The organism is Pseudomonas glycinis, from assembly GCF_054871425.1.
In genome coordinates, this window is sequence record NZ_JBTYHF010000006.1 from 1 (window position 1) to 57671 (window position 57671).

The 57671-nt window shown below is 62.7% G+C and carries 29 protein-coding genes (1 of these 29 running past the window's edge); 13 read left to right on the top strand and 16 right to left on the bottom strand.

Features of this window, described 5'->3' with window-relative positions:
- The first annotated feature begins 534 nt into the window (after positions 1-534).
- Both ACYSTU_RS15300 and ACYSTU_RS15305 read left to right on the top strand, forming a co-directional pair.
- A complete protein-coding gene (locus ACYSTU_RS15300) occupies positions 535-888 on the top strand; it encodes a DUF6124 family protein (protein WP_223630134.1) in 354 nt (117 codons plus the stop codon).
- Between the two features lie 98 nt (positions 889-986).
- Positions 987-1316 (top strand): hypothetical protein, encoded by a 330-nt coding sequence (locus tag ACYSTU_RS15305; RefSeq protein WP_498999794.1) that lies wholly within the window; start codon positions 987-989, stop codon positions 1314-1316.
- Positions 1317-1614: 298 nt separating this feature from the next.
- Here ACYSTU_RS15305 and ACYSTU_RS15310 read toward each other — a convergent pair whose 3' ends face one another.
- From ACYSTU_RS15310 to inhA, 3 genes are all read right to left on the bottom strand, one after another.
- Positions 1615-3180, bottom strand: coding sequence for a methyl-accepting chemotaxis protein (locus ACYSTU_RS15310; RefSeq protein ID WP_123443147.1), 1566 nt, complete (start codon positions 3178-3180; stop codon positions 1615-1617).
- Positions 3181-3282: 102 nt separating this feature from the next.
- On the bottom strand, positions 3283-4074 hold the full coding sequence (locus tag ACYSTU_RS15315; protein WP_056784265.1) for a CPBP family intramembrane glutamic endopeptidase: 792 nt from the start codon (positions 4072-4074) through the stop codon (positions 3283-3285).
- A 249-nt stretch (positions 4075-4323) separates the two neighbouring features.
- Positions 4324-5010, bottom strand: coding sequence for an isonitrile hydratase (gene inhA, locus ACYSTU_RS15320; RefSeq protein ID WP_498999799.1), 687 nt, complete (start codon positions 5008-5010; stop codon positions 4324-4326).
- Between the two features lie 89 nt (positions 5011-5099).
- Here inhA and ACYSTU_RS15325 point away from each other — a divergent pair, with 89 nt between their 5' ends.
- On the top strand, positions 5100-6083 hold the full coding sequence (locus tag ACYSTU_RS15325) for a GlxA family transcriptional regulator (RefSeq protein WP_498999802.1): 984 nt from the start codon (positions 5100-5102) through the stop codon (positions 6081-6083).
- Here ACYSTU_RS15325 and ACYSTU_RS15330 read toward each other — a convergent pair.
- Positions 6052-6939: an alpha/beta fold hydrolase gene (locus ACYSTU_RS15330; RefSeq protein ID WP_498999805.1), complete on the bottom strand. Its 888-nt coding sequence runs from the start codon at positions 6937-6939 to the stop codon at positions 6052-6054. The genes ACYSTU_RS15325 and ACYSTU_RS15330 overlap by 32 nt on opposite strands.
- A 90-nt stretch (positions 6940-7029) precedes the next feature.
- On the opposite strand from ACYSTU_RS15330, the gene ACYSTU_RS15335 reads away from it, so the two are divergent.
- The gene (locus ACYSTU_RS15335) at positions 7030-7662 is read left to right on the top strand and encodes a hypothetical protein (RefSeq protein WP_498999808.1); all 633 of its coding nucleotides are present in this window, start codon (positions 7030-7032) and stop codon (positions 7660-7662) included.
- On the opposite strand, the gene ACYSTU_RS15340 is transcribed toward ACYSTU_RS15335, so the two are convergent.
- From ACYSTU_RS15340 to ACYSTU_RS15350, 3 genes are all read right to left on the bottom strand, one after another.
- The gene (locus tag ACYSTU_RS15340; protein ID WP_498999810.1) at positions 7634-8023 is read right to left on the bottom strand and encodes a hypothetical protein; all 390 of its coding nucleotides are present in this window, start codon (positions 8021-8023) and stop codon (positions 7634-7636) included. The two genes, ACYSTU_RS15335 and ACYSTU_RS15340, sit on opposite strands and share 29 nt — an antisense overlap.
- A gap of 310 nt (positions 8024-8333) precedes the next feature.
- Entirely contained in the window at positions 8334-10160 is a 1827-nt protein-coding gene (locus tag ACYSTU_RS15345) for a glycoside hydrolase family 15 protein (protein ID WP_498999813.1), read from the bottom strand.
- Entirely contained in the window at positions 10153-10953 is an 801-nt protein-coding gene (locus ACYSTU_RS15350; protein ID WP_336354231.1) for a glucose 1-dehydrogenase, read from the bottom strand. Before ACYSTU_RS15350 ends, ACYSTU_RS15345 begins: the two co-directional genes overlap by 8 nt.
- 233 nt (positions 10954-11186) lie before the next feature.
- Between ACYSTU_RS15350 and ACYSTU_RS15355 the strand changes: the two genes are divergently transcribed.
- Positions 11187-12359: an MFS transporter gene (locus ACYSTU_RS15355; RefSeq protein WP_498999816.1), complete on the top strand. Its 1173-nt coding sequence runs from the start codon at positions 11187-11189 to the stop codon at positions 12357-12359.
- A 46-nt stretch (positions 12360-12405) separates the two neighbouring features.
- Here the strand turns inward: ACYSTU_RS15355 and ACYSTU_RS15360 are convergent, their stop codons facing one another.
- Complete coding sequence (locus tag ACYSTU_RS15360; protein ID WP_498999819.1) at positions 12406-13539, bottom strand: cupin-like domain-containing protein; 1134 nt, start codon at positions 13537-13539, stop codon at positions 12406-12408.
- A gap of 135 nt (positions 13540-13674) precedes the next feature.
- Here ACYSTU_RS15360 and ACYSTU_RS15365 point away from each other — a divergent pair, with 135 nt between their 5' ends.
- From ACYSTU_RS15365 to ACYSTU_RS15390, 6 genes are all read left to right on the top strand, one after another.
- A complete protein-coding gene (locus ACYSTU_RS15365) occupies positions 13675-14415 on the top strand; it encodes a thioesterase II family protein (protein WP_498999822.1) in 741 nt (246 codons plus the stop codon).
- Between the two features lie 35 nt (positions 14416-14450).
- Positions 14451-15434: a TauD/TfdA family dioxygenase gene (locus ACYSTU_RS15370; RefSeq protein WP_498999825.1), complete on the top strand. Its 984-nt coding sequence runs from the start codon at positions 14451-14453 to the stop codon at positions 15432-15434.
- A gap of 187 nt (positions 15435-15621) precedes the next feature.
- Positions 15622-19023 (top strand): amino acid adenylation domain-containing protein, encoded by a 3402-nt coding sequence (locus ACYSTU_RS15375; protein ID WP_498999827.1) that lies wholly within the window; start codon positions 15622-15624, stop codon positions 19021-19023.
- Positions 19020-26843: an amino acid adenylation domain-containing protein gene (locus ACYSTU_RS15380; protein WP_498999830.1), complete on the top strand. Its 7824-nt coding sequence runs from the start codon at positions 19020-19022 to the stop codon at positions 26841-26843. Before ACYSTU_RS15375 ends, ACYSTU_RS15380 begins: the two co-directional genes overlap by 4 nt.
- Positions 26844-26856: 13 nt before the next feature.
- Positions 26857-39171 (top strand): non-ribosomal peptide synthase/polyketide synthase, encoded by a 12315-nt coding sequence (locus ACYSTU_RS15385; RefSeq protein WP_498999833.1) that lies wholly within the window; start codon positions 26857-26859, stop codon positions 39169-39171.
- 69 nt (positions 39172-39240) lie between these two features.
- A complete protein-coding gene (locus ACYSTU_RS15390; RefSeq protein ID WP_498999836.1) occupies positions 39241-40197 on the top strand; it encodes an alpha/beta hydrolase in 957 nt (318 codons plus the stop codon).
- An 807-nt stretch (positions 40198-41004) separates the two neighbouring features.
- Here ACYSTU_RS15390 and ACYSTU_RS15395 read toward each other — a convergent pair.
- From ACYSTU_RS15395 to pvdM, 5 genes are all read right to left on the bottom strand, one after another.
- Positions 41005-43488 (bottom strand): TonB-dependent siderophore receptor, encoded by a 2484-nt coding sequence (locus ACYSTU_RS15395; RefSeq protein ID WP_498999839.1) that lies wholly within the window; start codon positions 43486-43488, stop codon positions 41005-41007.
- A 115-nt stretch (positions 43489-43603) separates the two neighbouring features.
- On the bottom strand, positions 43604-45253 hold the full coding sequence (locus ACYSTU_RS15400; protein ID WP_136493945.1) for a cyclic peptide export ABC transporter: 1650 nt from the start codon (positions 45251-45253) through the stop codon (positions 43604-43606).
- Between the two features lie 109 nt (positions 45254-45362).
- Positions 45363-46250, bottom strand: a complete 888-nt coding sequence (gene pvdO / locus ACYSTU_RS15405) for a dihydropyoverdine dehydrogenase (protein WP_076567034.1) — start codon at positions 46248-46250, stop codon at positions 45363-45365.
- A gap of 36 nt (positions 46251-46286) precedes the next feature.
- Positions 46287-47573 carry a pyoverdine-tailoring periplasmic protein PvdN gene (pvdN, locus tag ACYSTU_RS15410; protein ID WP_498999844.1) on the bottom strand — a complete coding sequence of 429 codons (1287 nt, stop codon included), beginning with the start codon at positions 47571-47573 and terminating at the stop codon, positions 46287-46289.
- Positions 47570-48934 (bottom strand): pyoverdine-tailoring dipeptidase-like protein PvdM, encoded by a 1365-nt coding sequence (pvdM, locus tag ACYSTU_RS15415; protein WP_217879686.1) that lies wholly within the window; start codon positions 48932-48934, stop codon positions 47570-47572. The genes pvdN and pvdM overlap by 4 nt, the downstream gene beginning before the upstream one ends.
- A gap of 207 nt (positions 48935-49141) precedes the next feature.
- On the opposite strand from pvdM, the gene pvdP reads away from it, so the two are divergent.
- On the top strand, positions 49142-50767 hold the full coding sequence (gene pvdP, locus ACYSTU_RS15420; RefSeq protein WP_498999848.1) for a pyoverdine maturation tyrosinase PvdP: 1626 nt from the start codon (positions 49142-49144) through the stop codon (positions 50765-50767).
- 1866 nt (positions 50768-52633) lie between these two features.
- Here the strand turns inward: pvdP and ACYSTU_RS15425 are convergent.
- Genes ACYSTU_RS15425 through ACYSTU_RS15435 form a run of 3 tightly spaced genes read right to left on the bottom strand, consistent with a single transcriptional unit; the run spans position 52634 to position 57170 of the window.
- Positions 52634-54028 carry an efflux transporter outer membrane subunit gene (locus ACYSTU_RS15425; RefSeq protein ID WP_125918430.1) on the bottom strand — a complete coding sequence of 465 codons (1395 nt, stop codon included), beginning with the start codon at positions 54026-54028 and terminating at the stop codon, positions 52634-52636.
- 7 nt (positions 54029-54035) lie between these two features.
- The gene (locus ACYSTU_RS15430; RefSeq protein ID WP_498999851.1) at positions 54036-56006 is read right to left on the bottom strand and encodes a MacB family efflux pump subunit; all 1971 of its coding nucleotides are present in this window, start codon (positions 56004-56006) and stop codon (positions 54036-54038) included.
- On the bottom strand, positions 56007-57170 hold the full coding sequence (locus ACYSTU_RS15435) for an efflux RND transporter periplasmic adaptor subunit (RefSeq protein ID WP_350482565.1): 1164 nt from the start codon (positions 57168-57170) through the stop codon (positions 56007-56009). It lies immediately after the preceding gene.
- 279 nt (positions 57171-57449) lie between these two features.
- Here ACYSTU_RS15435 and ACYSTU_RS15440 point away from each other — a divergent pair, with 279 nt between their 5' ends.
- Positions 57450-57671, top strand: the start of a protein-coding gene (locus tag ACYSTU_RS15440) for a sigma-70 family RNA polymerase sigma factor (protein WP_016773904.1). The gene runs 261 nt beyond the window's last position; the window shows 222 of its 483 coding nt (coding positions 1-222); the start codon lies at positions 57450-57452; the stop codon falls past the right edge of the window.

Here is a 57671-nt window from a genome sequence, read left to right on the forward strand (position 1 = left end):
CTATCTACCGGCCGGACTCAATCCCTGTGCGAGCTGGCTTGCCAGCGATGGCGACCTCCAAGCCGACCTATCCCTCACTGATGTACCCGATCCAAATGTGGGAGCGAGCCTGCTCGCGAAAGCGCTCTTCCAGACGACCTCAAACCACCTGACTGTCAGAGGCAATCCCTGCACTTAAACATCATCAAATACCCCCGTTGAAACTACACGACCCGTTACGCCATCCCGGCTACAACTCCTTGCGCCATTGCCTACGCCTACGCCAGAATCCGCCGGCTTACGCGTTATGAGGTTGGCTATATCGTTTCTCGGTCACTGACAAAAAAGCAGTGATCGGGTTTGGTAGCCCGTCTCTAAGCGTCATGACGCCATATGCAGTCTCTGTAGAGAATCGATTTATGGTGGCCATGCGTGGGGCTCCTTTGGAGCGCCGGGTTTCCTGCTTAGACCGGTCTACCAACCTGCGTATGGTCGCCACCCTCGTTTGGTAGCGAGAGTGATGACTCCTTATTTTTCTAAGTAGGAGCTTCATCTATGTTCAAAGTAACCCCCAACCCGCCAACCCCCCACGACCGCACATTCGACCCGCAAAAAATCCAGGAAGCCACCGACCGCGCCCTCGATTACTACCTCAAACCCGAAGACCTGGCAGCCCCGCCAAGTTCACCGAAATATCGCCCGATCTACGTTGTCGACCCCACGCTGGATGACGAAACCCTGTTGGTCGAGGCCTGCGAGTCGCTTTCATACGCGCATGCCATGGCCGGTAACATCGCCAACTCTATAGGCGGCCCGGAACGCAAACCACTGCTGGCGCTGCAACAGGTGATCATGCTCAATGAACTGTTGGTCAATCGACTGCTGGATAAGCTGAAGTTGCCTCAATAATTTCGTTGGCTGTAATGGCCTCTTCGCGAGCAGGCTCGCTCCCACAGAGGATTGGTGTCTGGCATCTAATCTGTGGTCACCGCAGATCCAGTGTAGGAGTGAGCCTGCTCGCGATGGCGGCTTGCCAAACACCAAATTCCAGATCAAGAACAAAAAGCCCGGACAGCTTTCGCGGTCCGGGCTTCCAGGATCAAAAGATCGCCGCCTTCGGCGGCTCCTACAGTGACCGAGCAGGAGCTGCCGAAGGCGGCGATCTTTTTGATTTACCGGTAATGGGAAGCCAGCCAGTGATCACAAATGTATCGAACACTTTCTGCCCATCACGTGCGGCTTGCCGAACATCAAGGAATGTCAGCTCATCTCGAACTTTCGGTTTAGCGGGTTTTCGGGCGGGGGTTGTATTCATGCTGGCCGGTATGCGTGACTGAGTAGCGACCGGCAAACGATAGAACCTAGCCTCAGCGAGCACCAGTCGGCTCGTTCTGGCGCAGTTGTAGGCAGTATCTGTTTTGCTTGAGTGAGATCGACGGCGGCATAGAAGGCCTCTTCGCGAGCAGGCTCGTTCCCACAGGGGATTGTCGTCGGACACAAACTGTGGTCCCAAGCAGTTCCAATATGCGAGCGAGCTTGCTCGAGAAAGCGGTCTGCCAAGTACCATCACTTTCAGGCAAGCAACAAAAACCCGGAGGCTCTCGCTTTCCGGGTTTTTTTTTGTCGCCAGTTCAATCAGCGGTTAAACCGCGCCACCAACGAATACTGCGTGTTGGCCGTCTTCGTCAGCTCTTCACTCAACAACGCCGAGTTATGCGCTTGCTCGGACGTCTGATCCGCCAGTTCCGAGATATTGCTGATGTTACGGCTGATCTCTTCAGCCACGGCACTTTGCTCTTCGGTCGCGGCGGCGATCTGGGTGGTCATGTCGGTGATGTTGGCCACCGCTTCGCTGATGCCGACCAGTGCCTGATCCGCTTCCAGGACCCGCGCCACGCCTTCTTCAGCCTGGCGATGCCCGGCTTCCATGGTTTGCACGGCGCTGGAGGCGGTCTGTTGCAACTTGGCGATCAGGGCGTGAATCTGCCCGGTGGATTCGCTGGTGCGTTGCGCCAGTTGGCGGACTTCGTCAGCCACGACCGCAAAACCACGGCCCATTTCACCGGCACGCGCTGCTTCAATTGCAGCGTTGAGGGCGAGCAGGTTGGTCTGGTCGGCGATGCCTTTGATCACGTCGACCACGCCGCCGATTTCGTCGCTGTCCTTGGCCAGTTGCGTCACGGTCAGGCCGGTTTCGCCGACGACCACCGACAGGCGCTGGATCGCTTCGCGGGTTTCGCCGGCGATGTCGCGGCCGCGGCCGGTCAGGCGGTTGGCTTCCTGGGTGGCGTCAGCGGTGCGCTGTACGTGGCTGGCGACTTCCTGGGTGGTGGCGGCCATCTGGTTGACGGCGGTGGCGACCTGTTCGGTTTCCACGCGCTGGCGTTCCAGGCCGGTCGAGCTGTTGTGCGCCAGGGCGTCGGACTGCTTGGCCTGATCGGTCAGGTGCTCGGCGGTGTCCTGCAAGCGGGTCAGGCAGGTTTTCAGGCGTGCTTCCTGGCTGAGGATCGACATTTCCAGACGCGCCTGCGCGCCACGGCTGTCGGTGTACATCTGCGCGATCAGCGGGTCGGAGGTGGTCTGTTCGGCCAGGCGCAGCAGGCGCTTGAGCCCGCGTTGCTGCCACTGCAGGCCCATCAGGCCCAGCGGCACCGACAGCGCTGCGGCGAGGGCAAAGCCCCACTGCGAGTTCAGCGTCGCGCCGATCATGAAGCTCAGCTGGCTGACCAGAATGAACGGCAGCCAGTCCTGCAGGAGCGGCAGCCATTTGTCCGTCGAAGGAATCGCCGACTTGCCCTGGTTGATGCGTTGATAGAGCGCTTCGGCGCGGCGGATCTGTTCGGCGGTGGGCTTGACGCGCACCGACTCGTAACCGATCACCTGATTGCCGTCGAACACCGGTGTTACATAGGCGTTAACCCAATAGTGGTCACCGGATTTGCAGCGATTCTTGACGATGCCCATCCATGGCAAGCCTTGTTTCAGTGTGCCCCACATGTGCGAGAACACCGCCGACGGCACGTCAGGGTGACGGACCAGATTGTGCGGTGCACGGATCAGTTCCTCCCGCGAAAACCCGCTGATCTCGACAAAGTCGTCGTTGCAGTAGGTGATCACGCCCTTGGCATCGGTGGTGGAAATCAACCGTTGCTGAGCTGGAAAGGTCCGCTCGCGTTGTGTAATGGGCTGGTTGTTACGCATGGTTTTTCAATCCGCAAGGCTTTGAATGGTTGTCGGCGCCGACAGGTTTTTATTGAAGTTTTTTTTCAGATTTAAGTACGCCGTCGCAAAACCGCGCTTGCGTCAACTGGCCAGCATCGGATAGGTGAACAGGCCGAAGTGCAGCAGGTTCAGGCCGAAATGGGTGGCGATCGCCGCGCCCAGTCCGCCGAAACGGTAGGCCAGACCATAGCCGACCCCGGCCAGTCCCGCCAGCAACACCCAGGTCCAGCCAGCGCCGACATGCACCAGACCAAACAACAACGAGGCCAACAGCAGCGCGAGGTTGTCGCCGTAGGGCAGGTGCTTGAGGCGACGGCTCAGCCCGCCCTGTATATAGCCGCGAAACAGCGCTTCCTCGACCAGCGTCACCAGCAGCAGATTGTTCAGCACCCACAGCCAGGCCTGATCCGGCCACTTCGGCGCCCAGGCGATTACGCCGAGCAACAATGCGCCGCCGAGGGCGAGAATCGCGCACAGCGTCAGGGCGAGGGCGGTGGCATAGACCGTCAGGCGCAACGAACGCCGCGCGACGATCCATGGACAGACCAACAGCAGCCAGAAGCCCACCAGCGGTTTGTCGAGATTGAGGTACATCGCGAACGGCACGGCGTTGTCAGTGAACCGTTGCGGATTGATCACCCGGCCGTTGGCGAAGCCCGGCAGCCAGTGCAGCGCCAGTGCCACGGCTAGAACGATGAACAGGCCATGGCCGAGCCAACGCGCGACAGGCACCTCTTGCTGACGCACGGCGAACGCGGCGAACAGCAAAAGCCCCACGGAGATCAACGCCAGCCAACCGAGCTGGCCGTAGCTCAGGGCCAACCCGTAACCGAGGCCGAGCAGCGCGAGATAGAGCCAGGGCAGCGCCTTCATCGAAAGTCCTTGTGCGAGATTTCTGGAAGGGGCTTTCTACACGGGCGAGGGAGGTGGGACAAGTGAAGGAGAGTGAGAAGCGCGGCGAATAACTTGGGATCGACGTGTAGGAGCTGCCGAAGGCTGCGATCTTGAGGCTGTGGGACGCGGAGCGTCCCCGGCTGCATTCCCACGCAGAGCATGGGAACGATCAGATCAAAAGATCGCAGCCTGCGGCAGCTCCTACAAGGGTTGTGATTGGCTGGGAGATCAGCGCAGGCCCAGTTTGGCCGCCGCGCGTTCGGTAATCTCGGTGCGCAGCTTCAACGAAGGCGCCGCGCGCAACCGCGCTTCATCGACCACCGCGCTCGGCGCCACGTCCGGGCTCCCAGCGTTGAACGGCGGCGCCGGGGCATATTCCAGTTGCAACTGCACCAGTTGCGCCGTGTCGGCATCGACCAGTTCCGCCGCCAGCACCAAGGCGAAATCGATGCCAGCAGTGATTCCGCCACCGGTAAACAGATTGCCGTCGCGTACCACCCGATCCTTCACCGCAACCGCGCCCAGCGTCGGCAGCAACTCGTGATAGGCCCAGTGCGTGGTCGCGCGCTTGCCCTGCAACAGACCCGCCGCGCCAAGCACCAGCGAGCCGGTGCACACCGAGGTCACGTAACGTGCCTGCGCGGCCTGGCGCTTGATGAAATCCAGCGTCTGCTGATCTTCCATCAGCGGCCCGACGCCACTGCCGCCGGGCACGCAGATTACGTCCAGATCCGGGCAATCCTCGAAAGTTGTAGTCGGTTTCAGCAGCAGCCCGGTGCTGGATGTCACTGGCATCAGATCCTTCCAGATCAGGTGGACCTGCACGCCGGGCAACGAGGCGAGGACGTCGTAGGGGCCGGTCAGGTCGAGTTGCTGAACCTGCGGGAATAACAGAAAACCGATCTGCAGCGTCATCGTTCTTGCTCCGTTGAAAGAAGTGGACGACTGCACTGTAGGCGGGTAGGTTCTGGCGCATACGCCAATCACCCCACGAATTACGCCAAATGCCTAAAGCCATTCATGTTCTAGCGTTTGCCAATATGCAGATTCTCGATGTTACCGGGCCGTTGCAGGTGTTCGCCTCGGCCAACGATCTGGCCCGCCAGCGCGGCATGTCGGTGCCGTACGCGCCAAGCGTGATTGCCAGCGGCGGCGGGGCGGTGATGTCATCGGCGGGCCTGGCGGTGCTCGCCGAACCGTTGCCGCAAACGCCCAGCGATACCTTGATCATCGCCGGCGGCTGGGGCATTTATCCCGCCGCCGAAGACCCACAACTGGTCGACTGGGTGCGTGAGCACGGCACTCATTGCCGGCGCGTGGCTTCGGTGTGCACCGGGGCCTTTCTGCTCGCCGCCAGCGGCTGGCTCGATGGTCGCCGCGTGGTCACCCACTGGACGCGCTGCGAGCAACTGGCCGCGCAGCATCCGAATCTGCACGTGGAAGCCAATCCGATTTTCATCAACGACGGCCCGGTGTGGACTTCCGCCGGGGTCACGGCCGGTATCGATCTGGCGCTGGCCATGGTCGAAGAAGACCTCGGCCGCGATATCGCCCTCGACGTCGCCCGGCACTTGGTCGTCTTCCTGAAACGCCCGGGCGGGCAGTCGCAGTTCAGCGTGACGTTGTCGCTGCAACAACAGGGCAACCGCTTCGATGAACTGCACGCCTGGATCGCCGAGAACCTGACCTGCGACCTCGGCATCCCGACTCTCGCCGAACAGGCCGGCATGAGCGAACGCAGCTTCATCCGCCACTACCGCGCCGACACCGGCCAGACCCCGGCGCGGGCGATCGAATTGATCCGCGTCGAAACCGCTCGACGACTGCTCAGCGATACCGGCCTGCCGGTGAAACGCATCGCCGCCAATTGCGGCTTTGGCAGCGAAGAGACGTTGCGGCGCAGTTTTCTCCGTGCCATTGGCGTGACGCCGCAGGCTTATCGGGAGCGGTTTTCGGTCAGCGTTGCAACAGATCCAGTATCGCCTTGAGGGTTTCCTGCGGCGCTTCTTCAGGAATGTTGTGGCCGACACCCGCCAACACGCGCCGCTCATAGAAGCCGCTGAAATGTTCGGCATCTTCATCAATCAGCGAAGGCGGGCCGACGCCATCATCGGCGCCGCACAGCGAAATGCTTGGCACGCTGATCACCGGCTGTGTGGCCAGCGCTTCCTCCATCCACTCCAGGGCTGGATCGCCCTGGGCGTAGCCGAAGCGATGCCGATAGGAATGAATCACCACGTCGACAAAATCAGGATTATCAAAAGCGCCAGCGGTCAGCGGGTAGCGTTCATCCTTTCGCGCCCATGTCGGCGACCACAGCCGCCAAAGCAGCTGACACAACTCCCGGCGATTCTGCTTAAGGCCCTCGACGCCACGCGGCGTGTGGAAATAGTACTGATACCAGAGCCGATGCTCGTCTCCCGGGTCCGACGGCTGGTTCGCATGGGCGATGTCCTGCACGAGGTAGCCGTCGCCGCTGACCAGCCCGCGCACTCGCGCCGGAAACAACGCCGCGACAATACACGCCGCCCGACCGCCCCAGTCATACCCGCAAAGCATGGCCTGTTCGATACCCAGCGCATCCATCAGATCGAGCAAGTCCTGCGCCATCGCAGCTTGCTGGCCGGAGCGCAGGGTTTGCGCACTGTTGAACCGGGTCGGCCCGTAACCGCGCAAGTACTGCACGATGACGCGGTAGCCTCGCGCGGCCAGCCCCGGGGCGACTTCGTCGAAGGCGCGCGGGGAATAGGGGAAGCCGTGGAGCAGAATCACCGGGACGCCGTTGTTCGGACCGTGCTGTTCGTAGGCAATGGTCAGAAAAGGCGTAAGGACTGACTGAATCATGACTGTCAACTCCGTGCAAACGTCTTCCAAACCCTAGACCATCGGATAGACTGCGCAGCTCATTCTGTCGACTGGCTTCAAGGACGATACATGTCACTCAAAACGCTGCTTGTTATGTTGGGACTTGTCGTGATGCTGACCGGTTGCGCATCGCCGCCACCGGCATTGCCGGACACCCCGCAGCGCCGTGAACTGATGGAACGCATGTTTGCCAAGTCGACGATCATGCTGTCCTTCAAGGAGTTGGACGCACGGTCCGCCGCTGTGCCGGGCGAACCGCAACGCCAGCTCAGCGCCGATGAGGCATTGGCCAGCCATAAGCAACAAATGAATGTAGACCTGCCGGCGGCGTACTGGGAGCAGCGCCGTGCAAACCTCGCGCAACTTATCGATGCCAGAGCAAAAGGTGAAGCCATAGGTCTGGCGACATACAAGCAAAAGTACTTCGAGCAATTGTCCCTGGCACCGACGCCAATGCTCGCGGCGCTGGCCAATGCGCCGAGGATGGACGCGCTGGCAGAGTTTCCATTGGTGCTGCCCAATGATCATCAGCTCAGTTACTTCTACCTGATGACCGTTGCGGATGAAACGTTTTGGGAAATCGAGCAGTTCTACCAGCACATGGCCGCTCTGGACGCCCAGTACGGCGTCTGTGCCCTGTACCCGGATTGCTACCGCCCGGACTTCCGCACGGCTAAGCCTCAAGCTCCGCGATCTGATTGAAATACTTCGTCCGATCCGGCGTAAACGTCACCTTCATCTTCGTCCGTGAGCACGTCAGCGAACGCTCCTGCGCCAGATCGATATCCAGATCTTCGCCACGCAGTCCCTGCCACTGCGCCAGATATTTCAGTGAGCCGTATTTCTCGTTTTTCTTCAGGCTGCGACTGACGCCACCCTTCCAGCCAAGCACCGGCAATTCATCGGCCAGGCAGCGCTGGGCCAGTTCGGGAAAGCGTTCGGCGCGCTGGCGGCCGATTTCCCAGCATTTGATCAGGCCTTTGTCGGCGCTTTCCCAGAGCTGGGTGCGGGTCAGCCCGGTGCGAAGAGGGGAGGCGATGCTGCGCTGGACGTGGTGAGGCATTCCGGTTCCTTGAATTCGGGGGTGGTTGGACAGCTCCGCTGTGCCCGTTGCGTTGGATGGTAGGTGTGGATGTAATGGCTGGCAACAAGGTATTTCGGGGTGTAAGCGCAGGTTACGGTAAGCGTTTCAACGTGACGTGAGTGGTTTTTGTAGGCGCGTTTTTTACACAGACTGTCGCCCGACGTAACCGCCGCACAGGTTTCAAGGTGGGTAGGGGCCTGATCCGGTTGTCTGGCGAGCAGGCCTGTGGTGGAAAAAAAACGTGCGCACAGAGATCGGTCTTACAAGCGCTGACGAAAAGTAGTCAGCGCTATGGCTGCCAGGAACTCTTCTCGCCACTCAATTTTCGATCGAGAAAACTCGCCGCACTGATCAACGCCAGATGCGTCAGCGCTTGCGGCGTGTTGCCCAGATGCCGGCCATGGCTGTCGAACTCTTCGGCGTACAGCCCAAGCGGATTGGCATATCGCAGCAATTGCTCGAACTCCAGGTGGGCTTTTTCCACCTGGCCGGCGCGGGCCAGGCATTCGACGTACCAGAACGAACACGCGGCGAACGCGCCTTCAGTGCCACTGAGGCCATCGATGTTGGCGTCCTCGTTGCGATAGCGATAGACCATGCCGTCACGCACCAGGGTTTTTTCGATTGCTTCCAGAGTCGACAGCCAGCGCGGATCCTTGGCGCTGACGAAACGCACCAGCGGCATCAGCAGCATCGAGCCGTCCAGCGCGGTGCCGCCCTTGTACTGGACGAAGTGCCCGCGTTCCTCATCCCAGAAATTGTCCCAGATGTCGGTGTAGATCGCTTGCCGGGTCTGGTCCCAACGAGCGAACGGTGCCGGCAGCGAACGCTTGGAAGCCAGGCGGATCGCCCGGTCCAGCGCCACCCAGCACATCAGCCGCGAGTGCAGGAAATGATGAGTCTCGCCGCGCATCTCCCAGATGCCGACATCTTCGCTCTGCCAGGTCTCGCAGACCTGATCGACCACTTCGCCGACGTGCCGCCAGCCTTCGTGGGAAATCGCGTCACCGTATTTGTTGACCAGATACACGGCGTCCATCAGCTCGCCGAAGATGTCGAGCTGGATTTGGTCATAAGCGCCGTTGCCGATGCGCACCGGTTGCGCGCCGCCGTGACCGGACAGGTGCGTGAGTTCGGTTTCCGGCAATTCCTGCTGACCGTCGATGGCATAGAGGATGTTGAGTTTCATCGGTTTGCCGCAGCAATCGCTGACTCGCCCGCGCAGCCACTGCATGTAATGGTTGGCCTCATCGACGAAGCCCAGGCGCATGAACGCGTAAACGGTGAACGAGGCATCGCGGATCCACGTGTAGCGGTAATCCCAATTGCGTTCGCCGCCGGGGGTTTCCGGCAGGCCGAAAGTGGCAGCGGCGAGGATTGCACCGTGGCGGCGTGAGGTCAGCAGTTTCAGGGCGAGGGCGGAGCGGTTGACCATTTCTCGCCAGCGTCCGCGATAGTTGGATTGGCCGATCCAGCCACGCCAGTATTTAAGGGTGCGCTGCATGCACAATTCGGCAGCACCTTCGGCAAAGCGCGGATCGTCGCTGCCGCCGAGCATGAACGCCGCGGTTTTGTTGTGCTCGAGGGTGAATTGCGCGACGGCCGCTTGCGCGTCGATCTGCAGTGCCTGATCTGAAGCCAGACGTATCGACGGCTGGCCAGCGGCGTGGAACGTCACGTCCTTTGCGTCCATCTCTGCCCGGGTGTCGGCGCGGCCGTAGTCGTGGCGCACCGCGCAACGCAGATTGAACGTCGCCGAGCCGCTGACCACGCGCACCCGGCGCATCAGCAGCGGCAGGGCGTCGACATCGTCACCGATGGGCAACAGATCGGTGATTTCCACCACTGCGTGTTCGCTTAGCCAACGGGTCTGCAAGACGTTGGTGTCGGGCAGATAAATCTGTTCCCGGCGCGCATCCGGCAAGTCTGGCGCGAGCTGGAAAATCCCTGCTTGCGGGGTGTCGAGCAGCGAGCAGAAGATCGTCGGGCTGTCGAACTCCGGCCAGCAGAAAAAATCCACGCTGCCCTTGTCGTTGACCAGTGCGGCGCTGCGCATGTCGCCGATGATGCCGTGCGCACCGATGGCGCTTTGTTGTTCCACTTCAGGCTCAGCCATTGCCGCGAAACTCCGGATAGAGGCTCATCCCGCCATCGATGAACAGGGTGGTGCCGACGATGTAATCGGACAGGTCGGAAGCGAGGAAAACCACTGCGTTGGCAACATCCTCGACATCGCCAATGCGCCCGTAGGGAATCAGCTCAAGAAGTTTTTCGCCGGCCGCGCCTTCAGTGGCTTCTGTGTTGATGGCCGTGCTGATCGCACCGGGCGCGATGCTGTTGATACGGATGCGCTGGTGGCTGACTTCCTGGGCGAGGCTCTGCATCAACTGATCGACGCCGCCCTTGGATGCCGCGTAATTGACATGCCCGGCCCATGGAATGCGCTGGTGCACCGAACTCATGTGAATGATCTTGCCCGCCGCGCGCGACACGCCTTCGCGCACGCCCTGACGCTGGAAAATCCGCAACGCCGCCCGCGCGCAGAGAAACTGCCCGGTGAGGTTGACGCCGATCACCGTGTTCCAGTCGTCGAGCGTCATGTCCACGGCAGCGGCGTCTTTTTGCAGGCCGGAGTTGGCCACCAGAATGTCCAGCGAGCCGAAGGCTTCGACGGTCTCTTTGAACAGCCGCTCGACATCTTCTTCTTTCGAAACATCCGCGCCGATGGCGAGGGCCTTGCCGCCTTCGGCGTTGATCTGTGCAGCCAGTTCTTCGGCGGGTTCGGCGCTGCTGTTGTAGTTGATCACGACCGCAGCGCCGGCCGCAGCGAGTGCTTTGGCGGCGGCATGGCCGATGCCGGAGCTGGCGCCCGTGACCAGCGCCACCTGATGAGCGAGGGAAATCTGCATGACGATTCGCGCCTTGGTTCAAGAGACTTAAGTAGCTGACTGATGGCAGACGCTGAGAGTTCATTTGCTGGAAGCAGTGATTGCGCTGGCCCCTTCGCGAGCAGGCTCGCTCCCACAGGGGACGGCATTTCAAATGTGCGAGCGAAGGGGCCTTCACAGACCGCTAACAATTGCGCGCTTCCACGGCATTCAAGGCTATGGCAACTTGGCCGCCCCTGATGAGGCTGCAATCGATGGCAAATCCCTACCGCGAATTGTTCACCGCCCCCGGTGCCCGTGCGTTTGTACTGGCCGGGATGCTGGCGCGCATGCCGATTTCCATGACCGGCATCGGCCTGATCACCATGCTTGCGCAGTTGAACGGCGGTTATGCGCTGGCGGGTGCGGTGGCGGCGACGTTTGCCTTGGCCACGGCGTTTTGCGCGCCGCAGGTATCGCGGCTGGTGGACCGTTATGGGCAGGGGCGGGTGCTGCCAATCGCAGCGTTGACCGGTGGCGGCGGGTTATTGATGTTGCTGCTGTGCACGCGTTTGCAGGCGCCGGACTGGACGTTGTTCGTGTTTGCCGCGCTGGCCGGGTGCATGCCGAGCATGTCGGCGATGGTGCGGGCGCGCTGGACCGAGATCTATCGTGGCCAGCCGCAATTGCAGACGGCGTATGCGCTGGAGTCGGTGCTCGACGAAGTGTGTTTTATCGTCGGGCCGCCGCTGTCGGTGGGGCTGTCCGTTGCGGTGTTTCCCGAGGCCGGGCCGCTGGCGGCGCTGTTGGCCCTGGCCATCGGCGTGACGGCTTTTGTCGCCCAGCGCAGCACCGAGCCGCCCGTGCACGCGCAGGAGTCGCAGCATCAGGGTTCGATCATTCGCTCGACTGACGTGCAATGGCTGCTGGCGTTGATGCTGGCGATGGGCGTGATCGTCGGGGTCATCGATGTGGTCAGCGTCGCTTTCGCTCAACATCAGGGCCAGCCGGCAGCGGCGAGTATTGTTTTGTCGGTATACGCGATCGGCTCATGCCTGGCCGGCATCGCCTTCGGTGCGATGCGTTCGAAACCGCCGTTGCCGCGCCTGTTTCTCTACGGCGGCGTGGCGACGGCGGTGACCACGCTGCCGCTGCTTTTGGCGAGCAACATCCTTGGCTTGTCGATCGCGGTATTTATCGCCGGGCTGTTCTTTTCGCCGACGTTGATTGTGGCGATGGCGTTGATCGAACGCATCGTGCCACCTGCAAAACTCACCGAAGGCCTGACCTGGCTGGTGACCGGGCTGAGCATCGGCGTGGCGATAGGCGCCGCCGGTTCCGGCGCGCTGGTGGATGCGTTTGGCGCACGTAGCGGCTTCTGGCTGGCGATTGCGGCGGGGGCGGTGGTGCTGATTTCAGCGTTTCAAAGTTTCCGTCACTTGAAATGAAATTCCACTGTGGGAGCCTGCTCGCTCCCACAGTTATTTTGCGGGGTTACCAGCCGCGTCCTGAGTTGACCCAGAAGTTGACGGATAGCGACGTCGACACCGACTCCACCTGATGGAACCAGCCCTCTGGCAAAAACAGCAGATCCCCAGCCTCCAGCGTCACCCGCAAAAACGTCACCTCCCGCGCTGCCGGGAAACGTTCATAGTCCGGCGCGTCCGGGTTGAAATCGCAGCCATCCAGGCCTCCCTTGGGCGCGGTCGACCAGGTGCCCAGCGCTTCGCGGTGATGCGGCGCGGCGAGGGTGAATTTTTTCTGCCCCCAGACCTGGGCGAAGAGGTTGTCGGTGTCATCGCGGTGCAACGGCGTCAGCGTGCCCTTGGGGCCGATCCAGATACGTGGCGGAATGAACAGCGACGTGTCGAAGTAGGGCGGGTACTGGATCTGCTGCAACAACTGCGCGGGCAGAATGTTGTTGCCCATGTACGCCGGCGGCTCGCCGTCCGCGCCCTTGACCGCCGGGCTGTCCAGCGAGGCGATGAACTCGGCCATTGAGGTCGAGCGGAAATCACGCTCGGTGGAAAAGGTCTTCTTCACGTAATCGCCATGGCGGGTGATGCCTTGCAGTTCAGCGAAATGCACCAGCGATTCCTCGCGGCTGAGGCTGAACAGTGGCCAGTCGTGCAGGGCATTGCTGATCACCAGCGGAATGCCGTTGGGCAGATAACGGGTTTCGAATTCGTGCCGGCTCAACTCAGCGCGCGCACGACGTTCGACGCTGGTCTGGCGAGGCAGCGCGGCAGTTAGCTTTTCGCTGAAGCGTGGCGGCGTCGGGTAGCGCTTGTTCATGTCGACCTGTGCCACCGTGCCGCCACCTTGGCGGGCGTGGTCGATGATCTGCGGCAACATCGTCGCCAGGCCCATGTTGCCACCGATCTTCAGGCGACCGCTGGCGAACAGTTCCTCGACATTGACCACGCCGGCCATGATCCCGAGAAAATCTTTTTCAGCGACTTCGATGGTCACGTCCGGACGCGGGTGGCGCCCGACTGCCGTGCGCTGGCTGGTCTTGACGTCATACCAGAACGCCTGCTGCCCACTGAAAATGAACTGGAAAACCCCCTCGATGCCGACCGCGCCGGCGTTGGCGAACAACTTGCCCAGAATGCTCTGCAGGTCCACGGTGATTCCTCGCGATTGTTGTTTTTTTCCTGAACAGGCAACGAGCGGCTGGCGGGGGAATTTAGCGGCCGGGCGACTAATTTGTCCGGCCAGTGATCCGTCTTTCTTGCAGACACATTTTTCAAGGAAAGCGCGGTGACCAAGCTGACATTGCTGTGCCTGCCCTATTCGGGCGCCAGCGCCATGGTTTACAGCCGCTGGCGGCGTCAACTGCCAACGTGGCTGCAATTGCAGCCGGTGGAACTGCCGGGACGTGGCGCGCGGTTCGATGAACCGCTGCAAACCGACATGCGCGCACTGGCGCGGCAACTGGCGCGCGAGCACAAGCCGGGGCTGCAAGGCCCGTATGCGTTGTTCGGGCATAGCCTCGGTGCGTTGCTCGCCTGCGAACTGGCCCATGCCTTTCGCGAGTCGGGTGTGCCGGAGCCGCTGGCGCTGTTCGCCTCCGGCACCGCCGCACCGTCCATGCGCAGCGATTACGACCGCGGCTTTGCCGAACCGCGCAGCGATGCAGAGCTCATCGAACAGTTGCGCACCTTTCAGGGCACCAGCGAAGAAATCCTCGCCAATGAGGAATTGATGAGTCTGACCCTGCCGGTGCTGCGCGCCGATTTCATGATGTGCGGGCGCTTCACGCCTGCCGAGCGGCCCTTGCTCAATTGCCCGGTGCACGTGCTCGGTGGCAAGGAAGACCGCGCCACCACCGAACAACTGATCGGCTGGAGCAAAGAGACCCTGGGCAGTTTCTCGGTGGACATGATGACCGGCGGGCATTTCTTCATTCATGAGCACGAAGCGCGGGTCATTCGCACGATCAAGAGCCATCTGGAAGTGCATCACCGACGCCTTGCACAGGCGGCGCAACCGGCGTTCTGAGACGCGCCTCATCTATCATTTTCAGGAGGCCAGTCATGGCTGTTGCTCTGGGGTTTTCCGTGCGGCCGTTGCTGCCGCAGCGCGGACGTTTGCCGCTGTTGGTCGAGGCGGGCGATGCCGACACCGATCTGTTGGCGGTATTCGATGAATTGAAGGCCTTGGTCGACGAGCATTTGCTGCGCGACGGTGGTGTGCTATTTCGCGGTTTTCGCCTCGATGGCGCCGAGCAGTTCCGCCAGTTCGCCGCGAGTTTCGGCCATCCGCTGCTGAACTACGAGTTCGGCTCGACGCCGCGTACCAACGTCACCCGTGGCGTATACACCTCCACCGAATACCCGGCGCACCAGAGCATTCCGCTGCACAACGAGCAGGCCTATTCCCGCGACTGGCCGATGAAGATCTGGTTCTACAGCATGATCGCCGCCAGGTCCGGCGGCGAGACGCCGATTGCCGACAGCCGCGAAGTCTACCGGCGCATCCCGGTGGCGATCCGCGAGCGGTTCGTCAGCAAAGGCCTGATGTACGTGCGCAACTTCGGCAATGGCCTCGACGTGGCCTGGGAAGACGTGTTCAACACCGAAGACCGTGAAGTCGTCGAGGCCTACTGCAAGGCCCACGGCATTGTCTGCGAGTGGAAGGACGACGGTGAGCTGCGCACGCGGCAGACTTGTCAGGCGGTGGCGGTGCACCCGGTGACCGGCGACCACGTCTGGTTCAATCAGGCGCACCTGTTTCACATCTCCAACCTGCCAGCGGACGTGCGCGAAAGCCTGCTCGACATCGTTGACGAAGAGGACCTGCCGCGTAACGTCTATTACGGCGACGGCTCGCCGATCGAAGACGAGGTGCTGGCGCAGATTCGTGCGGTGCTCGACGACTGTGCGATCAGTTTCCCTTGGCAGGAGGGCGATGTGCTGATGCTCGACAACATGCTCTCGGCTCACGCGCGCTCACCGTTCGAAGGGCCGCGCAAAGTCATCGTGGCGATGGCCGAGGGGCATTCGCAGGACGTGCGCTGACCTGTTCGCAACCCTTCAACTCAAATGCCGAATCCGGGCCTGTACCGGCTTCGGCATTTGTCTATCTGGCCTTTGTACCGTCGGGCCGTGATTGCCGCTGGCGCGCTAAATCATCGCGCCGGCCATTCGTTCTTGTTGATACGACCGGGTCTCCAGGTCACGCCGCCGATCAGCAAGGACTCCACGCATGAATGCCGCAGACGCACAGAAACTAGCCCGCCGCTTTATCGAATTGCCCCAGGACAAACGCCGTCTGTTCCTCGCCGGCATGGCCCGCGAGGGCATCGATTTTGCGCAGTTGCCCATGACCGCCTGCGACGGCATCGCCGAGCGTGACGGCTTGTCTTACGCGCAGCAGCGCATGTGGTTTCTCTGGCAACTGGAGCCGACCAGCGCCGCCTACAACCTGCCGATGGCGGTGCGTCTGGATGGCGATCTGCAAGTCGAAGCATTGGAGCAAGCCTTCAGCCGTCTGGCGGCGCGCCACGAATGTTTGCGCACCTCCTTCGGCCAGGACGGCGAGCGGGCCTTCCAGCGTGTGGCCGAACCAAAGCCACTGAAGTTGCCCGTGACTGACCTGAGCGAGTTGCCCCAAGCCCAGCGCTGGCCGCTGGCTCAGCAGCACATGATGGCCGAGGCGACCCAGGCCTTCGACCTGCAGAACGGCCCGCTGCTGAGTCTGCGGCTGTTGCGCCTGGCCGCGCAGGAACATGTGTTGCTGCTGACCCTGCATCACATCATCGCCGACGGCTGGTCGATGAACATTCTGATCGACGAATTCATGCGCACCTATGACGCGCTGGTGGCCGGGCGTGAACCGACGCTGGCGCCGTTGACCGTGCATTACCGCGACTACGCACTGTGGCAGCGCAGCTGGCTGGAGGCCGGTGAGCGCGAGCGGCAACTGGACTACTGGCGCACGCGACTGGGCGACGAACATCCCGTGCTGGAATTGCCCACTGACCGCGCTTATCCGGCGCAAGCCAGCCATCAAGGCGCACGTCTGGAAACGGTGATCGACGCGGCCCTGCGCGAAGAACTGAAAAACCTTGCCCAGCGTCAGGGCGTGACGTTGTTCGTGGTGCTGCTGGCGGCGTTCAAGACCCTGTTGCATCGCTACAGCGGCCAGACCGATATTCGTGTCGGCGGGCTGATCGCCAACCGCACCCGCAGTGAAACCGAGGGCCTGATCGGCTTCTTCGTCAACACGCAGATCCTGCGCAGCGCGGTCACTGCACAAACGCCATTCGCCGAGCTGCTGCAGAGCCTGCGCCAGGCTGCACTGGGTGCTCAGGCCCATCAGGATCTGCCGTTCGACGCCCTGATCGAAGCCCTGCAACCGGCGCGCAGCCAAAGCCACAATCCGCTGTTTCAAGTGATGTTCAACCACCAGCCGCTGGTTACCGATTTGCATCAGGCGCAACTCGCTTCAGGCTTGCGCGTGGGTTATCTGAGCGAAGAGCAACTGGCTGGCAGCGCTCGGCAACACGCGGCCACCAGTGACCTGATGCTCGACACCCGCGAGGAGGGCGAGCAACTGTTTGCTGCCTTCACTTACGCCACGGATATTTTTGATGCTTCAACCATCGCCGCGCTGGCCGGGCATTGGCGCAACATTCTCCAGTCGGTGTGCCGTAATCCGCAGCAGTTGATCGGCGAAGTGGCGATGCTCGCCGACAGCGAACGCCACGGGTTGATCCAGGCCACCGCGCCAGCGCCTCGTTTCACTAGCGTGCAAAGCCTGTTCGAAGCGCAAGTCGCACGGACTGCGCAAGCGCCGGCGGTGCTGTTGGCCACTGCCCCTGCACCGGCATTCAGCTACGACGAACTCAACAGCCGCAGCAATCGCTTGGCCCATCAATTACGCGCACAGGGTGTCGGCCCGGACGTGCTGGTCGGCGTCGCGCTGGGACGTTCACTGGAACTGGCTGTGGCGCTGCTGGCGGTGCTCAAGGCTGGCGGTGCCTATGTGCCGCTGGATCCGCAAACCCCGGCCGAGCGTTTACGCCACGTGCTCGCTGACAGCGGCCTGAAACTGTTGCTCGGCGACCAGCAAAGCCTCGCCAGCCTGCCGCCGCTCGACGGCATCGAGTGCCTATGTCTGGAGCAATTGCCCGCCAGCGAGCAGAGCGACAACCTGCCGGTCACGGTCGAAGCCGACAACCTTGCTTACGTGATCTACACCTCTGGCTCCACCGGGCGGCCGAAAGGCGTGGCGGTCAGTCATGGCGCGCTGAGCGAGTTCATCGCCCGCGCCATCGACTACAGCGATCTACGCGAAGGCGACCGGGTTCTGCAATTCGCCACCAGCAGTTTCGATGGCTTCGTCGAGCAGTTTTTCCCGCCGCTGTGCCATGGCGCCAGCGTAGTCATGCGCGATGCGCCGTTGTGGGACAGCGCGACGCTGCATCAGGTGATCATCGATCAGGGCATCACTCTGGCCGACCTGCCGGCGGCCTACTGGTATTGGCTGGTGCAGGAATATGCGGCGAAACCGCCGGCCAGTTTCGGCGCGCTGCGGCAGATTCACGTCGGCGGCGAAGCCATGGCGGTGGACGGTTTGCGCTTGTGGCAACAGGCCGGGCTCGGCCATGTGCGCCTGCTCAACACCTACGGCCCGACCGAGGCAACAGTGGTCTCGACGATTCATGACTGCACCGCGCTGACCGCCCAAGACGTGTCGTGGCGCGGCATGCCGATCGGCCACGCACTGGCAGCGCGGCGTCTGTACGTGCTCGACGATGATCTGAACCTGCTGCCGCAAGGTGCGGTGGGCGAGTTGTACCTCGGTGGGCCGGGGCTGGCGCGCGGTTATCACCGTCAGCCGAGCCTCAGCGCCGAGCGGTTCATCGCCGACCCTTTCGCCGATGGCCAGCGCCTGTACCGCACCGGCGACCGTGCGCGGCTGCGCGGCGATGGCGCGCTGGAGTACGTCGGCCGGGTCGATCATCAGGTGAAGATTCGCGGCTTCCGCATCGAACTGGGCGAGATCGAATCGCGCTTGCAGCAATGTTCGGGCGTTCGCGAAGCGGTGGTGCTGGCTGTGCCGTTCGCCGGCGGTGCGCAACTGGTCGGTTATGTAGTGACGGAGCCGGCAGTGCTTGCCAGCGCGGCGACGCAAACGGCCTTCCGTCAGCAGACCCGCGCTGCGCTGCAAGCCAGCCTGCCGGATTACATGGTGCCGGGGCATCTGCTGTTGCTGGCGAACCTGCCGCTGACGCCGAGCGGCAAGCTCGACCGCAAGGCCTTGCCAGCGCCGGATCCGGCGCAGTTGCAGGGCGATTACCGCGCCCCGCAATCGCCGGCCGAGCAGTGTCTGGCGCAAGTCTGGGCCGAGGTGCTGCACGTGCCGCGTGTGGGCCTGGACGATCACTTTTTTGAACTGGGCGGCCATTCGTTGCTGGCCGCGCAGGTGATTGCCCGGGTCAAGGAGCAGATGGGCGTGGTGCTGCCGCTGCGCAGCCTGTTCGAAAAACCGCTGCTGGCGGATCTCGCCGAGGTGCTCGGGCAACTGGCCGAGGCGAGCGGCGACGACGACTGGTCCGACCTGGATCAGTTCATGAATGCTTTGCAAGGAGAAGAAGTATGAGCGGCACGATGGCGGAACGTATTGCAAAAAGGTTCGTCGGCCTGCCGCTGGAACAGCGTCGGCTGTTTCTCGCCAAGCTGCGCGAGGAGGGCAAGGATTTCAGCCTGTTGCCGCTGCCGGTCAGCCGCCACGACTGCGCGCAGATTCCCCTGTCGTTCGCCCAGCAGCGCCTGCTGTTCCTCTGGCAACTGGAACCGCACAGCGCCGCATACAACATGGCCGCTGGCTTGCGTCTGAAAGGCCGGCTGGATGAGTCGGCCCTGAGCCGCTCGTTCGATCATCTGCTGGCGCGCCATGAAGTGTTGCGCACGGTGTTTCACACCGACGGCGATCAAGCGCATCAGCTGATTCTCGAGCAGCAAAGTATTGCGCTGGAACGCTTCGATCTGACCGGCACCGCCGCGCAAGAGCGCGAAGAACTGCTCGCGCAACACGTGCACGACGTCACCGCGCAACCGTTCGATCTGCGCCACGGCCCGCTGTTGCGCGCCAGCCTGTTTGCTTTGGCTGACGATGAGTTCGTGCTGGTGGTGAGCATGCATCACATCGTCTCCGATGGCTGGTCGATGGACGTCATGGTCAAGGAATTCGTCCAGTGCTATCAGGCGTTCAGCCTGCAGCGCGAGCCGCAATTGCCGGCGCTGCCGTTGCAGTACGCCGACTATGCGATCTGGCAGCGGCGCTGGCTGGAGGCCGGCGAGGGTGAACGCCAGCTCGACTACTGGCGTCAGCAATTGGGCGACGAACATCCGCTGCTGGAAGTGGCGCCGGACTTTGCCCGACCGCTGACGCAAAGCTTTGCAGGACAGACCCTGAGCTTTGATTTCGGCACCGACCTTTCGCAGCAGCTCAACGTCTTCGCGCGCAGCCAGGGCACCAGCCTGTTCATGCTGGTGCTGGCCGGGTTCTCGCTGTTCCTTTCGCGTCTGGCCGGCGAGCGCGACATTCGTGTCGGCGTGCCGAATGCCAACCGTGGCCGCGCCGAAGTCGAGGGACTGATCGGTTTCTTCGTCAACACCCAGGTGCTGCGTTGCCAGGTCGATGAGCGCGGCAGTTTCGCCGATTTGCTCGCGCAGGTGCGTGAAGCGGCGTTCGGCGCGCAGGCGCATCAGGAATTGCCGTTCGAGCAACTCGTCGACGAATTGGTCGCCGAGCGCACCCTGGGCCACAACCCGCTGTTCCAGGCCAAGTTCAACCAGAACGTCGGCATGCAGAAACAGCGCTCGATGGCCTTGCCCGGCCTGACTGTAAGCGAATACCCGCTGGCCAAGGACGGCACGCACTTCGATCTGGCGCTGGACATCACCGACGACGGCGCACTGATCCACGGCCAGATGACCTATGCCAGCGATCTCTATCGGGCGGAAACGGTCGCCGGTTTTGTGCCGATGTTGCTGGACCTGTTTACACAATTGCTCAACTCGCCGCAGGCGCCACTGCACACGGTTGCCACACCACGGCCTGCTGCGCTTGCCATTCACCGCGAACCGGCGTTGACGGTGTTGCAGCACTGGGCGCGTGAAGTGGCTCGGCAGCCGCAGGCGCTGGCCGCTCGGGATCTCAAGCAAACGGTGACTTTCCAGGCGCTGGATCAGGAGGCCAATCGTCTCGCCCATTATTTGCGTGCGCAGGGCGTCGATGTCGGCGACCCGGTGGCGGTGCTGCTGGAACGTTCGCTGGACTGGCTGACTTGCCTGTTGGCGATTCTCAAGGCTGGCGCGGTGTACATGCCGCTCGACGTCAAGGCGCCAAGCGCGCGCCTGCAACAGATGCTCGGTGCTGCGCAGGCGAGGGCGCTGATCGGTGCTGAAGGCGACGCACGGCTCAGCGAAGTGGCGGGTGAGGGCTGTCAGGGTCTGGAGTTTGCGCCGGGGCATTGGCAGTCGCTGCCGGCGTCCGCGCCTGAGCTGACGCTGTATGCGCAGTCGCCGGCCTACGTGATTCACACTTCCGGCTCCACCGGACAACCCAAGGGCGTAGTGGTGAGCCACGGCGCGCTGGGCAGTTATGTGCGCGGCGTCCTCGAACGTCTGGCGCCGGCGCCCGAGGCGAGCATGGCGCTGGTCTCGACCATCGCCGCTGACCTTGGCTTCACCGTGCTGTTCGGCGCGTTGTGCTCGGGCCGACTGCTGCATGTGCTGTCGGAAGAACTCGGCTTCGACCCGGATCGCTTTGCCGAATACATGGCCTGCCATCGCATTGGCGTGCTGAAAATCGTCCCCGGGCATCTCGCCGCGCTGTTGCAGGCGGCCACGCCTGCCGACGTGTTGCCGGAACACGCGCTGATCGTCGGCGGCGAAGCCTGTTCGCCGGCACTGGTCGAACGCCTACGCCAGCTCAAACCGGGCTGTCGTCTGATCAACCACTATGGCCCGAGTGAAACCACCGTGGGCGTGCTGACCCACGAGGTCGAAGAACTCGCCGCCCAGGCGCGCAGCGTTCCGGTCGGCACGGCGCTGGCCGGTGCGCATGTGTATGTACTCGACGATGTGCTCAACCCGGTGGCCGATCAGGTTGCCGGTGAGTTGTACATCGGTGGCGACAGCGTTGCCCTTGGCTACCTGAATCAGCCGGGGCTCACCGCTGAGCGTTTCCTGCCTGATCCGTTTGGGAAACCCGGCGCGCGGGTGTACCGCAGTGGCGACCGGGTTCGGCGCAATCGCGAGCAGTCGCTGGAATTCATCGGTCGTGCCGACGATCAGGTCAAAGTGCGCGGCTACCGTGTCGAGCCTGCGGAAGTTGCGCGGGTGTTGCTCAGCCTTGATGGCGTCAGCGAAGCTGCCGTGCTCGCGCTGCCACTGGATGACGATCCGGCGCGCCTGCAACTGCTGGCGTGGTGCGTGCCGGCAGTGGGCGCGAAGGTGCAGGCGCAGGAGTTGCGCGAGCAATTGCAGGCGCGGCTGCCGGATTACATGGTGCCGGCGCAGTTAGTGTTGCTGGAAAAGCTGCCGCTGACCGCCAACGGCAAGCTCGACAAGCGTGCCTTGCCAGTGCCCGGCGTGGTCAGCCAGCAGTTCGTCGCGCCGGTCGGTGAGATCGAGGAAAAACTGGCCGCGATATGGGCCGAAGTGCTCAAGCTCGAAAGAGTCGGCAGCAGCGATAACTTCTTCGAACTGGGTGGCGACTCGATCCTCAGCTTGCAGATCATCGCCCGGGCCAAGCGCCAGGGCATCAAGCTGAGCCCCAAGCAGTTGTTCGAAAAACAGACCATCGGCCAACTGGCCGCTGTGGCCAAACTGATCGAAGCCAAACCGGCTGCCGTCGCCGCACCTGTGGCACGCGGGCCGTTGCCGTTGCTACCGATCCAGATGCGCTTCTTCGAGACGCCGATTGCCCAGCGCCAGCACTGGAACCAGTCAGTGATGCTGCAACCGACCCTGGCACTGGACGCCGTGCATTTGCGCAAGGCGCTGGCGGCGCTGGTCGAACAGCACGAAGCGCTGGCCTTGAGCTTTGTGCAGTCGGGCGATAGCTGGCGGGCGTTGCCGCAGACTCAGCGCGATGCCGAACTGCTTTGGCTGCGCGAACTGGACAGTCTCGATGCCTTGCCGGCCGTGGCCGACGCAGCGCAGCGCAGCCTTGATTTGCAACGCGGGCACTTGCTGCGCGCGGTGCTGGTCAACCTGCCGAACGCCGAGCAGCGCTTGTTGCTGGTGATTCATCACCTGGTGGTCGACGGCGTGTCGTGGCGCATTCTGCTTGAGGACTTGCAGCAGTCTTACCAGGCATTGGCGGCGGGGACGGCGGCGGTGTTGCCAGGCCAGAGCAGTTCGCTGCACAACTGGGCCGAGCAGTTGCATCGTTATGCGCAGAGTGAAGCGCTGGCCGGCGAACGCGATTATTGGCGCGAGACCCTGGCGGCGGAAGACGCGGCACTGCCACAAGATTTCGCCGTGGACAGCCAGACCCGCGCACTGGCCGCCCGTGCCAGTACGCGCCTGAGCCAGACACTGACCGACAAACTGCTGAAAGTCGCCCCGGCGGCGTACCGCACGCAGATCAACGACCTGTTGCTGACTGCATTGGCGCGGGTGCTGTGTGACTGGAGCGAGCAGCCGTCGGTGTTGATCCAGCTCGAAGGCCATGGTCGTGAAGACCTGTTCGACGACATCGACCTGAGCCGCACGGTCGGCTGGTTCAGCAGCCTCTTCCCGGTGCGCCTGACTCCGCAGGCCAATCCCGCTGCGTCGCTGTGCGCGATCAAGGAGCAACTGCGCGCGGTGCCGGGCAAAGGCATCGGTTATGGCGTGCTGCGTTACCTCACGCGTGCTGCCGAGTTGCAGACGCTGGCGCAACCACGGGTGACCTTCAATTACCTCGGTCAGTTCGACGGCGCGTTCAGCGCTGAGCAGGGCGCGTTGTTCGTGCCAAGCGCTGACAGCACCGGCGCCAATCAGGATGGGCAAGCGCCGCTGGGCAATTGGCTGAGTGTTGACGGACAGGTTCTCGGTGGTGAGCTGGAACTGACCTGGACCTTCGGCACCGGCATGTATCGCGCCGAGACCATCGAGGCGTTGGCCGAGGCTTATCGCCGCGAACTGCAACGCCTGATCGAACATTGCTGCGCGAGTGGCGCAGGTGGCGTGACACCCTCGGATTTCAACCTCGCCAACCTGACCCAGGCGCAGCTGTCGGCATTGCCGATGGCGCCGCGTGACATCGTCGATCTGTACCCGCTGTCGCCGATGCAGCAAGGCATTCTGTTCCACAGCCGCAACGAGCCGGACAGCCCGGCCTACACCAATCAGCTGCGCGTCGACGTCGAGCAGCTCGACGCCGAGCGCTTCCGCCAGGCCTGGCAGCAGACCGTCGAAGCCCACGATATTCTGCGTACGGCGTTCGTCTGGCCGCAGGATGCCGCCGCGCCGGTGCAAGTGGTGCGCAGCCGCGTGCAGATGCCGTGGCAGGTGCAGGACTGGCGCGGTCGCGCCGGCCTTGATTCAGCACTTGATCATCTCGCCACTGAAGATCTGCATAACAGCTTCGATCTGCTCGACGCACCGCTGTTGCGCGTGACGTTGGTGCGCATCGATGAGCACACTCATCACCTGATCTACACCTGCCATCACATCCTCATGGACGGCTGGAGCACTTCGCAGTTGTTCGGCGAAGTGCTGCAACGTTACGCCGGCATCGTGCCGAGCGCAGGGCAGGGGCGTTATCGCGATTACATCGAATGGCTCGGCCAGCGTGATCAGCAGGCCAGTCGACAGTTCTGGAGTGCGGCGCTGGCGGACCTTGAACAGCCGACGCGACTGGCCAGCGCCATACCGGTCAGGCACGCCGCCAGCGGCTATGCCGATCACCAGCATGTGTTCAGCGAACCGCTGACCGCCGAACTGAACCGCTTCGCCCGCGAGCAGAAAGTCACCCTCAACACGCTGGTACAAGCGGCGTGGCTGCTGCTGGTGCAGCGTTATACAGGCCAGGATCACGCGGCGTTCGGCGCGACGGTCGCCGGACGGCCAACCGATTTGCCGGGTGTCGAGCAGCAGATCGGTCTGTTCATCAACACCCTGCCGGTGGTGGCGGCGCCATCGCCGGAAATCGGCGTCAGCCAATGGCTGCAACAGGTGCAAGACCTCAACCTGGCCTTGCGCGAGCACGAACACACGCCGCTGTATGACATTCAGCGCTGGGCCGGTACGGGCGCCGGGGCGTTGTTCGACAGTATTCTGGTGTTCGAAAACTATCCGATGGCTGAAGCACTGGCGCAGGGCCCTGAGACGGGCCTGAAGTTCTCGGCAATCCGCCGGCAGGAGCAGACCAACTATCCGCTGACGCTGGTCGCGGTCACCGGCCGCGAGCTGAGTCTGGGCGTGAGTTACGATCAGGCGAGTTTCGACGCTCCAGCGATCAGTGTGTTGAGTGCGCAGTTGCAAGGCCTGCTCGAACAGTTCCTCGTCGACGCCACGCAGCCGCTGGGCGCGCTGCAACTGCTCGCCGAGCCACAACAGCAACAAGCGATCGAGTGGGGCAAGGCGCCGGTTACCACGCCGGATCAACGCACAGTGCTGGCGCACATCGCCGCGCAAGTGCAGCGACAGCCACAGGCGAACGCGGTGCTGTTCGCTGAGCAGTCCATCGCTTACCAAAACCTCGATACCCGGGCCAATCGTCTGGCGCACAAGCTGCAAGGCATGGGCGTCGGGCCGGAGGTGCGCGTCGGCGTGTGCATGCGCCGCACGCCGCAGATGCTGGTCGGCTTGCTGGCGATCCTCAAGGCCGGTGGCGCCTACGTGCCGCTGGACCCGGATTACCCGCAGGAACGCTTGCTGCACATGCTCGACGACAGCCGCGCCGCTGTTTTGCTCACTGAGCCAGCGGCCTTGGCGATGCTGCCTGAAAGCCTGAGCGCACAGGTGCTGCTGGTGGACGAGAGCGTCGCCAGCGAATGCCCGGATGTTGCGCCACTGGTTAACCTCGCAGCCGAAAATCTGGCGTACGTGATCTACACCTCCGGCTCCACCGGCAAACCGAAAGGCGTAGCCATCAGCCACGGCAATCTGTCGGCGCTGATTCAGTGGTCGGCTGGGGTCTATCGCGAAGAACAATTGCGCGGCGTGCTGGCTTCGACCTCGATCTGCTTCGATCTTTCGGTGTGGGAAATCTTCGTCACGCTGGCCTGCGGTGGCTGCCTGGTGCTGGCCGACAACGCCCTGGCGCTGGCGGACTTGCCGGCGCGCGATCAGGTCACGCTGATCAACAGCGTGCCGTCGGCGATCGCCGCGTTGCAACGGGCCGGGCAGATTCCGACTTCGGTCGGCACCATCAATCTGGCCGGCGAACCGCTCAAGCAGAGTCTGGTCGACAGCCTCTACGCCAGCACTCAGGTGCAGCAGGTCTACGATCTTTACGGGCCGTCGGAGGACACCACTTATTCGACCTTCACCCTGCGCACGCCAAAGGGCCGGGCGAATATTGGCCGGCCGCTGGACAACACCGTGGCCTACCTGCTCGACAGTCAGTTGCACGCGCTGCCCGAGGGCGTGGCGGCCGAGCTGTACCTCGCTGGTGCCGGGGTGACGCGCGGCTATCTGCGTCGTGCCGCGCTGACCGCCGAACGCTTTGTGCCGAATCCTTACGCGAGCAACGGCGAGCGCCTGTACCGCACCGGCGATCTGGTGCGCCAGGGCGACGATGGCAACATCGAGTACATCGGTCGCGCCGACCATCAGGTGAAGATTCGCGGCTTCCGCATCGAACTCAGCGAGATCGAAGCACGCCTGCTGGAACTCGACGATATCCGTGAGGCGGTGGTACTGGCGCAGGACGGCGCCGCAGGCAAACACCTGCATGCCTACCTCGTCGCCGCACCGGACAGCGAGCGGTCGACGCTGGCCGAGCGGGTGCGCAATGCCTTGGCCAGTCGCTTGCCGGCGCACATGGTGCCGGGGCACCTGCACCTGCTCGACGTGATCCCGCTGACGCCCAACGGCAAGCTCGATCGCAAGGCGCTGATGGCGTTGGGCGAGAGCCCGACGCAGGAGCAATACCTAGCGCCGCAAAGCGATCTGCAATGGGAGGTCGCGACGATCTGGCAGGAAGTGCTGGAGGTCGAGCGGGTAGGGCTGGCGGACAATTTCTTCCAGCTCGGCGGCCATTCGTTGCTGGCGACATTGGTGGTGACCCGGGTGCAGGAACGTCTGGGCGACAAGGTGCCGCTCAAGGCGTTGTTCGAGACCGACACGCTCAAGGATTTCTGCGCGCGGATCGAAGCGCTGCGCGTCGAAATGTCACCCGTTCAGGATGAATTGGCTAAATCACTGGAGGCCCTCAAACGTCTATCCCTCGATGATCTGGAAAAACTGATTTCTTGAGAGGGAAAAACGCGTGCAAGAGTTAATCGAGTCGGTAGGACAACTTTCGGCTAAGCAAAGAAAGGCTCTGGCGGTTCTGCTCAAGCAGAAAGGCGTCAACCTCTTTGACATTGCCCCGGTTTTCAAGCGCACGGCTGAAGAGCCGTTGCTGCTGTCCTACGCTCAGCAGCGCCAGTGGTTCCTGTGGCAGTGGGCACCGCACAGCGCGGCCTACAACATTCCGACGGCCCTGCGCTTGCAAGGGCCGCTGGATGTGCCGGCACTGGAACGCAGCATTGCGGCGCTGATCGAACGCCACGAAACCTTGCGCACGGTGTTCTCTCAAGACAGCGCGCAACCCTTGCAAGTGGTCCTGCCCGCAGGACCTTTTACCCTCGATATTCATCACCTGAGCACTGATCTGGCGCATGACCCGGAGCACTCGATCGAGGCTTTCGTGCAGACCCAGAGCCAGAAGACTTTCGACCTGCAGCACGGGCCGTTGCTGCGTGCCGCGCTGCTACAGGTCAACCCCGCTGAGCATGTGCTGGTGCTGACCCTGCACCACATCGTTTCCGATGGCTGGTCGCTGCAAGTGATGATCGAGGAACTGGTGCAGCTCTATGCCGGGTTCAACCTCGGTCACGACGCCGGTCTGCCGGCACTGCCGATTCAATATGCCGATTACGCCTTGTGGCAGCGCCACTGGATGGAGGCCGGTGAGCAGGAGCGACAACTGGCCTACTGGCAGGAAAAACTCGGCGGCGAACAACCGGTGCTGGAACTGCCGCTGGATCGCCCGCGCGCGGTCGAGCAGAGCTTCGCCGGCGCCAGCCACAACCTGATTCTTGATCCGGCGCTGAGCAATGCCCTCAAGGCCTTTGCCCGGCAGGAAAACGTCACCCTGTTCGTGTTGCTGCTGGCTTCGTTTCAGGCCTTGCTGCATCGCTACAGCGGGCAAAGCGACATCCGTGTCGGCGTGCCGGTGGCCAACCGTGGCCGGGTGGAAATCGAGCGCCTGATCGGCTTCTTCGTCAACACCCAGGTGCTCAAGGCGGACATCGACGCAGAGCTGCCGTTTATCGAACTGCTGCGTCAGGTCAAACAGACGGCGCAGGAGGCGCAGGCGCATCAGGACTTGCCCTTCGAGCAACTGGTCGAAGCGCTGGAACCGGGCCGCAGCCTCAGCCACAGTCCGCTGTTCCAGGTGATGTTCAACCACCAGGCCGAGCGCCGTGCGAGCGTCGCCACGCGCCTGAACGGCCTGAACATCGAACCGCTGGAATGGCAGAGCCAGACCGCGCAATTCGACCTGACCCTCAACACCACCGAACAGGCCCACGGCATCGAAGCGGTGCTCAAGTACGCCACTCACCTGTTCGACGCAGCGACCATCGAGCGCCTGGCGCAGCACTGGACCGCGCTGTTGCAAGCGATCGTCGCCGAGCCGAGCCAGCGTATCGGCCAGTTGCCAATGCTCGATGCAGGCCAGCAGCAACAGCTGTTGGCGCAATGGAATCCGCCGCTGATTGAACAACCGCTGACCCAGTGCATCCAGCAAGCCATCGAGTCTCAGGCCGAGCGGCATGCCGACGCGGTGGCCGTGACCTTCGCAGGACAACGCCTGACTTACGCCGAGCTCAATCACCGCGCCAATCTGTGGGCGCATACGCTGCTCGAGCAGGGCGTCGGCCCGGACGTGCGCGTCGGCGTGGCGGTGGAGCGTTCGCTGGACATGATCGTCGCCATTCTCGCGGTGCTGAAGGCCGGCGGCGCCTATGTGCCGCTGGACCCGAGCTACCCGGATGACCGCTTGAGCTACATGATCGACGACAGCGGCATTCACTTGCTGCTGACCCAGGGCCATTTGCTCGGGCAATTGCCGCTGCCGCCGGGGCTGATCTGCCTCGATCTGGATCAAACGCCGGAACACGGCATCGCAAGCAACCCGCCATGCCTGACCACGCCGGACAATCTGGCCTACGTCATCTACACCTCCGGTTCCACCGGCAAACCTAAGGGCGCGCTGCTGCCGCACGGCAACGTGATGCGCCTGTTCAGCGCCACCGAGCACTGGTTCGATTTTGGCCCGCAGGACAGCTGGACGCTGTTCCATTCCTACGCGTTCGACTTTTCCGTGTGGGAGATTTTCGGCGCGCTGTTGTACGGCGGCAAACTGGTGGTGGTGCCGCACGATGTCAGCCGTTCGCCGGAGGATTTCTACACGCTGCTGTGCGATGAAAATGTCACGGTGCTGAACCAGACACCGTCGGCGTTCAAGCCGTTGATGCAGGTCGCCTGCGAGTCGAGTCGCAGCAATGCCCTGCGTTACGTGGTGTTCGGCGGCGAGGCGCTGGAAGTACAAAATCTGCGTCCGTGGTTCGAGCGTTTTGGCGATCGCGCGCCGACGCTGATCAACATGTACGGCATCACCGAAACCACCGTGCACGTGACCTACCGGCCGTTGTCGCTGGCGGATCTGCAGAGCAACCACAGCAGCCCGATTGGCGCGCCGATTGTCGACCTGTCGTGGTACTTGCTCGACAGCTCCCTGAACCTGGTGCCGCAAGGCTGCATCGGCGAGTTGTACATTGCTGGCGCCGGTTTGGCTCGTGGGTATCTGAATCAGGCCGGCATGAGCGCCACCCGCTTCGTGCCCGACCCGTTCAACCGCAAGGCCGGCCAACGTCTGTACCGTACCGGCGACCTCGCACGCCTGCGCGGCGATGGGGTGATCGAGTACATCGGCCGTATCGACCACCAAGTGAAGATTCGTGGCTTCCGTATCGAGCTCGGTGAAATCGAAGCGCAACTGCTCAAGCATCCACAGGTGCGCGAAGCGGTGGTGCTGGCGGTGGACGGCCTCAGCGGCCAGCAACTGGCGACCTGGGTCGTGCCGGTTGAGGCATTGAACGCGGACGAGCAGGGCGCGCTGCGCGATTCGATCAAGGCGCACCTGCGCGAAACCCTGCCGGATTATATGGTCCCGGTCAGTTGGGCGTTCCTCGACCGACTGCCGCTGACCGCCAACGGCAAGCTCGATCGCAAACAACTGCCGCAGCCGGACGTTGCGCAGGTGCAAGAGGCCTACGCCGCGCCGCGCAGCGAACTGGAACAGCGTCTGGCGGAGATCTGGCAGGACGTGCTCAAGGTCGAACGGGTCGGGCTTCACGATAATTTCTTCGAGCTGGGCGGCGATTCGATCATTTCGATTCAAGTGGTCAGCCGCGCGCGGCAGGCCGGCATTCGCTTTACGCCCAAGGACATTTTTCAGCATCAGACCGTGCAGCGTCTGGCCACCGTCGCGCAACAAAGCGACGCCGTGCAGACGGAGCAGGGCGAGGTGCTTGGCGACGCACCACTTACGCCGATCCAGCAGTATTTTTTCCACAGCGACATCCCGGCGCGGCATCACTGGAACCAGTCGATCCTGCTGACCCCGGCGAAAACCCTGCAAGCCGCGGCGCTGCAACAGGCCCTGGCGCAGGTGCAAAAGCAGCATGACGCCTTGCGTCTGCGTTATCGCCAAACCGAGCAGGGCTGGCAGCAAAGCCACGGCGCGGCGGATCAGCCACAAGCGTTGTTACGCACTTTCACGCTGGACGACAGCGCGGCATTGCCAGCGCTGTGCCTGGACCTGCAACGCAGCCTCGACCTGCACAACGGCCCGCTGATCCGCGCGGCGCTAATCGATTTGCCGGACGCCAGTCAGCGTCTGTTGCTGGTGATTCATCACCTGGTGGTCGATGGCGTGTCGTGGCGGATCCTGCTCGAAGACCTGCAGAACGCCTATCAGCAGATCAGCAGCGGACAGCGCGTGCATCTGCCGGCCAAGACCAGCGCGTTCAAGGACTGGGGCGTGCGCCTGCAAGAACATGCGCGAAGCGCGGCGCTGGGCAGCGAACTGAGCTACTGGCGCGAACAGTTGCGCGATGCGCCGCTCGGTTTGCCGCTGGATAATCCGCAGGGCCAGTTGAACAACCGCTTCGAACGCAGCGTCGACACGCGACTGGATGCCGAACGTACCCGCCAATTGCTGCAACAGGCCCCGGCGGCCTACCGCACTCAGGTCAACGACCTGCTGCTGACCGCACTGGCGCGGGTGCTGTGCGAGTGGACCGCCAGCGACAGTGCGCTGGTGCAGCTCGAAGGCCATGGCCGCGAAGACCTCTTCGATGACATCGACCTGAGCCGCACTGTGGGCTGGTTCACCAGCATGTTCCCGGTACGCCTGACACCAAACGCCAGCCTGGAAAGCTCGATCAAAGGCATCAAGGAGCAACTGCGCGCGATCCCCAACAAGGGCATCGGCTATGGCTTGCTGCGTTATCTCGGCACCGCCGAAGCACAAGCGGCGCTGCGTGAACTGGCGCAACCGCAGGTGACGTTCAACTACCTCGGCCAGTTCGATAACAACTTCGACGAAGACGCCTTGTGGCGGCCTGCCACCGAAGACAAGGGCGCCGGTCAGGACGCAAACGCGCCGATGGCCAACTGGCTGACCATCGATGGCCGGGTTTATCAGGGCCAGTTGAGCCTGACCTGGACCTACAGCAGCGACGTCTTCGAGGAGGCGACCATCGCCGCGCTGGCCCGCGCCTACGAAGTGGCGCTGAGCGAATTGATCGACCACTGCCTTAGCCATGCGGGCGGCCTCACGCCGTCCGATGTGCCGCTGGCCGGTTTGTCCCAGGCGCATCTGGACAGCCTGCCGATTGCCGCCCAGCGCATCGAGGACATTTATCCGCTGGCGCCGATGCAGCAGGGCATTCTGTTCCACAGGCTGTACGACGCCGACCCCAGCGCCTACGTCTATCAGATGCTGCTGGACATCGACGGCCTCGACGTCGCGCGGTTTCAGCAAGCCTGGCAGCGGGTGGTCGATCGCCATGAAGTGCTGCGCGCCGGTTTCATCTGGGGCCGCGATGGCCTCGATGCACCGTTGCAGGTGATCAACCGCCAACTGACCCTGGAAATGCCGGAAATCGACGTGCGCGATGCCGCTGATCTGCCAGCAGTGCTTGAAGCACGGGCGCAGGCCGACCGCGAACGTGGCTTCGATCTGCAGAATCCGCCGCTGTTGCGCCTGTGCCTGCTGCGCACTGCCGACGATCGCCATCGACTGATTTTTACCTGCCACCACATTCTCATGGATGGCTGGAGCAACTCGCGGATGTTCGGCGAAGTGCTGCAGGATTACGCCGGCCAGCCGGTGCCGAGCGCGCAGGGTCGCTATCGCGATTTTCTGGTCTGGCTGCAGGGCCAGGACAAGGCTGGGGCGCAGGAATTCTGGCGCGGGCAACTGGCCGAACTCGACGAGCCGACCCGACTGGCCTCGGCCTGCCACGGACGCACCGTGCCCGGGCCGGGCAAACAGATGCATCGGCTGCATTTCGATGAAGCGTTGACCCAGCGTCTGAACAGCTTCTCCCGTCAGCAACAGGTGACCCTCAACAGCCTGGTGCAGGCCGCGTGGCTGCTGGTGTTGCAGCGCTACACCGGCCAGGCCACGGTGGCGTTTGGCGCTACGGTTTCCGGGCGGCCGGTGGATTTGCCGGGCATCGAAGAACAGTTAGGGCTGTTCATCAACACTCTGCCGGTGATCGCCAGCCCGCAGGCCAGCCTCAGCGTCGGTGACTGGGTGCGCAGCGTGCAGGACAAGAACCTGTTGCTGCGCGACTACGAACAGACGCCGTTGCAGGACATTCAGCGTCTGGCCGCATTGAGTGGCGAAGCGTTGTTCGACACTTTGCTGGTGTTCGAGAACTACCCGGTATCCGAAGCGCTGGAGGCCAATCCGGGCGGGCTGCGTTTTTCCGGTCTGGAGCATCGTGAACAGACCAACTACGGCCTGACCCTGATTGCCGGCGCCAGCGAAGTGCTCAACCTCGATTTCAACTACCTCACCGAGCACTTTGCCGAGCGCAACGTGGTTGGTCTGGCGGCGCATTTGCGTGAAGTGCTGGAGCAATTTATCGCAGCGCCGCAAAGGGCACTCGGCGAGATCGGTCTGCTGCCGCTGGCCGAACGGCAGACGCTGGCGCAGTGGAACGACAATCACGCGGCTTATCCGGCCGAGCGGTTGATCTCGCAGAGCTTTGAAGCACGGGTGGCGGCGCATCCGCAGGCACTGGCGTTGAGTCATGCCGGCGTGGCGTTGAATTACGGCGAACTGAACCGGCGGGCAAACCAGTTGGCCCGGCATCTGGTGACGCTGGGTGTCTCCGCCGAAGTGCGCGTCGGCGTGGCGCTGCCGCGTTCGGCGGAACTGGTGATCGCCCTGATGGCGGTGCTCAAGGCCGGCGGCACCTACGTGCCGCTGGACCCGGACTACCCGGCCGACCGCGTGGCCTACATGCTCGACGACAGTCAGGCGAAAGTCCTGCTGACCCAGCAAGCCTTGCTGGCGCAACTGCCGTCCAGCGAAGCCCACGTGGTGCTGGTCGAGGCCGGCGGCGAGGCGTTTGCATCGCAGGCACCGGACAACCTGCCGGCGCGCGCCGACTCGGCCAATCTTGCCTACGTGATCTACACCTCCGGTTCCACCGGCAAACCGAAAGGCGTGGCCATCGCCCATCGCAACGTACAGGCGCTGATTCACTGGTCCGCCGAGGTCTACAGCGAGGACGATCTGCAAGGCGTGCTGGCCTCGACGTCGGTGTGCTTCGACCTGTCGGTGTGGGAGATTTTCGTCACCCTGGCGCGCGGCGGGTCCATGGTCATGGCGCGCAATGCCCTGGAGCTGGCGGACTTGCCCGAGCGTGATCAGGTGCGCCTGATCAACACCGTGCCGTCGGCGATTGCCGCGTTGCAACGCATCGGCCAGATCCCGCCGGGCGTGCGCATCATCAATCTGGCCGGCGAGCCGCTCAAGCAGGCGCTGGTCGACACCTTGTACCGCGAGACTTCGGTCGCCCACGTTTACGATCTGTACGGGCCTTCCGAAGACACCACGTATTCGACCTGGACCCGCCGCGAACTCGGCGGCCAGGCCAATATCGGCCGGCCACTGCGCAATACCACTGCGTACCTACTCGATGAGCAATTGCAGCAAGCGCCGGTCGGCATCGCAGCGGAGCTGTATCTGGCCGGTGAAGGCATCACCCGTGGCTATCTGTTGCGCCCGGGCCTGACCGCCGAACGTTTCGTGCCCAACCCGTTGGCGAGCAACGGCGAGCGCATGTACCGCACCGGCGACCTGACGCGTTTCATGGACGACGGCCGTATCGAATACGTCGGCCGCATCGACCATCAGGTCAAGGTGCGTGGCTTCCGTATTGAACTGGGTGAAATCGAAGCGCGTCTGCTGGCCCAGGCCAGCGTGCGCGAAGGCGTGGTGCTGGCGGTGGACGGCGTTGGCGGCCAGCAACTGGTGGCTTATGTGGTACCGGCCGAGGCCGATCAAAGCCCCGCGCAACTGGACGCGCTGAGTGCTGAGTTGCAAGCCGCGCTCAAGGCGCATCTGCCGGACTACATGGTGCCGGCGCAGTGGCTGTTCCTCGAACAATTGCCCCTGACACCCAACGGCAAACTTGATCGCAAGGCTTTGCCGGCACCGGATGCCAGCCAGGCACAACGCGATTACGTCGCGCCGTCGACGCCGCTGGAGCAGCAGCTGGCCGAGGTCTGGCAGGACATTCTGAAGATCGAGCAGGTCGGCGTGACCGACAATTTCTTCGCCCTCGGTGGTGATTCGATCATCTCGATCCAACTGGTCAGCCGCGCGCGGCAGCAGGGCATTTGTTTCACGCCCAAAGACCTGTTCCAGCAGCAGACCGTGCAGAAACTGGCCGCAGTGGTTTCGCTGGCAGGCGCGCAATCCGCCAGCGCCGCCGACTACCCGTTGGCGCAACTGGATCAGGCGCAGCTCGATGCCTTGCCGGTGCCGGCGGAGCTGATCGAAGACGTCTATCCGCTGTCGCCGATGCAGGAAGGCATGCTCTTCCACACCCTGTCGGATAACGGCAGCAGCCTCTATGTGCAACAGGTCAGCCTGCCGATCAAGGGCCTCGACGTTGAGCGTTTCCGCCGGGCCTGGGAATTCATCATTATGCGTCAGGCGATCCTGCGCACCAGTTTCCATTGGCAGGACGGCCTGGCCAAACCGCTGCAGGTCGTCCATCGCCAGGCGCCGCTGCAGATGCAGGTGCTCGATTGGCGTGAGCAGGACTGCAGCGAGGCGGCGATTGCCGAGTTCGCCAGCGCTGATCGCGCGCTGGGCTTCGACTTGGCCGAAGCGCGATTGCAGCGGGTGACCCTGCTGCAGCTGGGCGACGAGCAGTACCAGATGATCTGGACCAGCCATCACATTCTGATGGATGGCTGGAGCAGTTCGCGGTTGTTCGGTGAGGTCTTGCAGTACTACTCCACGGGCGAGGTGACTGGCGAAAATGGCCGCTATCGCGACTTCATTGCCTGGTTGCAGGCGCAGGATCAGGATGCCCAGGAGCTGTTCTGGAAGGCGCGTCTGGCGGTGGTCAACGAACCGACCGCGCTGAGTCAGGCGATGCACCCGCGTCACAGCGCCGACGTTACCGGTCACGATGCTATCTATTCGAACTGGGACAAAGCGCAAACCGCACGCCTGCTGGAGTTCTGCCGCGACCTGCGCATCACCCCCAACACACTGATCCAGGGCGCGTGGCTGCTGCTGTTGCAACGCTACACCGGTCAGCAGACGGTGACCTTCGGCGCCACCGTATCGGGGCGCCCGGAAAGTCTGCCGAACGTCGGCAACATGCTCGGCCTGTTCATCAACACCTTGCCGATCATTCAGACCCCGCAGGCCGATCAGCGTCTGGCCGACTGGCTGGGCGAAGTGCAGGCCTACAACCTCGACATTCGCGATTATTCCCAGGCACCGCTGGCCGATGTGCAGCGCTGGTCGAACCTCGGTGGTCAGGCGCTGTTCGACAGCATCGTGGTGTTCGAAAACTTCCCGATCGACGAGCGCTTGCAGGAAGAAACCGACACCGAGCTGACCTTCGGCAAATCCATCGGCCACGGTGTGACCAACGTGCCGATGGACCTTGCGGTGATGCTCGGCGACGAGTTGTCGATCGAGTACCTGTACCTGCGCAGCCACTTCAGCGCCGAGGCGGTGCAAGGCATTCGCCTGACCCTGGAAAACACCCTCGCGGCGATGATGGCCGCGCCGTATGAGCGGCTGGGCAACTTGCAGCGTCTGTCCGCCGAACAATGGCAAGCGGCGCAGGCCTGGAGCGCGGAGCCGGCGCACCGCCATGAGCCTCGCCTGTTGCCGGAGTTGATCAGTCGTCATGCGCAACAGCAGCCCGACGCGATCGCGGTGCAATGCGCCGGCGAGAGCCTGAGCTATGCCGAACTGGAGCGGCAGGCCAATCGACTCGCGCAGTGCCTGATCGCCCATGGCGCCGGGCCGGAAGTAGTGATCGGCGTGGCGTTGCCGCGCTCGCTGGAAATGCTGGTGAGTTTCCTCGCCGTGCTCAAGAGCGGTGCGGCGTACGTGCCGCTGGACATCGATTATCCGCCCGAGCGCTTGGCGTACATGATCGAAGATTCGCGCATGGCCCTGCTGCTGACGCAAACCAGCCTGCGCGCGACGTTGCCTGCACCACAAGGCGTGCGGCGTCTGGAAATCGATCAACTCGATCGCAGTCTTTACAGCGATGCTGCCCCGGTCTGCGATGTTCACGAGCAGGGCCTGGCCTATCTGGTTTACACCTCCGGTTCCACCGGACGGCCGAAAGGCGTTGCCGTGACGCAGGGACCGCTGAGCATGCATTGCCAGGCCATCGCCGAGCTGTACGAAATGGACGCGAGCAGTTGCGAGTTGCACTTCATGTCGTTCGCTTTCGACGGCGCTCACGAACGCTGGCTGAGTACCTTGTACAGCGGCGGTCGTCTGGTGATTCGCGACGGTTGTCTGTGGACTCCGGAGCAGACTTATCAGGCCCTGCACGATTACGGCGTGACCATCGCCTGCTTCCCGCCGGCCTATCTCAAACAACTGGCCGAGTACGCGGCCGCCAGCGGCATCGCACCGCCGCCGGTGCGCATCTACTGCTTCGGTGGCGATGCGGTGCCGGAGCAGACCTTCGAACAGGTCAAAGCCGCGTTGCGTCCGCAGTTCTTCACCAACGGCTACGGCCCGACCGAAACCGTGGTCACGCCGATGCTCTGGAAAGTCGCCATCAGCCAGCACTGCGAAGCGGCGTATGCGCCGATCGGCCGCGCGGTCGGTGCGCGGTCGCTGTACGTGCTTGACGACGATCTGAATCCGCTGCCGCCGGGTTTTGCCGGTGAGTTGTACATCGGCGGTTACGGCGTCGCTCGCGGTTATTACGGGCGCCCCGACCTGACCGGCGAACGCTTCGTGCCCAACCCGTTTGCGCCCGGCGAGCGCCTGTACCGCAGCGGCGATCTGGTGCGCCGTCGCGCGGACGGCGTGGTCGATTACGTCGGGCGCATCGACCATCAGGTCAAGGTGCGTGGCTTCCGCATCGAGCTGGGCGAAGTCGAGGCCAGCCTGCGTCAGTTGCCGGCGGTCAGCGATGCGCTGGTGATTGCCCGCGACAATGCCTCCGGCAAGCAACTGATCGGTTATGTGGTCACCGCCACGGGTGATGATATCGGCGATGAACTCAAGGCCGGGCTGCGTGCTTCGCTGCCGGAATACATGGTGCCGGCGCAGATCGTCTGCCTCAGCGCGTTCCCGGTTACGCCCAACGGCAAACTCGATCGCAAGGCCCTGCCGGAGCCGGAGTTCAAAAGCGACGAATATGTTGCCCCGCGCACCGAGCAGGAACGCCTGCTGGCGGAAATCTGGGCGCAGGTGTTGCAGGTCGAGCAGGTCGGTATCAGCGATAACTTCTTTGAACTGGGCGGCGATTCGATCCTCAGCCTGCAAGTGATCTCGCGGGTGAGAAACCATCCGACCCTGCAGATGGAGCTGAAACTGCGTGATCTGATGCGCTACCAAACCATCGCCGGCATTCTCGAGCAGCAAGTGGCGAAGGAGGGCGCCGGGCAAGCGCTGCCGGACCTGACTCAGGTTGCCGCAGAGGGTGCGTTCAATCTGCTGCCGATCCAGCAATGGTTCTTCGCCGAAGGCATGGCCGAGGCGCATCACTACAACCAGTCGTTGCTGCTCAGCGCACGTCAGCCGCTGGATCTCGATGCCCTGGAACAGGCGCTGGGCTTGATCGAACAGCATCACGATTCGCTGCGCCTGCGTTTTTCCAACGACGGCGGGCGCTGGTTGCAGCGCTATAGCAGCAGCGCCTCCGACGAGGCTGTGCTGTGGCGCCGCGAAGCGCAAAACAGCGAAGAGGTCGAAGTCTTGGCCAACCTCGCGCAGCGCAGCCTCAAACTCGATGACGGGCCGGTCTGGCGGGTCATGCATGTGGCCTTGCCGGATGGTCAGGCGCGCTTGCTGGTGGTGATTCATCACCTGGTGGTCGACACCGTGTCGTGGCGGATTCTGCTCGACGATCTGAAAGTCGCTTATGAGGCGTGCGTGCAGGGGCTGGCGCCGCAACTGCCGATTCGCACCAGCAGTTACCGTTCGTTTGCCGAGGCATTGCAGGCCCAGGCGCCGGTGATTGCCGAGCAGGAATTGAGCTATTGGCTGGAGCAACTGGATCAGCCCGGCGTTGATCTGCCTTGCGACAACCCGCGCGGCAAGAACCTTGTGCGGCAACAGGCGCAGGCACGGCTCAAACTGTCCCGCGAGCACACCGAACAACTGCTCAAACAGGCCCCGGCGGTGTACGGCACGCAGATCAACGACTTGCTGCTGTCAGCGCTCAGCCGCGCGCTGTGCCGCTGGAGTCAGCAACCGTCGGCGCTGATTCTGCTTGAAGGGCACGGTCGCGAAGACCTCTTCGAATCGATCGACCTGAGCCGCAGCCTCGGCTGGTTCACCAGCATGTTCCCGGTGCGTTTGCGCCCGGACAGCGACGACATCGGCCAGTCGATCATCGATGTGCAGGCGCAACTGGCGGGCGTACCGCAGAAGGGCATCGGCTATGGCGTGCTGCGTCATCTGGCCGAGCCGGACATTTCGGCGCAACTGGCTGCATTGCCGCAGGCACGGGTGACCTTCAACTACCTCGGGCAGTTCGACCAGAGCTTCGATGAACAGGCGTTGCTGGTGCCGGCACTGGAAGAGACCGGCGACAACTACAGCCTCAAGGCGAACCTGGGCAACTGGCTGGAAATTGTCGGCCAGGTCTATGACGGCCAACTGGCCTTGCGCTGCATCTACAGCAGTCAGCGTTACCGCGCCGGCACCATGGATGCGCTGATGAGCGATTACCAGCGCGAGCTTGAAGCGTTGATCGAACATTGCATGGCGCGGGTGGGGTGATCACCCGGCCTTTTGCGCGGGCGCTGCGCAGGCGCGCCCGTCTTATTGCGGATACAAGGATTTTCAACGATGTCGTTACACCCTGATCTGGAAGCTTTTCTCGACCTCGCTCAAGACAGCCAGGACGCCGGCCTGCCGGCCATGCACCAACTGACCCCGAGCGAGGCCCGCGCCACCTTCGAGCAGACCACCGCGCAACTGCGCTGGCCGGCGCCGCAGGATCTTGAAGTCACCGAGATCGAAACACAGGCCCGTGACGGTGCGGCGCTGGCGTTGCGTTTGTATCGGCCCAAAGGTATTGAATCGCCGCTGCCGGTGCTGGTGTATTTCCACGGTGGCGGATTTGTCGTTGGCAGTCTGGATTCCCACGACGGCGTCTGCCGCGAGTTTTGCCAGCGCACGCCGTGTGCGGTGCTCTCGGTCGGTTATCGACTGGCGCCGGAGCATCGCTTTCCGACAGCGCTGGAGGATGGCGAGGACGCTTTGGCCTGGCTGGCCGAACAGGCTGTGAGCCTCGGCCTGGATGGTTCGCGCGTTGCGTTTGGTGGCGACAGTGCGGGCGCCACGTTGGCGACGGTGCTGGCGATTCAGGCCGTGCGGCAACCGCACACGGTGGCTATCGCGCCGAAGGCGCAGTTGTTGTGTTATCCGGTGACCGATGCTTCGCGGGTGCATGATTCGCGGCTGTTGTTTGGTGAGGGGTACCTGCTCGAGAACGGCACGCTGGAGTGGTTTTATCAGCACTATGCGCGTGGGCCGGAGGATTATCTGGATTGGCGTTTTTCGCCGTTGCTGGCGGAGGATTTGCGTGGGGTTGCGCCGGCTATTGTCGTATTGGCCGGGTTTGATCCGTTGCTGGATGAGGGGCAGGCTTATGTCGACAGGCTGCGCGGGCAGGGGGTCGAGGTCGAGGTCGAGGTTTGTGCCGGGTTGACTCATGATTTGTTGCGGTTGGGGGCGGTGGTGCCTGGGGTTCTGGAGGTTTATTTGCGGGTGGGTGGGGCGCTTGCGCGGGCTCTGGTTTAGTGTGCATATCCGTTTCTGCGGGTGTTGCTGATTACGGTTCCGCCCTTACGGCGGGTCACCTTTTTCAAACGCCGGAGTGCCGGCCCAGCAAAAAGGTAACCCAAAAGGCTTGCTCCTACGTTCGGCCCTCGCAGGCTCGGGTTCCTTCGCTGCGGGATCGATCCGGGCGCAGCGGCTACGGTTTGCTTCGCTGCACCTCCTTCCGCTGTGTCTGGCTGCGCCAGACGGTCGCTGCGCTCCCACCCCCGGATCAATCCCTCCACTCAGCCTTCCGACGTCGCCGGTGGATCAAGATCAAAAGCACTCGAGCTAACGCTCATTGTTGAGTGGTGAAAAGCGTGTGGTCTGCTTTGGATCTGTGTTGGATTCGCCCCTCATCGGAACGCCGCCCGCCCAGCCCTCTCCCGAGGGAGAGGGAGCCGATTTGCGGGCTTTTCAGAATCTGCATTCGACTCGATATCGCAAGTCGGCGTATTTCGCCTGAACACCTCGGTCAGTCCCCTCTCCCTCCGGGAGAGGGCTAGGGTGAGGGGCTTTTGCTCTGGCTCTTGATCTTTTGCCCCTTCGGCAGGCTGCGCCCGGATCGGTCCCGTAACGAAGGTACCCCGAGCCCCAGCGAGCGGGCCGTACGCCGGGGCAAAGCCTTTTGGGTTACCTTTTCGCCGGGCCGGCACTCCGGCGTTTGGAAAAGGTGACTCGCTGTAAGAGCGAAACCGCCAGTGGCAGCCCCGCAGCAACGGATATGCCCCCAATCCCAAAAACCAAAAAGCCCCGCCAAAGCGGGGCTTCTAAACAACATCAGACCAATCAGAAATCAGCCTTCACCGACATCACAAAATTGCGCGGATCCCCGTAGAAGTTACCGAACCCCTCGGTACCAATGGTCGCGTAATAACGCTTGTCGAACAGGTTATTGCCGTTCAACGCCACCGACCAGGTGTCATCGATCCGATAACCGATGCGACCGTTCCAGACCGCATAACCCGCGCCATCGACATTGTCCCCGCCCAGAGGCGAAACGCGGTAGGTGCCCGTCTGTGCATTGACACCCGCACCAATGGTCACACGGTCCAGCGGTCCGCTCAGGGCGTAATCACCCCAGACGCGCAACAGGTGACGCGGCACGTAGGAGTTGTAGACCGCGCCATCCTGAGTAGCATCGGCGTCTTCCAGTACTTTGGTCTGGGTGTAGGTATAACCGGCCAGCAATTGCAGGCGGTCGATCACTTCACCGCTGACTTCAGCTTCAAAGCCCTGGGCGCGGACCTTGCCCGAGTTGATCTGGCAGGAGCTGTCTTCGCACCGCAGGTCATCCTGGGCCGCGTCTTTCTGGATGGTGCGGAACAGGTTGAACGTGGTGTTCAAGCGACCGTCGTACCACTCACCCTTGATCCCCAATTCGTAGCTCTGGCCAATCAGCGGCTTGAGCGTGCTGCCGTCGATGGTTTTGTACGAGCCTTGCGGGGTGAAGATGTCGGTGTAGCTGGCGTAGGCGGTCAGGTTGTCGTTGAGGTCGTAGAGCAGGCCGGCGAATGGCGTGACCTGGCCGGTTTCGGTGGACTGGGTGTTGACCTCGGTGCCTTCGCCACGGAAGTACTGCACCGAGTCGGTGTCGGATTTGTACCAGCTGACCCGGCTGCCGAGTACCAGGGTCATCGGGTCGGCGAGTTTCAGGCGGGCGATCGAGTAAGCGCCGTATTGCTTGATGTGCATGTCCACCGGGCCGCCACGGGAGGCGTTGGCCAGGTAGTAGCTTTCATCCGGCTGCGGGATGTTGTGGTTCGGGTTGAACACGTTCTGACGCTGTGGCAATGCCGCCACTGCGTAGAAGTCGTCCTTGTGCGAACGGCTGGCGTTGGCGCCGACGATCAGTTCGTGCTGCTGGCCGAAGGCGTCGAATTTGCCGTCGACGTAAGCATCGAAACCGTAGTCGCGCTGGTCGTAGTCATAGGTACTGCCGAGCATCAGCGTATTGGTGGCGGTGGCGCCCAACGGCACTGTGCCGCTCGGGAAGGAATATTCCATGTCCTGAGTGTTGCGCGAGTAGACACCGGCGACTTTCAGCGACCAGTCATCGTTGAACTGGTGTTTGACGTCGGCGAAGTAGGTGGCGCGTTTGCTGCGCTGGTTGTTCCACGAGGTGTTCAGGCAGGTGGAACGTTTCAGGTGCAGGTCGGAGCCGTCGGCGTAGCGCGGCAGGCCGCCCCAGCACGGGGTGGCGTCGACGTCTTCATAGGCCATGCCCAGACCGAGGGTGGTGTCGGGGCTGAGGTCGAAGTCCAGGGCGCCGTAGTAGATCTGATCACGGCGTTCAGCCACGTCGTAGAAATACTTACGGGTCTGCTGCGTCACCACGGCGCGGCCACGGACAGTGCCGGCGTCGTTCAGCGGGCCGCCGGTGTCGACCTGGCCGCGATAGTTGTCCCAGGTCCCGGCCGATAGCGACAGCTGCGTGTGCGGGGTGTCCTGGCCGCGCTTGCGCACGAAGTTGACGCCGCCGGCGGTGCCGCCCGCGCCCTTCATCATGCCGGCCGCGCCGCGAAGGATTTCCACGCGGTCATAGATGGCCATGTCGCTGTTGAAGCTGTCCGCCTGCACGTAGCTGCTGCCGATGTCCAGCGGCACGCCGTCGTACTGGTACTGGCCGGTCATGCGGAAACCGCGCGAGTAGAAATATTTGCCGCCCATTGGCGAGTCGTAGACGGTGATGCCCGGGGTCTTCTCCATCACCTGTTCGATGGTGTTGAGGTTCTGGTCGTCGAGCATCTTGCGGGTCATCACCGTGACCGACTGCGGCGTTTCCTTGAGCGAGTGCACGCCCTTGCCGATGGTCACGCCGCCAGTGGTGTAGGAGTTGCTGCCTTCGGTGGTGGCGCCGAGGCGGTTGGCGTTGACGTTGGTCGGCGCCAGTTCCATCGCGCTGCCGCCGGTGGCCGGGCCGAGCACGGTGACGGTGTTGCCGTCACGCTGATAGCGGATGCCGGTGCCGCTGAGCATGGCCTTGAGCGACTCGTCATCCTGATAGCGGCCGTTGAGGGCGCTGGAGCGCAGGCCTTGCAGGCTTTCCGGGCTGTAGACGATTTGCAGGCTGGTCTGCTGACCGAGGGTTTGCAGGGCCTGGGCCAGCGGTTGGGCCGGGATGTTCAGGGTCCATTCCTGGGCCTGGACATACGGTGCTGTCGCGAGGGTCAGTGCCAGACCCAGGCCGCTACCGGCCAGGCGTGTGCGGGTCGCGCCGTGCATCAGCAGGGCTCGAGTCAGAGGGCGAAGCATGAAACGGGATGCGGACATGAGGTTAAGACCTTGGCAGGTATAGTTGTTAATGGTTCTTATTCATCTCATTAAGACGAGGAAGCCGCGGCAAACCGGAAAAGTTTTTTCTCCGGCCCGGTCGCGGCTGCCTCGATCAAGCGGTTTGCAGTTCGCTTCTGACCTTGCCGGCCTCCATGCGCACCAGTTGATCGGCGACGTCGAAGTAACGGTCGTCGTGGGAAATCACGATGATGGTCTTGCCCAGACGCTTGAGGTCGGGCAGCAGCTCGGTATAGAAGATCCGCCGGAAGGTCGGGTCCTGATCCGCCGCCCATTCATCGAACACCAGCACCGGGCGCTCTTCGAGCCAGGCATTGACCAGTGCCAGGCGCTTGCGTTGGCCGGTGGACAGGTCGGTGGTGCTGAACGCGCCGTCGCGCACGCTGACCTTGTGCGCGATCTCCAGACGTTCGAGGTAGCGGGTGGCATCCTGCGGCACTTCACGATCGCCCTGGACCAAGTCATCGAACAGGTAGTAGTCGGCGAAGATCGTCGTGAAGTTCTGCCGGTAATCGTCGCGGTTGACCGCAGTGATCGGCTTGTCGTTAACGCGTATTTCGCCCTCGGTTGGCGCATACAGCCCCAGCAACAGTTTGATCAGCGTGGTTTTGCCGCAGCCGTTCTCACCGACGATGAACACGATGTCGCCCTGTTCGATACGAAGGTTCACCGGCCCGAGGCGGAACGGTTCGCTGCCTTCCACGGGAGGGAAGGCGTAGCGCACGCTGCGCAGTTCCAGGCTGTTGACGGCGGCCGGCTTGCTGCCCTGATCCTGCAGCAACAGGTGCGGTTCCGGTGAGGAGAACTGTTCGCTGAGTTCGGCGATGCGACGGAAGGCAATCTGCGCGCGGCTGATGATCGGCAGGGTGCTGATCAGGTGTTCCAGCGGCCCCTTCATGTACAGCAGCACCAGAACGAAACCGCTCATCACCGCTTTGTCGGCACTCGGCCACAGCGATTGCAGGGCCAGGGCCATGCCGATGACCACGAAGAACAGCATCGAGCCAAACGACTTGGCGATGACGAAGGTGTTGATCGATCTGATCTGGGTGTCGCAGATTTTCTCGGCAGTTTTCTGAATGCCGGCGACGAACATGCGCTGTCGGCGCGGCCGGTGAATGCGCAGTTCCTTGGCGCCTTCGGCAATTGCGTTGTAATGCTTTTGCAGTTCGTCTTCGGAATCGCGGGCGGCGTAGAAACCGCGCATGCCCTTAGCCCGCGCAATCGCCTGGATGGTGGTGCCGATAGCGATGGCCACTAGCATCATCAGAAACATCGGCCACGACAGCATGGCCAGGTAGCCGAGGCAGCCAAGGGTCACGGTCATCGAAATCGCCAGCGGCGCGAAGGCGAAGGCGAAGTCGCTGATGGTGTCGACGTCGTGGGTCAGCACCGGAATCAGGCGATGGCTGCGATAGCGTTCGATCTGGTCGATCGGCGCCGACAGGACTTTCTCCCCCAGCTCTTTGCGCAGTTTGGCGATGATGTGCTGGCCGACGTAGTTGGTGCCGATGTCCGACAGGATCGTGGTCAGCAGGGCCAGGGCACACAGGCCGGCGAAGATCATCACCACGGTGCGGGTCAGGCCGTCATCGGAATGCAGGGCGTTGTTGATGGTCGCCAGCAGCACGGTGACGCTCAGGCCGCCGAGCATGCCGAGCACGATGGACGCCGAAACGATCAGGCGGAAGGGCTTGAGCAGGGCGAACAATTCGTTGATCGCCCCACGCGTAGGCTTGGTCATGGAGGATTCCTGCTTCGATGCGGAGGGAGTGCCGGTACTTAAGGAAAACGAATGGTCGCGGAGTTTCTTTAACCGAGCGCAGGCGTGGCTGCGCTCGTCGAGGGCAGTGTCAGAGGTCGCGTACTACGCGAAAGCCCAGCCAGTCGCCCTTGCTGGTCGGCCAGCTGCTGTTGCGGTTGCCCGAGCGCGAGAAGATCGGCGCCTCGCCCCAGTCGTTGCCGCGCATGACCTGGCGTTCGCAGTTTTCCTGGGTCCATGGGCGACCGTCGGCGGGCACGCCGGAGTAGTCCGGGTGGTAGCAGTCGGCGGTCCATTCGTAGACGTTGCCGTGGGCGTCGAACACGCCAAACGCATTGGCCGGGAAGGTGCCGGCCGGCGAGGTGAAGTTGTAGCCGTCGGCCGCGCCGTAAGTGTTGGCGTGCCTGGAGATCTGGTAATCCTTGCCCTCATCGAACGGGAACGGGAAAGGCCCGGTGCTGCCGCCACGCGCGGCGTATTCGCGGATCGATTCGCTTTGCAGGCGATAGGCGTGCCCGGTCTTTTTCGACAGCCAGTCGATGTAGCCCTGGGCTTCGGCGACGTTCATGCACACCGCCGGGTCGCGGGGCGTCTGTTTGAATTCCGGTTTGCCGGCGGTGCAGCGGCGGCCGGGGCGGTCATCGAAGTCGTAAGGTTTGTTGCCGGTCTCGCGCACGTAGGCGTCCCATTCGCCCACCAGCACCTGCGAGCGGCTGATAGCGAACGGTTTGCTGAACGTCACAGTGTGCAGCGGGCCTTCGTCGGGCTGCCGGCCGACTTCATCGTCCGGTGTGCCCATGGTGTAGCTGCCGGTCGGCAGCACGACCATTTCCGGGCAGTCCTTGCAATCCTTGAACACTTTGCCCGCAGCAGGCGCGGTCGCTGCCAGCGCGCTGCCGGGCAACAGCGCAGCGCAGAGGGCGCTCAGCGCCAGTGCGGGCAGGGCTTTGGAGAGGAGTGACGCGTGAGGCTTTTTCATGGGTCGTCTCTTTGAAAGGAAAACGGCAGTCGAGGGTCAGGCACGCAGCTTTTTGCCGAGGATGTCCATGAAGCGATCCACTTCGGCTTCGCTGTTGAGCAAGCCCGGCGCGGTGCGAATCACCGGCCCGACGTCGCGGCTGACCGCGTCGCAGATCACCCGGTTCTGCATCAGCCAGGCTGCTACTTCATCGCTGTCCTGGCCCTTGATCCGGAAGAAGGTGAAACCGGCGGAGAACTGCGAGGCGAGCGGGGTGACCAATTCGATGTTGCGGTGCTCCTGCAAGCGTTGCTTGAGGTAGCTGTTGAGCTGATGAATGCGCGTCTGCACCTCGGCTTTGCCCAGCTGCAGGTGCAACTTGAAGGCTTCGTCCAGTGCCCAGCGATGCTCGAAGGCGTGGTAGCCGCCCGGGGTCATGATGGTCGAGAAGGCCGTGGCCTCGGAGAAGGTCGGCACGCTGGGGCTGACGTATTTCAGTTCTTCGGTGCGGCTGCAGACGATGCCGGTGCCGCGCGGGCCGAACATCCACTTGTGCGTGCCGGCGATGAAAAAGTCGCAGTTCATCTGCGGGAAACTCAAGTCGTCGACGCCAAAACCGTGCACGCCATCAACCACGTAGATCAGTCGATCCTGGTCCTCGCGCTGACGGTTGTGCTCATCGACCAGCCGCGAAATCTCGCTGATCGGCAGCTTCACGCCGCTGCCCGAATGCACCCAGGTCATGCCCAGCACGCGGGTCTCGGGGCGGATATTGCGATTGATCGTGTCGAGCACCTGATCCAGAGAAATGCTCTGCGGGTTTTCGAACAGGGTGAGTTTGCGCACGCGCGTGCCGTCACGCCGGCTGCGGAAATCGAGAATGTTGCGCGTCGAGTAGTGCTCGTGAACCGTGGTGAGAATTTCCTGATCCGCGCGCACCTGCACACTGCCGTAGATCATCGCCAGGCCTTCGGTGGTGCTGCCGGTCAGGGCGATCTGCGCCGGTTTGGCTTGCAGGTACTGGCCGGCCCAGTGGCGCACATTTTCTTCGCGCTTCTCGGTGACGCCCAGATCCCAATCCATCGCCAGACCCGGATTCACATCCAGCGCCGCGCGATGGCGCTCGATCGCTTCGCGCACCGGTTTCGGATGCGAGGTGACGAGGAAATTGGCGAAGTGAATCGCCTGAGGATCCTGATCGAACATTTGACGCAACTGCGCCCATTTGTCCCGCGACGCAGTCGGCGCGGCAGCGATGGCCGCCGGTGCACTCAGGCTGGCGCCCAGGGGCAGGGCGGCGGCGAGCAGGCCGGCCTGCTTCAGGAAAGTACGACGATCAGTCATGGCCGGGCCACCTCCTGGCGCGACGCCAGCGCGGGTTTCGCGGCTTTTTGTACCTGATCCCAGACGCGCATGAAGTTGCCGCCCCAGAGCTTGGCGATATCCGCTTCGGAGTAGCCGCGCAGCAGCAGTTCGGCGGTGACGTTGCGAATCTCGCCGACGTTTTCCCAGCCCTTGATGCCGCCGCCGTCGTTGAAGTCCGAGGCGATGCCGACGTGGTCGATACCGATCTTGCGCACTGTGTAATCGATGGCGTCGCCGAAGTCCTTGAGGGTGGCTTTCGGTTCTTCTTCGAGGATCGCGTAGAGGCCGCTGGCGTACTGGCCGAGCTTCTGCTCCGACCAGGCTGTGATGATCGGATCGCCGGGCATCAGCGCCATGGCGAGGTTGGGCAGTGGCGGCAGATCGAAGCGCGCACGCAACGCATTGAGTTTGTCCTGCGTGCCCTGGGTCAGCGGTTTCAGGTACTGCGAGAAGGCGACGACCTGCACCACGCCGCCACTGTTCTTGATCAGTTGCAGCTCTTTATCGCTGAGGTTGCGCGGGATATCCACCGCCGCCCGGGGCGCCGAGTGCGAGGCCACCAGCGGTGTACGGCTGAGTTCGGCTACTTGCTCGAGGGCCTTGGTCGACATCTGCGACACGTCGATGATCACGCCCAGATCGTTCAAGCGCTGTACCGCTTGTTTGCCGATGTCCGACAGACCGTCGAGGGCGTCGGGCGAGTCATTGAAAAACGGCAGCGGTCGCGATGAGTCGGCCCAGCTGTTGTTACCGATGTAACTGAAACCGAACATGCGCATGCCGCGCCCGGCCCACAGGTCGAGCTTGCTCAGATCGTTGCCCAGCGGGTAGGCGTTGAGCATGCTGATGAAGATCGCAAACTTGCCTTCGCCGTGCAGGCGGCGGAAATCATCCGGCGTGTAGGCGATGCCGGCCTGATTGGGGAAGTCGCGGACAATCCCGGAAATGATCTTGTAGCGCACCTCCTGCTGATTGCGCGCTTCTTCGACAAAACCCTCGGTGGGACGGTGCGGGGCGTTCGGGCCGTTCCACATTTCCGGCCAGCCGAACACCGTCAGCGCCGCGCCGGACAGGCGTCCGCGATTGGCCTTGATGAGGTCGAACTGGCCCGAGCCATCCTTGTCGGCTTCGTGGTCGTGGCTGCCGAAACTCAGCGGCACGGTGATGTGGCTGTCGAACGACAGCAGGCGATCCTGCAATTCAGTCGCCTGTTTCATCACCTTCACCGGATAGCCGGGGTTGTTCAGGTAATCCCAGGCCAGAAATCCTGCGCCGGCACTGATCGCCAGGGCCAGCGGCAGGCCGATGAATAGAGCCTTTTTCCAACGCGGTTTTGTCATTGCCATCTCATTCAGGTTCGCCGTCGAGGTACAGGCGCAGGGGCCTTTGCTATCTGGGAAGAACGAGTGGCTGCACGGCTAATTTAGGTGTGCGTTACAAATGCCCGGCAGCGGCGCGGGTGATGTTTGCCGGCGGCGTAAATTTCCCCGCCGAGCAAACGTTCTAGCTTGGATAAAGCCTGCTTCATGGCTGACACAGGTAGGGCAATGACGATCTCTCGACGCTGGTTCATGGCGGGCATGGCACTCACGGGCGCCGCGCTACCTGCCGCTTTTTATGCACATCGTGAACTGACTCGCGAGGAGTTTCCGATCACCCCGGGCGAGGCCACGGTCGATCTGGCCGACACCGCCGGGCAACAGCTGGCGGACAATTTGCGTGGGGTCTGGGACATTCGCTTTACCGGTGCGGTGGCGGGGCTTGATGGTCTGCCGGCGCAAGGCCTAGAGCTGTTTCTCGACATCGCTCACCGTGGCCGTGGGCTGCGCGGTTATCTCGACACCGGGGCCAATCTGCGTGCCGAAGGGCCTGTGCGCTATCAAGTAATTGGCGATCTGGCACCGGGCAACGGCGCCGAGATGTATTGGCGCCTGCTGCGCACCGATGAGCCGCTGGCGCCACCGGTGTATGAATTAAAAGTCAAACTGGATGAAGTCTGGGCAGCGTTCGGCAATGCCGGCAGCGCCACGTTCACCGGGCAAGTGCTGCGTCTGGACCGGCCGTTGGCGTTGCCCGAGCTGGACAATCAGTTCATCGCTATCAAGCGGCGTTTTCCCGAGGCCCGTGAACGCACCGGGCTTAATCCGCAACTGTTGGCCTGGCTGGTGGCGCCCGAGCATCGGTTGTTCCACCAGCTCTGGCACGCCACCCGCGACAAGTGGCACAAGCTCTCGGAGAAAAAACGCGAAGCGCTGCGCGGTATCGGCTGGCAGCCCGGGCCACGTGACAAGGAACGCGACGCCCGTGGGCCAAGCAAGGATCGCAATGGCTCGGGCGTGGACTTTTTCTTTATGCACCGGCACATGCTCGGCATCGCCCGCTCGATGCAGGATCTGCCATCGTGGCCGGCGTTCCCGCAGCCGCAGCCTGAGCTGGAACGTGACCGGCAGGGTTTCGCCCGTTACTTCGATAACCACGACGGCAACTCACTGCCGCCGACCTGGCTGGCCGAGGGTGATGACGAGTACACCAAGTGGGTCAGCGACATCAAAGCGGCGGAGACTTTCCAGAGCAATTTTCTGGTCTGGGAATCGCAGTACCGTGACCCGCGCTACTTGTCGAAATTGACCCTTGGCCAGTTCGGTTCGGAAGTCGAACTGGGCCTGCACGACTGGCTGCACATGCGCTGGGCTTCGGTGGCGCGTGATCCGTCCAACGACATTCCGGTGCCGATGGCGCGCGATCAGGCGGACTTCGCTGCGCGCTGGTATGCGCCGGAAAACGACTTTCTCGGTGATCCGTTTTCCTCCCATGTGAACCCGGTGTTCTGGCGTTTCCACGGCTGGATCGATGATCGCCTGGAAGACTGGTTCCGCGCCCATGAACGTTTTCATCCGGGCGAAGTGAGCCGTCTGGAAGTCAACGGCGTGCCATGGTTTGCACCGGGGCGCTGGGTGGAAGTCGCCGACCCCTGGCTCGGCCCCGAAACCCACGGCTGCAGCACCGTGCCCGGCCTGCAAGTCGGGCGCTCCGTGGAGATGGATCCGGAAACCATGAAACTGGCGCTGCGTATCACCTTCGGCGACGAAGACAACATGACCGAACTGTTCCGCAAAGTGCCACAGCGCCCCTGGTATGCGCGGCATCTGAAGGTCAAGGGCCGACAGCTCTAGATTGGTTCAACACACACACTCAGAATAGTTCGCAATCCCCTTGTGGGAGCGAGCCTGCTCGCGAATGCGGAGTGTCATCCAGATGCATCAGTGCCTGACAGGACCTCTTCGCGAGCAGGCTCGCTCCCACATGGGCATTGGTCGTGCCGAAAATTTCTGTCCAGACCGAATTCCATTTGTGGGAGTGAGCCTGCTCGCGAATGCGGTGTGTCATTCAGATGCATCAGTGCCTGACAGGACCTCTTCGCGAGCAAGCTCGCTCCCACATGGGCATTGGTTGTGCGGAAAATTTCGGTCCAATCCGAATTCCATTTGTGGGAGCGAGCTTGCTCGCGAATGCGGTGTGTCATCCAGATGCATCAGTGCCTGACAAGGCCTCTTCGCGAGCAGGCTCGCTCCCACATGGGCCTTGTTCGTGCCGAAGATTTCTGTCCAGACCGAATTCCATTTGTGGGAGCGAGCCTGCTCGCGAATGCGGTGTGTCATTCAGATGCATCAGTGCCTGACAGGACCTCTTCGCGAGCAGGCTCGCTCCCACAGGGAGCCTTGATCGTGCCGGAGATTTCGGTCCAAACCGAATTCCATTTGTGGGAATGAGCCTGCTCGCGAATGCGGTGTCTCATTCAGATGCATCAGTGCCTGACAGGACCTCTTCGCGAGCAGGCTCGCTCCCACATGGGTCTTGTTCGTGGTGGAGATTTCGGTCCAAACCGAATTCCATTTGTGGGAGCGAGCTTGCTCGCGAATGCGGTGTGTCATTCAGGTGCATCAGTGCCTGACAAGGCCTCTTCGCGAGCAAGCTCGCTCCCACATGGGCATTGGTCGTGCCGAAAATTTCGGTCCAGACCGAATTCCATTTGTGGGAGCGAGCTTGCTCGCGAATGCGGGGTGTCATTCAGATGCATCAGTGCCTGACAGGACCTCTTCGCGAGCAAGCTCGCTCCCACATCGGGCCTTGATCGTGCCGGAGATTTCGGTCCAGACCGAATTCCATTTGTGGGAGCGAGCTTGCTCGCGAATGCGGTGTGTCATTCAGATGCATCAGTGCCTGACAGGACCTCTTCGCGAGCAAGCTCGCTCCCACATCGGGCCTTGATCGTGGCGGAGATTTCGGTCCAAACCGAATTCCATTTGTGGGAGCGAGCCTGCTCGCGAATGCGGTGTGTCATTCAACGCATCAGCGCCTGACAAGGCCTCTTCGCGAGCAAGCTCGCTCCCACATCGGGCCTTGGTCGTGGCGGAGATTTCGGTCCAGACCGAATTCCATTTGTGGGAGTGAGCCTGCTCGCGAATGCGGGGTGTCATTCAGATGCATCAGTGCCTGACAGTACCTCTTCGCGAGCAAGCTCGCTCCCACATCGGGCCTTGTTCGTGGCGGAGATTTCGGTCCAAACCGAATTCCATTTGTGGGAGCGAGCCTGCTCGCGAATGCGGTGTGTCATTCAGATGCATCAGTGCCTGACAGGACCCCTTCGCGAGCAGGCTCGCTCCCACATGGAGCCTTGGTCGTGCCGAAAGTTTCTGTCCAGACCGAATTTCATTTGTGGGAGCGAGCCTGCTCGCGAATGCGGAGTGTCATTCAGATGCATCAGTGCCTGACAAGGCCTCTTCGCGAGCAGGCTCGCTCCCACATCGGGCCTTGTTCGTGCCGAAAATTTCGGTCCAAACCGAATTCCATTTGTGGGAGCGAGCTTGCTCGCGAATGCGGTGTGTCATTCAGATGCATCAGTGCCTGACAGGACCTCTTCGCGAGCAAGCTCGCTCCCACATGGGCCTTGGCCGTGGCGGAGATTTCGGTCCAGACCGAATTCCATTTGTGGGAGCGAGCCTGCTCGCGAAGGCGTCAGTTCAGTCGACGCATCTCCGTCAGATCACCTCCCAGCCACCCCCCAACGCTTTGTACAAGGCAATGCTCGCCTGCAACCGCGACAGGCGCAGTTGCACGTTGAGGTCTTGCGCCGCATACAGCGTGCGCTGGGTTTGCAGGACGGTGAGCAGGTCTTCGGCGCCGGCCTGGTAGCGGCTTTGGGCGATGTCGAAGGCGGTCTGTGCCTGGTTCAGTTCTTCGCTTTGCCATTGCCGTTGCTCGTCGAGGCCACGAATGCTGCTGAGGGCTTTTTCGACGTCGGCGAAGCCGTTGATGATTGCCCCGCGATAGGTCTCCAGCAGCTCATCCTGCCGCGCCTTGGCCTTGTCGCGTTCGGCGCTGAGGCGGCCGTTGTTGAAGATCGGCGCGGTCAGCCCCGAGGACAGGTTGTAGAACGTCGTGCGCAGCAGGTCGGCGGCAAGGTCGGCGCCGCTGCCGAGGCTGGCGGTCAGGGTGATTTTCGGCAGCATCGCGGCGCGGGCGACGGTGACATCAGCCTGGGCTGCGGCGAGCTTGGCCTCGGCGCTGGCAATGTCTGGACGCCGACTGAGCAAGTCGCTCGGCACGCCGCTGGCGATGTCCGGCCAGTGCAATTGGGCGAAGGATTGCGTGGGCAACGGCAACGCTTGTACCGGTTGGCCGAGCAGGGCGGCGAGGCTGATCAGTGCTTCGCGGGCCTGTTGTTGCACCAGCGGCAGACGACGCTGTTGTTCGGCCACCAGGCTTTTCTGCTGGGCCAGTTCCAGCGCGGTGGCGCTGCCAGCGTCGAAACGGGTCTGCACCAGATGCAGCACATTCTGCGCATTGGCCAGATTGAGTTCGGCAATGCGCGCCTGCTCACGCAGGGCCAGGGCCTGGGTGTAACTGTTGGCGACGCCGCTGAGCAAGGTCAGTTCAACAGTGGCGCGGTCGAACTCGCTGGCCTGTACGCCGAGCACGGCACTGTCGCGGGCGGCACGCTTACCGCCCCAGAAATCGACTTCGTAGCTGGCGCTGAGCTCGGCATCGTAATAGTCCAGCGAACGATTCTCCGGGCTGACATCCAGTTGGCTGTAGCCCTTGCCGTGAATCAGTTTCTGCCGGTTGGCATTCAGCCCGGCCTTGAGCTCGGGCAGCAGCGGGGCGCCGGCGATGGTTGCGCTGGCCTCGGCCTGTCTGACTCGCGCCACGGCGGCGGCGAGGTCATAGCTGCCCAGCCGCGCCTGTTCCACCAGCCGCTCCAGCTCGGGGCTGCCGAATTGCGTCCACCATTGCCGATTGCTCTGCAGCGCGCCGGGGGTGTCGGCGGACTGCCACGCGCTCGGTGGCTGCACGCCGCTGTCCAGGCGCGGCGCCGGGCTGCTGCAGGCCGCCAGCAACAGGCTGGCGGCGAGGAAGGTCAGTCGCACTTTCATAGGTCGATCATTCACTGGTAAGGGCCGTGACCGGGTCAAGCCGGGCAGCTTTGCGGGCCGGCATAAAGCCGAAGATGACGCCGGTGACCAGCGCACAGGCGAACGCACCGATCACCGCCAGCCCTTGAAAGGCAATCGCCACGCCGCTGAGCAACAACACGCCGCCGACCAGCAGCGCCAGGCCGATTCCGGCGATTCCGCCGACCACCGAGAGCATCAGCGCTTCAGTGAGAAACTGACGGAGGATGTCGCGCTGACGGGCGCCGGTGGCCATGCGAATACCGATCTCGCGGGTGCGTTCGCGTACGGTCATGAGCATGATGTTCATCACGCCGATACCGCCGACCAGCAGGGAAATCGCCGCAATTGCCCCCAGCATCAGCGACAGCGTGCCTTGCGTGCGCGCTTCGGCCTGGATCATCGCGGCATTGTTGGTCAGCTCGAAATCCTTCTTGCCGTGGTGCCGACGCAACATCGCCTGCTCGATGGCCTGTTCGGCGTCCTTGACCTTGCGCGCGTCCTTGGCGGCAATCACCACGTATTGCGGATTGCGGCTGCCGAACAGTCGCGTGCTCGCCGCCGAATAGGGCACGGCAATGCGGTTGTCGCTATCAGAGTCGCCGGAGCTGGCGCCTTTTTCGGCGAGCACGCCGAGGATCTGGAACGGCACGTTTTCGATGAGGATGTATTGACCGATGGGGTCGGCGACATCCTTGAGCAATTTGTCGCGGACCTTGGTGCCGATCACCGCGACGGCGGCGGCGCTGTCCTCGTCGGCCTGGGTGAAGTAGCTGCCCTGAATCACCGGCCAGTTGAAAATCTGCGGAAAGTTGGTGTCATTGCCGCCGACGTAACTGCTGTGGTCAGCATTGCCAAAGCGCACCCCAGCGGTCGAGCCGTTGACCGGCATGATCCGTTCCACCTGGGGCAGGGTGGACAGTTCGGCAACGTCGTCGAGGGTGATGATGCCCTCCGGCGTACGCGGGTTCGGCGCCGAGCCGCTGAGGTAAATGATGTTGGAGCCGAACGCACCCATTTGCGCCATGACCTGACGCTTGCTGCCTTCGCCGACGGCGAGCATGACCACCACCGAGGCCACGCCAATGACGATGCCCAGCAGGGTCAGCGCGGTGCGAAAGCGGTTGATCCACATCACTCGCCACGCCGCTTGTACAGCGTCGAGCAGTTCACCTTTCCAGGCGCCGGTCTGGCTGCTGCCGTTGCCCAGGCGCTGGCGCAGATCGACCGCTTGCAACGCCCCGGGATTGGCCGCCGGCGGCGCGCACGCGTGCTCGGCGCTGTCGCTGATGATCAGGCCGTCACGGATTTCGATGATGCGTTTGGCCCGTTGCGCCACTTCGCGGTCGTGGGTGATGAGGATCACCACATGGCCTTGATCGGCGAGTTCGTCGAGCAGGGTCATGACCTCGGCGCCGCTGTGGCTGTCGAGGGCGCCAGTCGGCTCGTCGGCGAGGATGATGTGGCCGCCGTTCATCAACGCACGGGCAATCGACACTCGCTGTTGCTGACCGCCGGAAAGTTGGTGCGGACGATTGCCAGTGCGAGTGCCGAGGCCAAGACGTTCCAGCAGCGCGTGAGCTCGGGCATGCCGCTCGGCGGCCGGGGTGCCGGCATAGATCGCTGGCATCTCGACGTTTTCCTGGGCCGAGCCGGAGGGAATGAGGTGGTAGCCCTGAAAGACAAACCCGAAGGCTTCGCGGCGCAGCCAGGCCAGTTCATCGCTGTCCAGCTGCGCGACATTTTCCCCGGCGAACAGATACTCGCCGCTGGTGGGGCGGTCGAGGCAACCGAGAATGTTCATCAGCGTCGATTTGCCTGAACCGGAGGCGCCGACAATCGCAACGAACTCGCCGGCATGGATCGACAGATCGATCCCGCGCAGCACCTCCACCAGTGGGCTGTCATCACCGCCATAGGCTTTGCGGATCTGCCGCAGGTCGATCAGGGGCGTGTGCATTCAGCCTCCATGACCAGTGGCCGGCGCGCTGAGAACATGCTCGCCCTCGGCCAGACCTTCGAGCACCTGGGTGCGCAGGCGATCGCTGATGCCGGTGCGTACTTCGCGCGCCTGAATATCACCGTTGGCAGCGACGATCTGCGCTCGCTGCCACTGCGGACGCGATCCCGGTTGCAGGGCGGCAGTCGGTACGGTCAGGGTGTCTTGCGCCTGTTCGGCGACGAAGAACACCTGCGCGGTCATGTCGGTCATCAGGCTGTTGTCGGCGTTATCGACATCGAGCAGCACGGTGTACAGCACCACCCGTTCGCTGCCACTGCGACCACTGGTTGGACTGCCGCCCTGATTCTGTTCAAGCGGACGCGGCGGCACCGGCAGGATCTGCCGCACGGTGCTGCTCCAGCGCCGAGTGCCGCCGCTGAGGGTGGTGAAGTAAGCGGTCATGCCCGGTTTGACGTGGCCAATGTCGGCCTCCGAAACTTCGGCCCATACCGTCATCGGCGACAGTCGGGCGATGCGCAGGATCAGCGGGGTCTGTTGCTGCGCGTTGAGGGTCTGGCCTTCGCGCGCACCGACGGCGACCACGGTGCCGCTCATCGGCGCATAGATGCGCGTGTAACCGAGCTCCGCTTCGTCGCTGCGCAGGCTGGCCTGGGCCTGACGAATCTGCGCCTGGAACATGTCGATGCGCGCCTGGGTTGCGCGGACCTCGGCGCGCGCGGTCTGCACGTCTTCTTCGCGGGTGGCGCCACCGGCGGCGAGTTTCTGCTGGCGCTGGTATTTCTGCTGCGCCAGATCGTGCTGGGCACGTTGCTCCTGCAACTGCGCCTTGAGGTTTTCGATGGAAAAGCGCCCGGCATCGAGCTTGGCTTTCTGTGTCGACGGGTCGATTTCCACCAGCAACTGGCCTTCCTTGACCGTATCGCCGGCCTCGACGTGAATCTTCTGAATCTGCCCCGAAGCCTGTGCGCCGACATCCACATAGCGGCGCGGCTGCAAGGTGCCGAGCGCCGTCACGCTGTTTTCGATATCGCCGCGGCTGACCTGCACAGTGGCAACGGCGTCGCGACCGGGTGGCAAGACTTGCCAAGCAGCGACGGCGATCACGGGAATCAGACAGAGGGCGGCAAACAGCGCGCGACGGGCGGGGCGGGGACGATTCATGCAGGGTTCCGGCCAGTGGTTGCGGCCCGTCGCAAGGCACGACAGACACAGGGGCTGTCCTGTAAACGAGGCATGGGCGACGGAATTTAGCCGCAGACACATCGAGTTACCGCAGCCGGGCCACGACTATTTGTCCGGGATATGGAATCAACTCTTTAAATCTATATGAGAATTACTATAAATTACGCACCTCAAGTTGCCACTATCTTGCTACTGCGTGATTCGCAGGTCTGATCAGTGCGCTCAAGGACAGAAACGGCATCGATGCGGTCGGGAGTCATGTTGGAAAACTACTATCGTGAGCTGGTGTGTTTCCTCAACGCCAGACTGGGCAACCGTCAGGTCGCCGAGGATGTGGTGCATGACGCCTATGTACGCGTGCTGGAGCGCTCCAGCGAGGTGCCGATCGAACAACCCCGGGCCTTCCTTTATCGCACCGCGCTGAACCTGGTAATCGATGATCACCGCCGCAACGCGCTGCGCCAGGTCGAATCGCTGGAC

Bases quoted from the DNA above. Each gene is read 5' to 3' on its own strand.
- ACYSTU_RS15330 (WP_498999805.1), bottom strand. From the start codon at position 6,939: ATGATTCAGTCAGTCCTTACGCCTTTTCTGACCATTGCCTACGAACAG.
- ACYSTU_RS15355 (WP_498999816.1), top strand. From the start codon at position 11,187: ATGGCAAATCCCTACCGCGAATTGTTCACCGCCCCCGGTGCCCGTGCG.
- ACYSTU_RS15335 (WP_498999808.1), top strand. From the start codon at position 7,030: ATGTCACTCAAAACGCTGCTTGTTATGTTGGGACTTGTCGTGATGCTG.
- inhA (WP_498999799.1), bottom strand. From the start codon at position 5,010: ATGACGCTGCAGATCGGTTTTCTGTTATTCCCGCAGGTTCAGCAACTC.
- ACYSTU_RS15310 (WP_123443147.1), bottom strand. From the start codon at position 3,180: ATGCGTAACAACCAGCCCATTACACAACGCGAGCGGACCTTTCCAGCT.
- ACYSTU_RS15325 (WP_498999802.1), top strand. From the start codon at position 5,100: ATGCCTAAAGCCATTCATGTTCTAGCGTTTGCCAATATGCAGATTCTC.
- pvdM (WP_217879686.1), bottom strand. From the start codon at position 48,934: ATGACAAAACCGCGTTGGAAAAAGGCTCTATTCATCGGCCTGCCGCTG.
- pvdP (WP_498999848.1), top strand. From the start codon at position 49,142: ATGACGATCTCTCGACGCTGGTTCATGGCGGGCATGGCACTCACGGGC.
- ACYSTU_RS15400 (WP_136493945.1), bottom strand. From the start codon at position 45,253: ATGACCAAGCCTACGCGTGGGGCGATCAACGAATTGTTCGCCCTGCTC.
- ACYSTU_RS15425 (WP_125918430.1), bottom strand. From the start codon at position 54,028: ATGAAAGTGCGACTGACCTTCCTCGCCGCCAGCCTGTTGCTGGCGGCC.
- ACYSTU_RS15395 (WP_498999839.1), bottom strand. From the start codon at position 43,488: ATGTCCGCATCCCGTTTCATGCTTCGCCCTCTGACTCGAGCCCTGCTG.
- ACYSTU_RS15375 (WP_498999827.1), top strand. From the start codon at position 15,622: ATGAATGCCGCAGACGCACAGAAACTAGCCCGCCGCTTTATCGAATTG.
- pvdN (WP_498999844.1), bottom strand. From the start codon at position 47,573: ATGACTGATCGTCGTACTTTCCTGAAGCAGGCCGGCCTGCTCGCCGCC.
- ACYSTU_RS15430 (WP_498999851.1), bottom strand. From the start codon at position 56,006: ATGCACACGCCCCTGATCGACCTGCGGCAGATCCGCAAAGCCTATGGC.
- pvdO (WP_076567034.1), bottom strand. From the start codon at position 46,250: ATGAAAAAGCCTCACGCGTCACTCCTCTCCAAAGCCCTGCCCGCACTG.
- ACYSTU_RS15435 (WP_350482565.1), bottom strand. From the start codon at position 57,170: ATGAATCGTCCCCGCCCCGCCCGTCGCGCGCTGTTTGCCGCCCTCTGT.
- ACYSTU_RS15300 (WP_223630134.1), top strand. From the start codon at position 535: ATGTTCAAAGTAACCCCCAACCCGCCAACCCCCCACGACCGCACATTC.
- ACYSTU_RS15315 (WP_056784265.1), bottom strand. From the start codon at position 4,074: ATGAAGGCGCTGCCCTGGCTCTATCTCGCGCTGCTCGGCCTCGGTTAC.
- ACYSTU_RS15350 (WP_336354231.1), bottom strand. From the start codon at position 10,953: ATGCAGATTTCCCTCGCTCATCAGGTGGCGCTGGTCACGGGCGCCAGC.
- ACYSTU_RS15345 (WP_498999813.1), bottom strand. From the start codon at position 10,160: ATGGCTGAGCCTGAAGTGGAACAACAAAGCGCCATCGGTGCGCACGGC.
- ACYSTU_RS15380 (WP_498999830.1), top strand. From the start codon at position 19,020: ATGAGCGGCACGATGGCGGAACGTATTGCAAAAAGGTTCGTCGGCCTG.
- ACYSTU_RS15370 (WP_498999825.1), top strand. From the start codon at position 14,451: ATGGCTGTTGCTCTGGGGTTTTCCGTGCGGCCGTTGCTGCCGCAGCGC.
- ACYSTU_RS15340 (WP_498999810.1), bottom strand. From the start codon at position 8,023: ATGCCTCACCACGTCCAGCGCAGCATCGCCTCCCCTCTTCGCACCGGG.
- ACYSTU_RS15390 (WP_498999836.1), top strand. From the start codon at position 39,241: ATGTCGTTACACCCTGATCTGGAAGCTTTTCTCGACCTCGCTCAAGAC.